The organism is Streptomyces sp. NBC_01716 (assembly GCF_036248275.1).
Classification (GTDB): Bacteria; Actinomycetota; Actinomycetes; order Streptomycetales; family Streptomycetaceae; genus Streptomyces.
On the sequence record NZ_CP109181.1, the window covers coordinates 8192792 to 8248072 of the forward strand.

The window sequence follows — 55281 nt, forward strand, 5'->3', positions numbered from 1 at the left end:
CGAAAGGCGATGGAGCGGGGAGAGGTCACCGGTGGGTCGCCGGCCTTGTGGGCCGAGATGCTCGGCGCCGTGATCCGTCATCTGCGGGACCCCGATGTGCTCGATCGGGTGGGCGCCACCCGCGGCGACGCACTTGAGTTGTTCGGGCGGTTCTGCCGCCGCGGCCTGGCCTGAGCCGCGATCGTGCAGCCGCTCGACAGGCGGCACCGGCACGCCGGACTGGGGTGTTCACGAGTGGCGCTCACCTGTGGCTCTCCGGCCCGCTCAAGGTCCTTCCCGGGCACCTGGTGATCGTTCCCCGAAACGGCCCCGCCTCCTGCAGACCGGCGACACTGTCGTCACAGGCACGTATGCGCGTGGCGGCAGTTCGGGGTGCAAGCTGTGTTGTCCACGGACAGTGGGACATCTGGGTGAGCGGACAGTTCAGGGTTCTGTGTGAGGACAGCTGATCTCCCTGTCCGGTATGACAAATCGTCGCCCGTGCAGCTCAACGATGAGACTGCGTGGGCATAGGGTGGCTGGGTGTCAGCCGATCGGAATGTGCGGGCCAGGCCCATAGCCGAGTGGCACGGCGTCGTCGACTTTGTGGAGCAAGTGCGACTGCGGCCCGGGATGTGGGTCCATGGTGGATCGGTGCAGGAGCTGGCCACGATGCTGTTCGGGTACTCCGTCGCGCTTCAGGTCCACGCGCTGGACGAGGAGTTCGACACCTTCCACTCCTGCGGACCGTTCGCCCGGTGGCTGAACCGGAAGTACCGCTGGTCAACGGTGCGGGGCTGGGCCAGTGCGATCGAGCAGAATCTGCCCGATGAGCCGCCTCTGGAGGCGTTCTTCCGGCTGTTCGACGAGTTCCGGGAGAGCGGGGACGGCCAGGAAGCAGTAATCGGACCGCCCTGACGCCAGCGGCCGCTCGCTCACGATCATGGAGCGACGTTCGTAGGCGGTATCGATGACGCGGTATAACGCCTCGGCGGCGGCCTGTCCGGACGGGAGCATGCCGATGTCGTCGACGACGATCGAATCGCTTCGGGTGATCTTCGCGACGGCCTTGGTGACGGTGTTGTCGACGGTGGCCCGCCCCAGATGTGCGGTCAGCGACTCCAGGGTGAACCAGGAGACCTGCATTCCGGCTCCGATGGCCTTGTGGGCCAGGGCCTCGGCGAGATGGCTCTTGCCTGCCCCGGACGGCCCGGCGACAGCCAGATTCTCCGCGCGGCCGATCCATTCCAGGGTCATCGGCGCGTGCTGAGTTGGCAGCGGGATCGAGGAGTCGGCCTCCTTCCAGGACTCGAAGGTCTTGCCGGAGGGCAGGCCGGCCTGGCGGTGGTGGTTGCGGCGGGTGGCCTCGTCACGGCCGTGGGCCTCGGCCTCCAGCAGGATCCGCAGGACCTCGGCGGGGTCCCAGCGTTGCGCGCGGGCGGTGGCGAGCACGTCGGGGGCCGCCGCGCGGAGGTAGGGGAAGCGCATCCGTCGCAGCACCGCGTCCAGCTCGGCTGAGATCGGCGGCGCCAGGGGCGCGGGTGGGACGGGGGAAGGTGCGGGGATCAGCTCGGGCGGGTCGACGACGGTTGTGGCCATGGGGGGGGGAACTGCCTTTCTGCTGCTGATGGTTGGGTGTTGCCCGGTCCGGAGATCAGGTGGCCTGGCGGCCGAAGTGGGACCAGGCGCCGGTGCCCGGTTGCACCGAGTGGGCTTCGTCGGCGACGACCGCGCCGGCCATCTTGACCCGGATCCGGGTGGTGCCGGCCGCGGCGGCCTCGATCAGCCAGGACTTGGCAAGCCGCCACTGAGCGGAGCGATGAGGATCCCCGACTCCAAGGTCGGCCAACTGCTGACGCTCCTGGACCGCTCCGGCGTTCCCCAGGCTTCGCGTAGTGCTGGCCGGTCTGCTCCTGTCGGCGTACTACACCGGCCGGGCCACCGTCGCCTACACCGGCTGCAGCCCACCCTCTTTCCAGACTCCCGTCCGTCGGCTCGGCTACCGCCTCGCCCTGGACTACAAGGTCAAAAAGCGTGGCCTGCAAGGCAGTTGGCACCAGGCGCCTCTCGTCGACGACTCCCTGTTCTGCCACGCCACCAGCGGTGCCACCGACGACGGTGTCCGGCTTCGCGGCGACGTACTCCGCGAGATGATCGAGGCCCGCGAGCCGTACCACCTCAAACTGAAACAGGGCCCCGACTCTCGCGGCGCGATCCGCCTCCAGTGTCCGGCCGCCGGACCGTCCCCGGCAGTCACCGTTCCCGCCGACTCGGACGCGGACTGGCGTCCTGGCTCACCGAACGCGACGGTCCCGGCGAACTCACCGACGCCGACTTTGAAGCCACCGGTCCCCTGCCCCCGTACACCTCTCCGGCCATCACGCCGCCGGCAACCTTCAGTGGACGGCATCCGCCGCCGCGTAAAAAACGACGACAGCCTTGACCGGTACCAGAGGTGTGCTTACGATACCGATGGCAGTACCCAGTGTGGGCTGGGTCACTCGATCGATCGTGATCGTTAGCGCAGTTCCGTAGCCCGCGAGTGGCTCCCCCGAGCGACTCGTGTGGTCATCCAACTGCCGCAGGACGGGGCGGACACCTGGTCCGCGCCGACGTGAAACTGAGGGAGGAGCAGGTATGACGAGAACTCGCATCGCGGCGGTGTGCGGGGCGCTGCTGGCGCTCACGCTGTCGGCGTGTGGCAGCTCGTCGTCGGACGGTCCCACCGGGTCGACCAGCGACGACGTCATCAAGCAGGCGAAGGCCTCGACGGAGCAGGCCTTCGCCGGCACCGATCGTGCCCTGCCGACCGACGGTCCCGAGGCGCAGGCCGGCAAGACCGTGTGGGCGCTCGCCTGCAGCACCCAGGCGGCCGGCTGCGTCGTGCCGGCCCAAGGATTCGTCGAGGCCTCGAAGGCGCTCGGGTGGGAGGCCAAGCTGGTCGACGGCAAGGTTGACCCGGCGGTCTACAACTCCCAACTGCGGGCCGCTGCGGCTGCGAACGTCGATGCCGTCGCCTTGTTCGGCGTCGATTGCTCCGTGGTCAAGGCCTCGATCGAGGTGGTGCAGGCAGCCGGCGTCAAGGTTTACGGCGGCAACGCGCTCGACTGCGACGACAAGTTCAGCGACGGTGGCAAGCCCCTGTTCGACGAGTACCTACGGTTCAACCAGGACCTGATCTCGTACGAGGACTACATGAGCACCTTCGTCGGCCCCACGATCGCCGACTGGGGCATCGCCGAGACCGACGGCACGGCGGAGGTCATCCTGATGCGCCAGGACGACAATGCCACCCTCCGGATGGTCGGAGACGCCCAGGCCGGCCGCCTCGCTGAGTGCGACGGATGCGTGGTCCACGAGGTGACGTTCACTTCTGTTGACCTGTTCGGCGGGAAGCTCCAGGGCAAGGCCGCCGCCGCGCTCCAGCAGTTCCCGAACGCGGACGTCGTCATGGTTCCCGCCGACTCGGCGATCACCCTCGGAGTGGGGGCGGCTGTCGACCAAGCGCGCCAGGGCGGGCGTGAGGACCTACTGCTCGCGGGCAACGAGGGTGTTGCCTCGTCGATCACCCTGATTCGCAACGGGACGCAGTCCTACGCGGTCGGCCGGCCGCTCACCTGGACCGGCTGGGCTGCGGCGGACGGCCTGAACCGGCTCTTCGCCGGCGAAGAGCCGGTCGATTCGGGCATGGGCATCGGCAGCATGGACGCCGAGCACCTCCCCGACGGCGACGTGTACGACGGCAACCCGGCATCGTCGGGCTACCAGGAGAACTACAAGAAGATCTGGGGAGTGGACTGAGTGGTCGACGCCACCTCCGGGAGGCGGGCGAGCGCTCTGGCGCTCGCACACCTCTCCAAGACCTTCCCCGGCACGCGAGCCCTCGCGGACGTCAGCTTCTCGGTCGCGCCCGGCCACTTCCACGCACTCGTAGGCGGCAACGGCTCAGGGAAGTCCACGCTCATCAAGATCCTCGCCGGCGTCTACAGCGCCGACCGGTGTGGGTCGCTCCACCTGGGTGACGAGAGCTTCGACGTCGAGCAGCTGACGCCGCGCTGGTCCCGGGAGGCAGGCATCAGGTTCGTCCACCAGGACCTCGGCTTGTTCCCGGAGCTGACCGTGACAGAGAACGTCCTCGCCGGCAGTCCTTTCCCCCGGCGGCTCGGCGGCATCGACTGGTCCGAGGCACGCCGATCGGTCCAGCTACTGCTGGACGCGCTCGAGATCCCTGTCCACGCGCGGTCCCTCGTGCGTGACCTGCGACCTGCCGACCAGACGCTCATCGCGGTGGCGCGCTGCCTGCGCGACCGCGACTCCGGCGGCGTCGGTTTGCTCGTCCTGGACGAGCCGACGACGCGCCTGCCCGCCGACGAGGTGGACGGCCTGCTTCAGCGGCTGCGGGCCTACAGCAGTCGGGGCCAGAGCATCCTCTACGTCACGCACCGGCTCGACGAGGTTCTCGGCTATGCCGACACCGTGACGGTGCTGCGCGACGGCCGCCACGTCGACACCCGCCCCGCGGCCCAGCACGATCGCGAGAGTCTGGTGGCGCACATAGCAGGACACGCGCCCGCGGAGCGACAGCGCCGGCCGCGGACTTCCTTCGGACCGGCCGTGCTCTCGGTCGAAGGCCTGCGGGGTGGTCCCCTGGAGAACGTCACCTTCGATATCCGCGCCGGGGAGGTCGTGGCCCTGGCCGGGTTGGTCGGCAGCGGCCGGACCAGCGTGATGCAGAACGTCATGGGAGCAGTCAAGCCGCGGGGAGGCTCGGTCTCAGTGAGCGGCCGACGGCTCCGGTCCGGGCACGTCGCCGAGGCGATCTCGCGTGGCCTCGCGCTCGTCCCCGAGGAACGGGCGCGCGACGGTGCGTTCCTGTCCCTGTCGGTGACCGAGAACCTCTCGGCGTCGACGATCGGCCGGTACCGGCGCGGTGGCTGGTTGCGGCGCACCGACGAGCGCGGGGATGCCGAGCGCGACATCGACACTTACGGCATCAAGGGAACGGCGGACGCACCGATCGCCCGGTTGTCGGGCGGGAACCAGCAGAAGGCCGTGATGGCGCGGGCGATGAGGTCCGCCCCGGTCGTCCTCCTCCTGGACGAGCCGACGCAGGGGGTCGACGTCGGTGCACGGGCCGACATCTACGCCCAGATCGACGCGGCCGTCGCCGGCGGTGCGGGAGTGCTCCTTGCGACGTCCGACCTCGATGAGTTGCTCCATCTCGCCGACCGGGTGCTCGTGCTTGCCGACGGCCGCATCACAAGCGAGGCCTCGGGTCCGGATATCACCCGCACATGGATCTTCGACAACGTCTACCCGCACGAAAAGGCATCGACATGACATCCCAGCACGCCCGTACCACCCTCGAGATGCCGACCGGGAAGCCACCCGCCGAGGACAACGCCGTGACGACAACGAATGGATGGCGCCCGTCGCTCCTGCGCCTGACCGAGCGTTTCGGACTCGTGATGCTGCTGCTGGGCGTCGCGATCTACTTCGCCCTCAACCCTGCCACGTCGGCGACGTTCCCCACGGTGTCGAATTTCCGCAACATCGTGGCCAACGACTCGGTGCTGATCCTGGCGGCGCTCGCCGCCCTGATCCCCTTGGTGGCGCACCGCTTCGACCTCTCGGTAGGAGCGATCGTGGCACTGACGTCGATCGCCGCGGCCAAGGCGACCACCTCGATGGAGCTGCCGATCCTCGTCGGCGTGGTCATCGCCGTGACGATCGGTGCGCTGGTTGGGCTGGCGAACGGGATCCTCATCGCGTACTTCCGGGCCAACTCGCTCGTCATCACCCTCGGCATGGCCACCCTGCTCGGGGGCGTGGCGTCCGCGTGGTCCGGCCATCAGACCATCGTCGGCGTCCCCGTGACCCTCACGAACTTCGGCAACGGCCTGTGGTTCGGCGTCCCGCGGCCGGTGTACCTCGTCATCGTGGCCGCACTGGCGGTGTCCTTCCTCCTCGGGCTGACGATCTTCGGGCGGCGTCTGTTGTCGGTGGGTGTCAACGAGACGGCGGCACACCTCGTGGGCCTGCCGGTCCAGCGCACGGTCGCTCTGGCCTTCGTCGCCTCGGGCGCGCTCGCCGGCCTGGCGGGTGCTCTGCTCCTTGCCCGGACCGGTAGCGCGGCCTCCGGGGTCGGGGTGGGCTACCTGCTTCCGGCGCTCGCTGCGATCTTCCTGGGGTCGACCACCATCTGCCCGGGGCGCTATACCGTCGCGGGCACTCTCGTCGGCGTGTTCTTCGTCGCCATCAGCATCAACGGCTTGACCCTCGCGGGAGCGGCCGACTGGGTCGAGCCCGCGTTCAACGGCGGCGCCGTCATCGTCGCGGTGGCGGTCTCCTCGCTGCTGACCCACCGTCGCCTGACGGGTGCGTCGCGATGATCGCCTCGTACGAGCTCGACGCGGAGGAGACCGCGATTGTCGCCCTGGTCCGCGACTGGGTCGACCGCGAGGTCAAACCCGTGGTCCAGGAACTGGAGCACGCCAACACCTACCCCGGGAAGCTCATCGACCAGATGAAGCAGATGGGCATCTACGGCCTGGCCATCCCCGAGCCGTGGAACGACGCCGGGGTGAGCGCGCCGTGCTACGCCGCGGTCACCGAGGAGCTCGCCCGCGGATGGATGAGCCTCGCCGGTGCGATGGGCGGCCACAGCGTCGTGGCGAAGCTCCTGATCGACCACGGCACGCAGGAGCAGAAGGACCACTACCTGCCGCGCATGGCGACCGGTGAGATCCGCGCGACGATGGCGCTGACCGAGCCGGGAGGGGGTTCTGACCTGCAGGCCATGCGCACGACGGCCCGCAAGGAGGGCGACGACTACGTCGTCAACGGCTCCAAGACCTGGATCACGAACGCGCGGCGCTCCCAGCTCGTGGCGCTCCTGTGTCGCACAGACCCGGACGCGGAGCCCGTGCACCGGGGCATCAGCATCCTGCTGGTCGAAAAGGGGCCGGGCTTCGAGGTCTCCCGTGATCTGCCGAAGCTCGGCTACAAGGGAGTCGAGAGCTGCGGGCTCTCCTTCGACGGGTACCGTACCCGGCAGAGCAGCCTGCTCGGGACCGAGGAGGGCCAAGGGTTCGCGCAGATGATGCGTGGTCTCGAAATCGGTCGCATCCAGGTTGCCTCGCGTGCGCTGGGCGTCGGCGCCGCGGCCCTCGAGGACGCGCTGCGCTACAGCCAGGAGCGCGAGAGCTTCGGCAAGCAGATCTGGGAGCACCAGTCGATCGGCAACTACCTGGCCGACATGGCCACGCAGCTGACCGCGGCCCGTCAGCTCGTGCAGTACGCAGCGCGGCGCTTCGACTCCGGTGAGCGCTCCGACATGGAGGCCGGCATGGCCAAGCTCTTCGCATCCGAGGTGGCCATGAAGATCGCCCTCGACGCGGTGCGCATTCACGGTGGTTACGGCTACTCCACCGAGTACGACGTGGAGCGGTACTTCCGGGACGCGCCGCTCATGATTGTCGGCGAGGGTACCAACGAGATCCAGAAGAACGTCATCGCCCGCCAACTCGTCAAACGGAACCCGGCCTGATGGGCGTGAGCAACCGCACGTGGCTGTTCGTCCCCGCCACGACCCCACAGCGGTTCGCCGGCGCCGCGGCCTCCGGTGCCGACGCCGTGATCCTCGACCTCGAGGACGCCGTCGGTGTCGATGCCAAGGACTCGGCCCCTGGGTCGGCTGCGGCGTGGCTCTCGAACGCAGGCCGGGCCTGGGTGCGGGTCAACGCGACCGGCACGCCATGGCACGACGACGACGTCGCGGCAGACCTCGTCGCCGCAGAGGCCCGACGGTCCCGCGCGCTCGGGTTCGGCGGGAAGCTCTGCATCCATCCTGCCCAGCTGGAGGCGGTGGCGCGGGTGTTCGCGCCGACCGCAGAGCAGCTGGCGTGGGCTCGCGGCGTCGTCGAGGCAGCCGCGGCCGCAGGTGGAGGCGTGGCCACCGGTCCCGATGGTCACATGATCGACAAGCCCGTGATCGATCGCGCACGCGCGATCCTGCGGGACTGAGCAGGAGGGGATCCCGCATGCTTCCTCTGGAGGGACTCACCGTCGTGTCGCTCGAGCAGGCCGTGGCCGCACCGTTCGCGACCCGGCATCTCGCCGACCTCGGCGCCCGCGTCATCAAGGTCGAGCGACCCGGCGCGGGCGACTTCGCCCGCGGCTACGACCGCACCGTGCACGGAGACTCCAGCTACTTCGTGTGGCTCAACCGCGGCAAGGAGTCGATCGAGCTCGACATCAAGGCGCCCGGGGACCGCGCTGTGCTCGACGCCATGATCGCCTCGGCCGACGTCGTCGTGCAAAACCTTGTGCCGGGTGCCGTGGAACGTCTCGGCCTGGACGCGGCGAGCCTCCGAGCACAGCGCCCGGAGCTGATCCACTGCTCGATCTCGGGGTACGGCACCGCGGGGCCGTACCGGAGCAAGAAGGCCTACGACCTGTTGGTGCAGTGCGAGACCGGGCTGCTGATTGCCACAGGTACGCCCGACACCCCCAGCAAGGTCGGCACTTCGGTCGCCGACATCGCTACGGGGATGTACGCGTACTCTGGCGTTCTCGCCGCACTGCTGCGGCGTGCGACGCAAGGAATCGGCGCCACGATCGAGGTCGCGATGATCGATGCGCTGGGCGAGTGGATGAGCCAGCCCGCTTATCACGCGGTGCACGGAGGCACCGAGACGCGTCGCACTGGCGCGAAGCACGCCTCGATCGCACCGTACGGCCCCTACCCCGCCGGCGATGGAAACCTCGTGTTCCTCGGGGTCCAGAACGACCGCGAGTGGGCGAGGCTCTGCACCGATGTCCTGCACCGGCCGGAGCTCGTCACGGACCCGAGGTTCGTCGGCAATCCCGAGCGCGTGGAGAACGACGAGCAGATCACTCCGGTTGTCGCCGAGGCCTTCGCCGGTATCGATGCCGAGGAGATCGTCGCGCGCCTCGACGCGGCGGGCATCGCCTGCGCGCGCTTGCGGGCACCCTCCGAGCTTATGGCCCACCCACAGCTCCAGGCTCGCGACCGATGGCGCGAGGTTCGGACCCCGGGTGGCGTGATTTCCGCGATGCTGCCGCCGGTGTCAGTGGACGGTCAGGAGTCGCGCATGGGTGACGTCCCGCGCCTTGGTGAGCACAACGCGGCGCTACGCGCCGAGTTCGCAACCGGGCGTACCGAGGTCTCCGCGTGAGCGAGCACCCGACCCACATCGAACGCCGCGAGGTGCTCCGGCCAGAGCCCGCGCTCGCGCTGACCCGCCTGCTGGAGGTTGGTGAGCCTGACTTCGATCGCGACGGTCTGCCGCTGCTGTGGCACTGGCTGTACCTCCTCGAGCGGCCGGCCCAGGCAGATCTCGGCACCGACGGCCACCCCGTCAGAGGCGTTATTCCGGCGCCGCCGGAGCCGGGGCGGCGTCGCATGTGGGCAGGCGGACGGGCCACGAGCCTCGCGCCGCTGCGCCTCGGCGTCCTGACGACCCGGCGCACCGAGATCGTGTCGTCGACCGACAAGAGCGGCCGCAGCGGACGGCTGACCTTCGTCGTGGTCCGCCACACGATCGAGCAGGACGACTCACCCGTCGTGGTGGAGGAGCAGGACATCGTCTACCGCGACGCAGTGGCGCCGAGTGCCCCGGCGCCGGTCGAACAGGTCGAGGACATCGGACTGGAGCCAGGGGAGTGGCGTCTGCCGATCGATCCGGCGCTGCTGTTCCGGTTCTCCGCCCTGACCTACAACGCCCATCGCATCCATTACGACCGTGACTACGCGCGCGAGGTCGAGGGGTACGCCGGGCTTGTGACGCACGGTCCGCTGCAGGCGATCGCGATGGCCGAGGCCGCGCGCGAGCGGGGAGCGGACCGACGGGTCTCGATCGACTACCGACTGGTGTCCCCGCTGTTGGACCACCAGGGGCTGGTGGTCTCGGCGACCGCCGATGGCGCGAGCTGGCGCACGGGCGCGCGTGACCTTTCCGGCCGCGCGACAGCTCGCGGGCGAGTCACTCGAGGCGGGCTCGTGCAACCCTCCTGACCTATTCGATTCGACCCTGCTGACCCAGTGGTCATCGACAGTCATCGGCATCCGCAGAACGCCCGGCAGGCGCTGCGCAAGGCAGGGCGGTGTGGGCCCCGACCGCCCGCCGGGCGTTGCTCGAATCACGGCACGGTGGTGGTACTTGCGGTGGCGCGCTTTAGCGCGAGGGCTTCACGGCAGCGCCAGCCCGACCAGAGGGCGATGACGAGAACGGCGGAGGCGGCGAGGCTGCCAAGGAATTCGGGGATTGCGGCATGGAGGAGAGACCTGGGTGGTGTTCATCCGGTGACCACCGCACCACAACCGAGGCGGCTGGTGGCGAGCCGCTGGTTGCCCAGCCGGCGGTTCCCGCGCGAACGTCCCGGCCACGCGCTGGACGGCTTCGTCGCGGACGAGAATGACCAGCCCGGACCGCTGTTCGACTGGTTGTCCAGCGGTGACGTCCCGTTGGACGAAAGCGGCGAGCTGAAGGTGTCGCAGACGTCCTACGACTACATCCGGCCGTACTGGGACCAGATCGGAGTCACGATCGTCGGCCGCCACGTCTTCGACCTGACGGACGGCTGGGACGGAAAGCCTCCGGGCGGGATCGACCACGTGGTCGTCGTGTCGCACCGGCCGATCCCCGAGGGCTGGGACCCGAAGGCGCCGTTTCACTTCGTCGACGGCGTCGAGGCAGCCGTGGCCAAGGCGCAGGAGCTTGCGGGTGACCGCATGGTCGAGGTCGCCGCTGGCGACGTCGGTGGCCAGGTGCTTGCCGCGGGCCTGATCGACGAGGTGCGCATGGACGTCGTACCCGTCGTATTCGGGTCCGGCAAGCGCTACTTCGGGTCGGTCCACGCGCAGCACCTGTTGGAGGATCCTGACGTGGTGATTCAGGGCAACCGGGTGCTTCACCTGCGCTATCGAGTGCGCCGTTGACCGATCTGAGCGGGTACCGCGAAGAAGTCACAGCGAACGGTGACACAGGATCGGGCCTCCGGCGGCGTTTGCGCATCGCTGTCCCTGGTCGGGCAGCCGACACCGATCCGCCCCAGCACCTCACCTGCGGCAACGGGCTGCCCGTCGATGGTGACGCGGATGTCCATCGGAGTGCTCCTGTCTGATCCGGACGGGCTCGCCGACGCCGAGGCCGGCGACTGCTCCGACGCCGACGATGATGCGAGGCGGTGGCGAGGGCCTGTTGGGCGGGTGAGTCGTCGGAGCAGGCGGTCGCGGCCGGCAGCAGTACTCCGGTGGTGGTGGCGGTCAGGGCCCGGCGAAGGGTGAAGGTCATGGGGTGCCGTCCCGCGGGTCGGGCATGGGCTCGGCGTGCCCGGGTTCAGCCGGTGGCCGGGGCGGTGGCGTACTCCTCGTCGGTGACGGGGTTCAGCCAGTGCACGACGTCGTGGTCGTCGTCGCCCTCGTTGATGGCCAAATGGACCATCAGCCGGTTCGGCGCGGCACCGTGCCAGTGCTCCTCGTCGGCCTCGAACAGGACGCGGTCGCCGGGCCGGATGACTTCCACCGGTCCGCCCCGGCGCCGGCACAGACCGACCCCTTCGGTGACGAAGACGGTCTGGCCCAGCGGGTGGCGGTGCCAGTGGGTGCGGGCACCGGGCATGAAGTGCACCAGGTTGGCGGTGACCCGGGACGGGGCGGGCGCCGCGGCGACGGCGTCGATGTAGACGTCGCCGGTGAACCAGTCCGCCGGCCCCTTGACGGTGTCGATCGAGCTGCGGGTGATCTGCACGGATGCTCCTCGTACGGTTGACGGGGGAGGTCAGGGGGTGAGGAGGGTCTTGATGGCGCGGCGTTCGTCCATGGCCTTGTAGCCTTCGGCGACCTGGTCCAGGGGGAGGGTGAGATCGAAGACCTTGCCCGGGTCGATCGCACCGGCAAGGACGCGGTCGATGAGGTCGGGCAGGTAGCGGCGTACAGGGGCGGGGCCACCGCGCACCCCGACGTGGGAGAAGAACAGCTCCTGCCCGTCAAGCGCAACCTCATGGGGGACGCCCACGAAGCCGACGTTGCCACCCGGCCGCGTGGAGTGCAGGGCCTGCCGCATGGACTGGGCGGTGCCCACGCACTCCAGGACACTGTCCCCGCCGATCCCGCCGGTCATCTCCTTGATCCGGGCAACACCTTCCTCACCACGCTCGGCGACGATGTCGGTCGCCCCGAACTCACGGGCGAGCTTCTGCCGGGACCCGTGGCGGGACATGACGATGATCCGCTCCGCCCCCAGTTCCTTCGCGGCGATCACCGCGCACAGGCCGACCGCACCGTCACCGACCACCACGGCCGTCGAGCCCGGCTTGACCTCGGCCGCGTCCGCGGCCCACCAGCCGGTGCCCATCACGTCCGACACGGCCAACAGCCCCGGCCAGAACCGTTCGTCCGGCACACCGTCGGTGGCGACCAGGGTGCCCTGGGCGTTGGGGATCCTCACGTAGTCGGCCTGGCAGGTGGACATGAACTCGCGGTTCAGACAGCTCGACTGGAACCCGTTGTGGCAGTTCGCACAGACGTTGTCCGAGGTCGCGAACGAGCCTATGACGAACTGGCCGGGCTTGACCGAGGTGACCTCCGGCCCGACCTCTTCCACGAAGCCGACGTACTCGTGGCCCATCGGGTGGGCGTGCTCGGTGGGCTCCGCACCGCGGTACGGCCACAGGTCCGAGCCGCACACGCACGTCACGGCCGTGCGGATGATCGCATCGGTCGGGTGCTCGATCTTCGGGTCCTCCAGAGTCTCGAAGCGGATGTCGCCGGGGGCGTGGATCACTGCGCCGCGCATGAGGGGTCCCTTTGCGTACCGGGTACAGAGTGCGGACCCGAAGCACGGGTGCCGGACCGCCCGAGCCGGGTGTGGGGCCCTGCCTTTGCCGCCTTCGTGACCGGCACGAGAAGCACCACGCCGTCCAGGTAACCCACTCTTCACAGGCGTAGCGAGGCACTGACAAGGGATGTACTGGCAGTACATCCCTGGGGCCGCGTGCGGGACGTACCGTCGAAGACATGGACAACCGTGAGGAGGCCCGCGAGTTCCTCACCTCGCGGCGCGCGAAGATCACCCCCGACCGGGCCGGACTGCCCTCCGGATCCCGTCGCCGGGTGCCGGGCCTGCGCCGCAGCGAGGTCGCGGCCCTCGCCGACATGAGCGTCGAGTACTACTCCAAGCTGGAGCGCGGCAACCTCGCCGGAGTCTCCCCGGCTGTCCTCAAGGCCCTCGCCCGCGCCCTGCAGCTCGATGACGCCGAACGCGCCCACCTGCTGAACCTGGCCCGGGCCGCCGACGGCTCCGACGCCCTCACCCGCCCCCACCGCCGTGCCACCACCCGGCAGTGGACCCCGCACCGCAGCCTGCAATGGACCCTGGACGCGATCACCGCCGGGCCGGCGTTCGTCCGCAACGGCCGGATGGACATCCTCGCCGCCAACCAGCTCTTCCGCGCCTTCTACACCGACGTCTACGCCACGCCCGGCAACCAGCAGAACCTGGCCCGCTTCACCTTCCTCGACCCCGCCTCCCGCCGCTTCTACCCCGACTGGGACGCCTTCGCCGACATCACCGTCGCCATCGTGCGTGCGGAAGCCGGCCGCAACCCCCACGACAAGGACCTGCACGATCTCGTCGGAGAGCTGTGCACCCGCAGTGACGCCTTCCGCACCCGGTGGGGCGCGCACAACGTCCGTCACCACGGCACCGGCACCAAACACTTCCACCACCACGCCGTCGGCGACCTCTCCCTCGCCTTCGAAGGTTTGGAGATGGCCGCTGCTCACGGTCTCACCCTCACCATCTACACGGCCGAACCCGGCTCACCCTCCGAAGAAGGACTGCGCCTCCTCGCCACCTGGGCCGCCACCCAGGAAGCCGCCCCGGACACCGAACGGTCAGCAGCCGACTGACCGCCGACGGCGCCGCCCCCCCGGGGGTTCGGCGTCGCCGCTGTACAGCACTTCCACTTCTCGCTGGACTCGTCTGCGGCTTCTCGGGGGTTGCGAAGCACCGGGCCTATCGCAGGGTGGCCTCGGTACCCAGGGCTTCGACGTCGCCTTGATCTCACGCAACCGCGTCAAGCTCGACGGCCTGGCGGCACAGCTCGTCGCCGAGGGCATCAACGCCGCCGCGTTCCCCGCGGACGTACTCGACCGCGACGCCCTCACCCAGGCCCTCAAGGACGCCGCCGCGCAGTTCGGCGGCATCGACGTCCTGGAGTACTCCCCGGTCGGGTCGTTCGGATCCACAACCCCTGACGACCCCCACCAGGACGGACCCGTCCCACTTGCAGCACGAGATGGAGTTCCAGCTCTACGGCGCCATCGCCGCTACCCAGGTGGTGCTGCCCGCCATGCGCGAGGCCGGCGCAGGCACTCTCCTCTACACCACCGGCGCGGGCTCCATCGACCCTGTCCCGGCAGTCGCCAACGTCAACGCTGTCGCGGCAGCCCTGCGCAACTGGGCGATCAACCTCCACAAGGAACTGGACGGCACCGGCATCCAGGTCGCACATGTCGGCATCGACGTGTCGATCGGCATGTCGGTCGTCCCCGGCTTCCCGACGGCCAAGCCCGAGCAGATCTCTCCCGCCTACTGGGATCTGCACACCATCAAGCGCGACCAAGCCGAACTCGTGTTCAGCCTCTGACACGCCCCGCCCGCCTCGGCTCTGGCGCCCTCTCCTCACGGTCACCGCGTAGTAGAGCGCCGGGGCTGGCAGGAGCCTGGCGGAACGCTCGTGCCCACAGCTTCCCGCTGTGGCGCCTCCAGCGTCAGTACTGGTCCCGGCCCGGGGCTTGTTCCCTGGCCGGGCGAACCCGGTATCGAAGAGGCGGGCATGATCGTGAAGCCTGACGCGCGGACGGTGTGGGGCCCGGAAACCGTGCCAGGCCCCAGGTGCTGTCCGGTGGATCTTCCACGCCGCCCGGCGGTCACACCTTGCGAGCGTCCCAGGGGGTGCGGAGCCAGCCGTCGTAGGAATGCAGCAGGGCCACCAGAGCCGCCCCCACCCGCCAGTCCAGCTCGGGCGCGCTCAGTTCGAGCTGCTCCCTGAACGGTCGGTAGTCCAGGAGCAGCCGGCCGCCGGCGCGCCATCTGATGCGCCGTGGGGCGCGGGGGATGTCACCGTTGTTGAACAGCGCCCCGAGGATGAGGAAGGGCAGCAGCGGGGAGAGCGGCCAGCAGACGAGCCACCAGAAGATCCGGCCCTTGTACCCCACCGCTTCGGGGAGACCGGGCTGTGCCACCGTCCAGCGGGTCCGTATGCCTCTGCCCCTGAGCGCCTTCTCGCGTACGACGGTGCCGATGACCTCACCGCCGGCGCCGAGCACCTGGTAGGTCGCCACCCCGTCGCGGGCCGACAGTGTCACCACTGTGGCCACCACACCGCCACGGTTCTCGTCGCCCCACAGGATGAACGAACGAGCGCCGGTCTTGTGCGCCGCGAGGTAGGCGGGCAGGCCGCCTGACGGAAGTTGGCGCTCCACATATGCGACAGAACGGAGCGTTCTCGATTCTTCGAGATTGACCACGTTCCGGACAACTGGAGGTGGGCCTCCCGACTCCAGGTCTTTGAGCTTCGCTGGAGGGATCCTCATGGTCAGGCCGACTGTCACCCTGTGTGCTCCACGTTCATTTACCGCTCGTCCGCCTTGCTCGGGGCACCATAACGCGGCCCGGCCGACAGGTGTGCCGGTCGTTCGACCCACATGGAACGGCGATCGTGCGCACCATAAGGACCCTTATCATCCTATTAAGGTGCTTTGTCTTGTTCATTGGTCAACTAGCCTTACCCTCATGTGGCATGGGGGACGCGGCGGCAACGCGGATCGAGACGTCGAGTCGATGGCGGGCCCCAGATCCAGCGAGCACCTGTTCGACGTGACCGTCGAGCGGTACGGGTTGTGGCTCCGGTCCACCGTGGTGTTTCTGTGCAGTGCGCTGGGCATCGTCGCCGCGGACGCGGCGACGAATCCCCTGGCGCTGTCCCTGCTGCTGACCGCCCTGCTCGCCTGCGCCGTACGGCTCCACGGGCTGCGCCACCCGCTCCCGTTCGCCTGGCGGTGGACGCTGGACGCGTTGGTGGTGGTGCTGACGGGGCTGTCCCAGCCGGTGCTCGGCGGCGGCGGCGCGGATGTGATGGTCGAGGCGATTCTCGGCATCTGCGTCATCACCTTCCAGCAGGAGTGGGCGGTGCGCCCCATGGTCGGCGCCACCCTGGCCGCACTGGGAGCTGTCGCCTGCGCGCTCGGCGACGTCCTCTCCTCGCCCGGCCACGGCCCGGAGCTGACCGCACTGGTGAAGCTGCTTGTGGTGGCGGGCCTGTCCAGGGCCGCGTACCTGATCGTCCGGACCCGCGCGAGGGCGGCCGACCGGTCGGCCGCGGCCTGGGCGGCGTCGCGCCGCGAGGCCGATGTCGCCGCCGCCCGGAGGGCCACCGAGCGGGAGTACCTGGCGACTCTGCACGACACGGCGAGCGCGACGCTGCTGATGGTCTCCCAGGGCGACGGCCGGGACTGGTCCTGGCTGTCCCCCCGGGCCAGGGAGGACCTGGAGGCGCTGTCGGCCATGCCGGGGTTCGAGACGGGGAGCGTCGACCTCGCGGAGCTTCTCCGCTGCGTGCCCGGTGCGCGCGAGGGCGAGGAGCAGGCACTGGTGCGGCTCAAGACGCGCATCGACGGTCCGCTCACGGTTCCGTCCGGCCCCGGACTCGCGATATTCAACGGGGTACGGGAGGCCGTCACCAACGTGGCACGCCACGCCGGAGTCCGGGAGGCGGAGCTCAGGGCAAGGGCGGAGCAGGGCGGCGCCGTCGTCGAACTGTCCGACGCGGGACGGGGGTTCGACCCGGGCTCCGTCCCCGCGCGGCGCCGGGGCATCTCCAACTCCATCGTCGGCAGGATGCACGCGGTCGGCGGCTCCGCCACGATCACCTCAGAACCGGGCAGCGGGACCCTCGTGCGGTGGCACTGGCGGGCCGGGACCCAACAGCCGTGGGACGACGCGCGGCTGAAGGGCGAGCCGCGGGCACACCAGCTCCCCGCACCGGCGCAGCACGCGGCCGTCGTCCGCCTCATCCGTGGGCAGTTGCTGCACGGGGCCCAACTGGCCGCGCTGCTCATCAGCCTGCTGTCGCAGTTCGTGCTCTCCCTGCGGCAGCTCACCGCCTACCAGGAGGTGTACCGCCCCGCGTGGGTGCAGACCGTGGCGTTCGTCTGCCTCATCGTCGTCGCGGTCGTCGGGGCCACCTATCTGCTGCGTGGCAGGCGGCTGCCGCCTGCCGTGCGTGGATGGGGCGTGGCCTCGGTACTCGGCGTCTCCGCGGCGTGCGCGTTCACGCTCCCGCCGGAGCGGCTGACAGGCGCAGAGGACTGGTCGTACGGACTGGTCGGCTGGCACGCCCTGTTCCTGCTGGCGGACCTGCGGATCAGGGTGTTCGCGGCGTTCCTCGGGGCGCACATCGCGATCAACGTGACCGCCGTGTTCCTGTTGGGGGCGCCGACCGCCGCGGACACCGCGGTGATGGGGATCGCCGCCGTCTCCACCTGCGGCTTCCAGCTCTCCGTCGGTGTACTGATGCACCTGCTCCACGACGCGGCCCCGGCGGCGGGGACCGCGGCGGCGCGTGAGGAGGAACTGCGCACCCGGGAACGTATCCATGAGGACATGCAGCGTGATCACAAGGAGCGCTACCGGGCGCTGACGGCGACGACGGTGCCGCTGCTCGTGGGCCTCGGTCACGGTACGCTGAGCCCGCACGACGAGGAGGTCAGGCTGCGATGCGGTGTCGAAGCCGCCCGTATGCGCCGCCTGTTCGCGGAGAGCGACGCCGTCTCCGACCCGCTGCTCAACGAGTTGCGGGCGTGCGTCGAGGTGGCCGAGCACCGGGGCGCGACGATAAGTCTTGCCGTACGGGGCCGGCAGGGCGAGGTGCCCGTGCGGATACGCAGGGAGTTGATCGACCCGGTGGCGGTGACTCTCAGCCGTACACGCTCGATCGCGCGGGTGACCGTCGTGTCGACGCCCTCCTCGGTACGGGTGAGCGTGATCAGCGAGGACCGCGCCGACTGCCGTCACACGGAAGAGCCACCTCGGGCCCACGGGCATGCCGCGGACGCCGGCGTGACCGTGGCCAGAACGACGCGGGACGGAAGCCTGTGGGTGGAGGCTGTCTGGCGACGACCCACAGAACTCCAGGAGTTGACCCGACATGAGTGACAACGGACCGGTCAGCGTGGTCGTCGTGGACGACCATCCCGCCATCCTCTCCGGCATCGAGGTGTGGTACGCCGCGTCCCGGCGGCCCATCACCGTGGTCGCGGCCGGTGCCTCCGTACAGGAAGCCTGGACCGCGCCGGGCAGTACGGCCGATGTCGTCGTCCTGGATCTGCAACTGGGCCAGGGCGGACCCGCGTTCGGCAGCCTGCGACGGCTCGTCGACGCCGGGCGGCAGGTGGTCGTCTACTCGATGCGCGACGACGAGAAGACCGCGCTCAACTGCCTGGACCTGGGAGCCGCGACCTTTCTGACCAAGAGTGAGGGCCAACAGCACCTGGTCGAGGCGACTTTGGCGGCGGCCGACGAACGGCCCTACATGCCGCCCGCGCTGGCCGGCGCACTGGGAACGAACGCCCGCGCCGACCGCCCCCAGCTCTCCGTACGCGAGGAGAACGTACTCATCGAGTGGTTCCAGTCGGAGTCGAAGGAACTCGTCGCGCAGCGCCTCGGCATCTCCACGGGGACGGTCAACTCGTACCTGGACCGGGTGCGTATCAAATACGCGAACGTCGGCCGCCCCGCCCGGACGAAGGCCAGCCTGGTGGCCCGCGCCGTCCAGGACGGACTGGTCGACGTGGACGACCTCTGAACTGGTGAAAAGGCCCCAGGAGCCGAGTCCACCATTCCACATGCTACTCCGATCGGGTGACTCGGTGAGCTGGAACTTGTGGCATATGCCGGGTTCCTGCGTTACTGAACCCATTCCAACCAAGGGCAGCCCAAACCACTCGGGATGCGTGGTGCCGGGATGGTCTGTCCCTTCCACACGTGGGGAAGGTGCAGGTCAGCCTGGGCTGCGATGGGCACCCGGTGGAGGTTGGAAAGCCAGTCGGCGCCGCTTCAGCGGTGCCGACTGGTCTGTTTTCCGGGCTGACCGGGGAAAGGCCGAGGGCATACGCCGCGGGAGGGCATATGCCGCCGGGAGGGCGTACCCCGGTGGTACGGCGGTGGTACGCGGGCGCCCGCCGCGACCCGCCCAACCATCCACGTGTGGTGACTGGCGCCTTGTCAGAGATTCCTCCCTGTGGGGTACTTGAAACAGCGAACCGGTGGGCCGCCCATCCCATAACCGGGGATCACGGTAAAGGGCGGCGTCCGCCGGTTCTTCCTTTGTGTGGCTACGAGGGAACTCCATTGACCGGCGGCACGGCTCAGCCGTCCGTCCTCCCGTACGGGTCTTCCGTGAAAGGCGGCCCGGCGGTCCCCAGGTTCGGCTGTGTCCTCTGTCCCGTCCTGTCAGCGAGGAGTCTCACCATGCCCATCTCTCCGAACCAGGGATCCACCGGCGGCGGCACGCTGGTGACGATCACCGGTACGAACCTGTCCGGCACCACCGCCGTAACCTTCGGCACCAAGCCGGGCACCAGCGTCACCAACGTCTCGCCGACCCAGGTCACGGCCGTGTCGCCCTCGGGCGCCGGCAGTGTCGGGCTGACCGTGACCACCCCGGGTGGCACGAGCAACCCGATTCCGTTCTTCTACGTCGGAGCGCCGTTCAAGTCCTCGCTCGGGCCGACGTCCGGCCCCCTCGTGGGCGGTAACACGGTCACGATCAACGGTGTCGGGCTGGCGACGGCCACCAGTGTGTCGTTCGGCGTCAATTCCGCGACGCCGACGGTCATCTCCGACACCCAGATCACCGTTGTCGTGCCCGCGGGCGTGGCAGCGGGCCCTGTGGGAGTGAGCGTGACCACCGCGGGCGGCACGAACAACGGTCTGTCCTACACCTACGTGGACGTCCCCACAGTGACCTCGGTGACGCCCACCTCAGGACCGACCACCGGTGGTACCGGTGTGACCATCATCGGCACCAACCTCGGCACCACCGGGTCGGTCACCTTCGACGGCAACCCGGCACCGTTCACCCTGGTGAACTCCACCACGATCTCGGCAGTCACCCCGCCCGGCGCCGCCGGAGCGGTCGACGTGGTGGTGACCAACCCGGCCGGTTCCGACACGGCCGCCGGCGCGTTCACCTACGTGACGCCTCCCGGTATCTGACCGCCACCCCCGCTGCCGCCCGGTTCTCACCGGGCGGCAGCTCTCCTTGACCACCGCTGTCCCAGCAGTGGTTCTCGTCTGTCCGCCGTCCGGCCACGCGATCCTCGGTGGGCGGACGGCCCTCATCCGCTGAAGCCCCAGACTGGGCGGTTTCCCCGGCCCGGACCGGACATCCGCGTCACCCCGGGCTTCGCCCTGGCTGCCATAGGAGCATCCTCATGCCGCCTACGATCAACACCATCAATCCCTCGCAAGGACCCACCACCGGGGGCACCACCGTCACCCTCACCGGCACCGGAATGACGGGGTCCACCGGCGTACGGTTCGGCAGTACCAACGCCCCCTCCTTCGTGGTCAACTCGGCCACCCAGATCACGACGGTGAGCCCGCCCCGTGCCGCGGGCGCTGCGGCGGTGATCGTCCTCCATCCGACCGGCAACAGCAACTCGGTGACATTCACCTATGTGGTGTCACAGGTGCCGGTGGTCACCGGTGTGTCGCCCAGCAGCGGCCCGACGGCGGGTGGCACCAATGTCACCCTCACGGGAACCGGGTTCACCGGAGCCTCGTCGGTCACCTTCGGCGGAGTCCCCGCGACGTCGTTCACGGTGAACTCGGCCACCCAGATCACCGCCGTGACACCCCCCGGCGGTGTCGGCGCCGCGGTGGTGGCCGTCACGACACCGGGAGGCACCAGCGCCCCCGACGCCTTCTTCTTCTACGCCGGGGTCCCCATCCTCACCAGTGCCAGCCCCTCCCAGGGTCCGACGGCCGGCGGTGTGGTGGTCACCCTGACCGGGAGCGATCTACTCAACGCCACCGCCGTACGGTTCGGCGTCACCAACGCCACCTCCTTCACCGTGGTGTCGGCGACGCAGATCACGGCCACCGCACCGCCGGGGACGGGGAGTTCACCGATCACGGTGGTCACCCCGGGAGGCACGAGCAATCCCGTCGCCTTCAGTTATGTCGCCGCGCCCACCCTGACGTCACTGGTGCCCAGCAGTGGTCCGACGTCCGCGGGGACCGTGGTCACCCTCACCGGTACGAACCTGTCCACCGCCTCGGCCGTCACCTTCGGGGGCACGCCCGTCTCGTTCACCGTCGTGTCGGGCACCCAGGTCACGGCGGTCGCACCCGCGGGACCAGCGGGTCCGGTGGCTGTGACCGTCACGACGGTCGGCGGCACCAGCCCCGGGCTGACCTACACCCGGGTGCCCCCGCCAGGCATCTGACACGCGCCGGGGTCCAGTCAGGCTACTCGTGGGCGCCGCCTCCCTGGAACGCAAAAGGGGCCCCCATAGCGTGAAGCTCAACGGCACCCGCACCCTGCGGGCCTGGCCATAGAGCAAGGAGCAGAACCGGTGAGGATCACACCACGCAGAGGAAGACTTGTCGTCGCCACCGCCATGGCGGCCGTGCTGGGGCTGGCCTCGCCCGCCTGGGCCGCGCCGTCGAGCACCACGGTGACCGCCACTCCGCAGTCCGCCGAGGTGGGCGACGCGGTACAGCTGGCGGCGACGATCGACTGTACTGGCGACCCCTCGGGCGGGCTCGGCGTGACGTTCTTCGACGGAAGCGACCTGCTCGACACCGTGCCGGTGAACGCCAACGGCCTGGCCAGCTACAGTGGCTCGTTCACCACCGTCGGCTCGCACATCATCACGGCGGCCTACAACGGCAACGATGAGTGCGACGCCTCGAACAACACCACGACCGTCCAGATCACGTCCACCCCGACGCCGCCCAATCCGCCGAAGCCCGGCTTCTGTCTCCTCGCCTGCGGCGGACTGATCGGCTTCAACGTCGGCAAGATCCACAACCCCGTAAACATCTACAAGCACTAGTAGCCCTGATGGCGGGTGGCCCGGTTCATGGAGAGCCGACTGATCCGGGCCTCCCGCCGGGGCGTGTTTTGGATGAGAGGGGACCGTCATGGTGTCGTTCACGGACAACTTGGCCGACGATGTCACGCTTGAGGGCGCGGTGATGAACGGTGTGCTCCAGGGGTGCGACGCCGTGCGGGCCCAACTCGGGGTTGTCAGTGGGTTCTACCGCGACCGGGTGGACAGATTCAGCTTCGACGCCGACTCCTACCATGTGGAGGAGTACACGGCGGTCGTCGACGGACGGCCGATCAAGGCCACCGCGACAATGCACCGAAACGAGCAGGGCGAGGTCGACGCGGTCGTCGTCAATCACCGGCCCTTGTCGGCCGCGCTGACGTCTCACGCCTGATCGCCGAATCGTCGCTCGGCGCGGAGTGGGACAGCCGTCGCTTCTACCGCCCCGAGGGCCAGACCTACCAGGACCTCCTGGACTACTCGGACGCGCAGGAAGACACCCACTAGGCCGCCGGGTGTGCTGGGGAGCAGTTCTGGGTGGGGGCGGGCGGTGGGTGGCGGCAAATAGCCGTCCGGCAGGGGGAGTTCTGGGGTGAGTCGGGTATCCGGTGCGTCGATCGCTCGCTGGTGTCCATGAGGCGTGCAGACCGTCCCGGGCACCGTGCGGGGGACGGCCGGCGGATCCGTTTCCTTCGGGGCCCGCGTGACGGACCGTAAGGGGAACTCGTTCGACCAGGCGGTCATCGACGCGTACCGCACGAAGTGACCGCCCCCAAGTAGTCGGCCTCACGTAACCTGCCTCGCCCGCACGGCCGTTCACCCGGTCGCGCGGGCGAGGTTCTGCCAGTCGGACAGGACCTACGCATCCCTGCGCCGCAGGAACCACCAGCCCGCCAGCATCGCCGCGACCGCCCACAGCGCCGTCACCGCCAGGCCCGCCAGCGGCGCCAGGTCGCCCGGCGGGTCCGCGTACAGGACCTGCTGGCCGGCGCGGTCCGGGAGATAGTCGGCGACGGAACCCGATGCCTCACCGAGGACCATGGAGAGAACGAGGGTGAACGGGATCACGATGCTCAGGACGGCGACCCCGCTGCGCAGCACCGCCGTCAGACCGGCCGCGAAGACCGCCATCAGCGTGAGGTACACCGCTCCGCCCACGATGGCGCGCACCGCGTCTCCGTCGCCCGGGTCCGGCGCCGCGTCGCCCATGAAGGCGCTTCCCGCCAGGAACGAGACGAGCGTGGTCACCAGGCCGAGCGCCAGCGCCAGACCTGCCACGTTCGCGAGCTTCGCCGCGTAGAACAGACCCCGCTTCGGCACCGCCGTCAGCGAGGCGCGGATGGCTCCCCCCTGGTACTCGGACGACATCGCCATCGTGCCGAAGGCGATCGCCGCGATCTGGCCCAGGTTGAGACCGATGAACACAGAGTAGAGCGCGTCGAACTCGGCGCTGTCCGCCTCGGAATCGCCGGTACCCGCGTTGGCCGCCACCCCGAAGCCGACCGTCAGTACGAAGCCGGCCAGGAGGGACCAGGCGGTCCCGCGCAGACTCCTGATTTTGATCCACTCGGAGCGGAGCACGGCTGAGGTGGACATGGTCAGGCCTCCTGCGGGGTCGAGGTCGGGTTCGAGGTCGGGGTCGTTGGAGAGGGCCCGGTCGGGGCCGACGCGGAGAACTCCGTTTCACCGGAGGTGAGATCGAGGTACGCCTGCTCCAACGTGGCCTCCTCGGCGGCGAGTTCGAGAAGGACGATGCCTTCCCCGGCGGCCAGGAGGCCGATGTCGTGGATCTCGGCGTTCTCGATCAGTACGCGGCCGTCGTCCGACTCGACGGGGACGTGGCCGTGCCGCAGCAGTACCTCGCGCAGCCGTGCGGGCTCCGTCGTACGGACGCGGACACGCGGCTTCACGCGGGACGCGATGAAGTCCTTCGTCGGTGTGTCCGCCAGCAGCCTTCCCTTGCCGAGGACGATCAGATGGTCGGCGAAGGAGGCTGTCTCGCCCATCAGATGGCTGGAGACCAGCACGGTGCGGTTCTCCGCCGCGAGGCCGCGCATCAGCTCGCGGATCCAGATGATGCCCTCGGGGTCGAGGCCGTTCGACGGTTCGTCGAGCAGCAGCACCTCGGGGTCGCCGAGCAGGGCCGCCGCGACGCCCAGGCGCTGGCGCATGCCGAGGGAGAACGTCTTCACCCGGCGGGAGCCCACGCTCGCGATGCCCGTCTGTTCGAGGACCTCGTCCACCCGCCTGCCGGGGATGCGATTGCTCGCGGCGAGCGCGAGGAGGTGGGCGCGGGCGGTGCGGGACCCGTGCGGTGCCTGGGCGTCCAGGAGGGCGCCCACGTGCCGCAGCGGCTCATCGAGTTCGGTGAACGGGCGGCCACCGATCACCGCCGTGCCGGAGGTGGGGCGGTCCAGGCCGAGCACGAGGCGCATGGTGGTCGACTTGCCCGCACCGTTGGGGCCGAGGAACCCGGTGACCTGGCCGGGCCGGACCGAGAAGGTGAGGCGGTCCACCGCACGTACCCGCGGGTAGACCTTGGTCAGGTCCTTCACATCGATCGCTGTCATGGCCACCACGGTGCCGTCCGAAGAGGGGCGACCGCTTCCCCCGGCTGCGGGAGAGAACTCCCCCGGCGGCGGGAGCGTGCTCCCCCACGTGGGGGAGCCACCCGCCGCACGCCGCTGCGACGATGGACCCCATGAGGCGTCTGATCCGGCTGTCGCGGCCCGCGATACGTACGGTCACCTACACCCGGTGGCTGCACCTGTTCATCGGCGCGGTGGCGGCGCCGATCGTCGGACTGGTCTACCCGGGGCTGGACGGTGACGGCGCCTCCATATGGCTGCTGCCGTTCGTGCCTCTGCCGCTGGTCGCGATCGCCGCGTGTGTCCCCGGTATGCGGGTGGCCGAGACGATGCAGGCGCAACTGCTGCTCTTTCCCAGGCCGACGGCGCCGGCTCGGCGACAGGACCTCGGGATCGCCGGTTCGCCCTCGGCCTCGTGGGGCGACCGCTGGCGGGTCTTCGAATGGATGACGCTGCGGCTGTGGCTCGGCTTCGGGGTCACCACGGTCACCATCAACGGCGCCGTGCTGGTGCTGGGTCTGCTGACGCCGTCCCTGTGGCCACCGTTCGGGCCCGCGGTGCGGCTGCCGGGGGAGTGGAACTGGTGGTACCCGCTGCTCGCCCCGGTGACAGGCGCCGCGTTGATCGCCCTCACCTGGGCGTCCGGTGCGCTGATGGCCGCGCTCGCGCCCCGGCTGCTCGGTCCGTCCCCCGCGGAGCGGTTCGCGGAACTGGAGGAGCGTACCGAGCGGTTGCAGGAACGCACCCGGATCGCCCGCGAGTTGCACGACACCATCGGGCACGCGCTCACCATCGCCGTGGTGCAGGCGGGCGCGGCGCGCGCGGCCGGGACGCCGGAGTTCACCGACCGGGCGCTGGCCGCCATCGAGGACACGGGGCGCGAGGCCCTGTCCGAACTGGACCGGGTGCTGAGGCTGTTGCGCGAGGACGGCAACCCGGCGGAGCAGCGGTTCACGCTCGCCCGTGCCGGACGGCTGGTGGAGTCGGCGCGCGGGGCCGGGGCCGATGTGACCACGGAGACGGAAGGGGACGTCGAGGCCCTGCCCGGACCGGTCTCGCGTGAGGGCTACCGGATGCTCCAGGAGTGCCTCACCAATGTGCTGCGGCACGCGGGTCCGGTGCCGGTGACCGTACGGACCGCGGTCCGCGACGGCCGGCTGGAACTGGAGGTGCGGAACAAACTGCCCGCAGAGCCGGGCGACTTCCGCGACGGGGGCTCCGGGCTGCGCGGGCTCCACGAACGGGCCGTACTGCTCGGCGGGGTGGCCGAGTACGGGCCGCACGGGGGAGAGTGGCGGGTCCGAGTCACCCTGCCGCTACGGTGACCCGCATGCCGATCACCGTTCTGCTCGTCGACGACGACGCCCTCGTACGTGCCGGGCTGCGCGCCATCCTTGAGGCGCAGCCCGACATCGAGGTCGTCGGCGAGGCGGCGGACGGCGCCGCCGTCATCCCCTTGCTGAGGAAGTTGCGGCCGGACGTCGTCGCCATGGACGTACGTATGCCGCTGATGGACGGCATCGAGGCGACCCGGGCGGTGCTGCGGACGGTCGCCGACCCTCCGAGGATCCTCGTCATCACGACGTTCGAGGAGGACGAGTACGTCTACGAGGCGCTGCGCGCCGGCGCCGACGGGTTCCTGCTCAAGCGCGCCCGGCCCAGCGAGATCGTGCACGCGGTGCGGATCGTCGCGGAGGGCGAGTCGCTGCTCTTTCCGCCCGCGCTGCGCTCCCTCGCCGCCGCGCACGGCGACGAATCCTCACGGCGCGCACTGGAGAAGGCGGCGCTCACCGGACGCGAGGGCCAGGTCCTGCGGCTCGTGGCCCGCGGCCTGACGAACGCGGAGATCGCCGCGCGGCTGCATCTGGGCACCGAGACGGTGAAGACGCATGTGAGCGGGGTGCTCGCGAAGCTCGGCGCGCGGGACCGTATCCAGGCGGTGATCACGGCGTACGAGTCGGGCTTCATCACTCCGGGGGCCGACGAGTAGCGGATTCCTGCCGCTCGGCGGTCGGCGTCCGCCGGCAGGCCGGCCGGTCACGGCTTACGGGCGATTCCCGCGTAGCAGGCGGCTTCCGCGTCCGTGACGTTCTCGGCCTGGTCCTCAAGGTCGGGGCGCCAGCGCTGGGAGGGGACGAGGCCCGGGTCGAGAAGGTCCCAGCCGTCGAAGAGGCGGGCGATGTCCGCCTGGGAGCGTGCCTGTCCCGGGGTGCCCGCGGCGCGGTACGCGCCCGTGAGGCGGGCGATGCCTTCGGGGTCGAAGTCGGGGGTGACATGGGTGATGGTGAGGGTGCTTCCCTTGGGGAGCGCCGCCTTGAGGTGTTCGACGATGCCGTGGGCGCCCCCGTCGACAAGGTCGTCGGTGATGAAGTGGAGCAGCGCGTTGAGGCTCAGGGCGATGGGCCGCGTGAAGTCGAGGGTGTCCGATATCTCGGGTGTCGCCAGGAGTCCTGTGGGGTCGGTGGCGTCGGCGTGGGCGTAGGCGGTGTGGCCGTCGGCATGGCTGTGGAGCAGGGCACGGGCGTGGGCGAGGACGATCGGGTCGTTGTCGGTGTAGACGACACGCGACGAGGGGGTGACCTCCTGCGCGACCTCGTGGAGGTTGGGGGAGGTGGGGATGCCGGTGCCGATGTCGAAGAACTGGGTCATGCCCTGCTGTGCGAGGAACCGCGTGGAGCGGCGCATGAAACGCCGGTTGATCCGGGCGGTGGCCAGAAGGGAGGGGAAGGCGGCCAGAGCCTTGCCGGCGGCTTCCCGGTCGGCGGGGAAGTTGGTGGTGCCGCCGAGGTAGTAGTCGTACATACGGGCCGAGTGCGCCTGATCCAGCTTCAGGTCCACCGTGCTGTCGTCCGCCATGCCAGGCTCCCGGGGGGTTCTGCGTCGTCTGATCGTGGTCGTCTGATTGTGCGCCGGGTGCGCGCCCGCGTGAACACCCCCCTTCGCCATCGCAGTTCACTTCCCACCGCCCGCAGGTGACAACCGTGGAAGCGGAAGCCGTTCTGCGAAGGCGTTCGCCGCCGGGCTCGGACGAATGGGGAATGCACCGCCGGGACCGCCACCCGAACGCTTTAGTAGTCATACTATTGCTGTCTGTGAGAATCTTTGGGGGATGGGCTGCACAGGAAGGCCCGTCCTCCGGTTGGCTGACTCATGAGACAGCACGTCTCCGCCGACGCCCTCCGCCGTGGAGCGGCGCGGCGCCCAGTCGCTCAAGGACTTTTGTGGAACTCGATCTGGAAGATCCGGTGGACCGGGGAACCGCCGCCCGGATCCTCCCCGGCGCCATACGCACCCGTAACCGCTGCCTGCCGGCCACGGCGCCGCGCGCCGAGAACGGGATGTGATGGCGGCTTCTTCGCCCAGGACACGGGGTAACAGCGCGAGCGCTCCCTGGGACGCCCGACGGGGGGTGCTGGGTCTGACCTTCGACGCCTTCCACGACTACCACCGCAAACTGTGGATGCGTTACGCCCACACCCAGGTCGGCGGCCGGCCCGCGGCCGAGACCGTCGTGGACGCCGCGTGCGCGCGTCTGAAGAGCGACTGGAAGTACGTCCTGGCACAGGAGTCGGTGCCCCAGTACGCGTGGTCGCTGCTGAAGGAGGAGATCCACCGCTGGCTGGACGAACGCGGGCTCGAACCCCTCCTGGTGGGCACCGCGGCCTTCCACGCGGCCATCGGGAAACTCCTCCTGCACGAGCCGCGCGACGAGTTCGCCGTCCTGGCGGGCGAACTCGGCCTGTACGCGGCCATCGCCGGTCTGCCCGAGCGCCAGTACGACGTCATCGTCCTGCGGTTCGTCCTAGGCATGGACGAGGGGCACGTCGCGGAGTATCTCGGCATCGAACTCGCCACCGTACGCTCCCATGTACGGCACGCCCGACGGCGCCTGGCGCGCGAGCTCAACATCAAGACCGGCCCGACCGAGACGGAAGACTAGACGTGCGCACCAACGACCACGCTTCCATCAGCGACCTGCTGAACCAGGCGGAAGTCCTCGCGGACACCTACACGGACTACGACACCGAGGCCGCCCGGCAGCGCGTCGACACCAAGGCCGGCTCCCCGGATACCGGCGACGGCCCCGATGCGCGGCGTCCTGTCGCCGCCCACGAGCAGGCCGCCCGGGATCTCGACCTGGCGGTCGCCCTCATCGTCGACACCCCGCAGGCGGCAGCGGCGTTGGAACGGCTGGCGGATGACGACCGGCCCGACCCCGAGGGCGCGGTCGTCTTCGCCGCGCTGCTCCATCTGGCCCGGGACCATGACGCGGCCCAGTTCTGGTGGCAGTTCGCCGCCGGCGGCGGCAACCGGACCGCCGCCTTCTGTCTCTCCCTCGCGCACGGGCGGCGCGCGGAGTTCAGTGACGCCAGGCACTGGCGCGCGGAGGCCCGAAGACTGGACACCGCCCCGGCCGACACCACGCCGACTCCGCCCGCCCGCCCGCTGCTGCCGGAGAGCATCCGCCACCAACTGCTCACCCAGTGCCGCTCCGGCACCCGCCCGACCCTCCCGGCCCGGCTGGAGGCGGTCATCAACCGCCTCCCGGTCGACCCGGACCTCGACTACGGCACCATCCCCCGCCCGGTCCCCACCCTGACCCACGACCTTCCCCACGACCACCAGGCCCCGCCGGGCACGCGGCCGTGAGCCGGTCACCGGAGCAGCGCCGCCCAACTCTCCGGCGAACGCCGAGACATCGGCCGGGCCGCTCGGGGCTCCTTGGCCGAGATAGCCCTCGATCAACGGGCGCACCACCCTCGGATCGCCCTCGGCCACAGGCCCGTTGAACGGGGTGGCGAACCGGAAGGCCACATTCACAGCCTCTCGCCAAGGCACTTCCGCTGTGACGCCGTCCCAGTCGATCAAGGCGTATCCCGTCGGTGTGCGTAGCGCGTTGGCTTGTGAGGTGTCCCCATGGACCAGGACAGCCCAGTGGTGTTCTCGTCGCGCCTCGCCGATCAGGACCGTCCCCATCCACTCCGCGGCTTCCGGAAAGTGTGAAGTGTCCGCGCGCGGGGTTCCCGTCGGGCTGCCGAAGGTCATGTCCCTCGATCCACTCACTCACCCGCACCAGTTCCTCGCCCGCCGGGTTGTGCCAGTAGCCGATTGCCGGGGACGGAGGTTCGACCGGCCGGGGCATCGGAACACCGGCCTCCAGCGCCGCACTTTCGAGCCGATGCGCCCGTCGCGCGTGCCTGCGCTTCCAGTCACCGAGCAGCCGGTCCTTTTTCACCACCCACCGTCCACCGGACGTGGTCAGTAGCCGGCTGTCGGACGGGCGGTCGCCGTTGATGAGAGGACGCCAGTCTCCAAGTGGCGCGCCCAGGTCGAAAGCGCTCGCGATGGCGGCGGTATCAAGGGTCATCCCGGCAGTGTGGCGCCGCGGGTGGAGTCGACGCAGGCGGACACGGGCCGGAGCCTGAGAGAGCCGCGGTCGGGGCCTGGGGGCGTAGGCGGGGGCGGCTGCTCGTACGAGGGCGCGGGCGGCGGCGGGGGACAGGACGGTCGGCGTGCACGGGGCGAGCGTCGCCCAGCAGTGCCTTGCCGCCGGTCTGCTGGACGAGATCCAGATCCATCTGGCGCCGGTCCTGCTCGGCGGTGGCACGCGGCTGTTCGAGCACCTGGGCGGCCGGCACCAGCCGGAGCGTACGCAGGCGGTCGGGACCACCCACGCCACCCACCTGCGGTTCAAGGTGATCCGCTGACCCGTGATCCACTGGTTCACGGGCGCGCCGGCCGGCGGCGCGCGGATGGTGTCACCCGGCCGTGTCACAGGGGGCCGGGCTGTCTCGTCCCAGAGGGTGTAACCACTGACGACGACCGCAGAGGAGCACACCATGAACGCCGGAAACGCCCGACTGAACTTCTTCGCCAGCCCCACCGTCGGCAAGATCTCCAAGACCTTCATGTCGGTGGGCATGGGGCTCAAGGCGTCGGCGCTGCCCGCCGCGACACAGGAGCTCGTGGCGCTTCGCGTGAGCCAGATCAACGGCTGCGCCGTCTGCATCGACATGCACGTCAAGGAGGCCGTCGCCCTCGGCGAGACCGCCGTGCGGCTGAACCTGGTCGCGGCCTGGCGGGAGGCCGGCTCGCTGTTCACCGACGCCGAGCGGGCCGCGCTGGCGCTCGCGGAGGAGGGGACCAGGGTCGCGGACGCGGCGGGCGGGGTCAGCGACGAGACGTGGGAGTACGCCGCCAAGCACTACGACGAGGAGCAGCTCACCGCCCTGGTGATCCTGGTGTCCTTCATGAACACGGTGAACCGGCTCAACGTCATCACCCAGCAGCCGCTGGCCGACTACCGGGCCGGGCAGCTCGACCGGATGGCGGCGGCGGCCGGAGAGGAGTCGGCGTGAGCAAGGTCGACGAGTTCGAGGAGCTGCGCCCGCTGCTGTTCTCGATCGCCTACCGGATCCTGGGCAGCGTGAGTGAGGCCGAGGACGCGGTGCAGGAGACATGGCTGCGCTTCGACGGCTCGGCGACCCGGCCCACGTCGGCCAAGGCATTTCTGTCGGCCGTGGTGACCCGGATCTCGATCGATGTGCTGCGTTCCGCGCGCGTACGGCGGGAGCAGTACGTGGGCCCGTGGTTCCCCGAGCCGCTGCTCAGCGATCCGTACGAGGATCCGGCGCGGTCGGTGGAGCTGGCCGACTCGGTGTCGATCGCGGCGCTGCTGCTGTTGGAGCGGCTCACCCCGCTGGAGCGGGCGGTCTTCCTGATGCGGGAGGTGTTCGCCTTCGGGTTCGACGAGATCGCCGGGGCGGTGGGGCGCTCGGAGGCGGCGTGCCGGCAACTGCTGGTCCGGGCGCGGCGGCACATGGAGGCCGGGCGCCCGCGGTTCGAGGCGGACCGCGAGGAACGTCAGAAGCTGGCGGCACGGTTCTTCGACGCGCTGAAGGACGGCGACGTGGTCGGGCTGCGGGATCTGCTGGCGGCGGACGTGCAGCTGGTCGGCGACGGCGGAGGAAAGGCTCCGCAGCTGGCCAAGGCTCTCGTGGGCGCGGAGAGGGTGGCGCGGGTGCTGAGCACGGTCTTCCCCTTGCTGAGCCGGATCGACGTGACGTTCGAGCCGCAGGAGGTCAACGGTCAGCCAGGTGCGATCTTCCGCGACCGGGACGGCAAGGTGCTCCATATCCTGGCCCTGGACGTCCTCGACGGGCAGATCCAGACGATCCGCACCATCCTCAACCCCGACAAGCTCGGCCACGTCGGGCCGGTCGCCGACGCGTGGGCCATCGACCGTGAACTGAAGCGGGAGCGCCGGCGGGGGTGAGATCGGAACGGGACCGGCGGGAACGGACCGGATCGAAAACGGAGCGTCCGCCGGGCGGGTGGTCGTGGACGATGAACTGCGCCTGGCCGCCCTCCCGTTCGAGCGGGACCGTGGAGAGGCGCGCCGCGTCGGCGGCGCCGGCGGAGGTGAGCAACTGCCCGTTGTTGTCCGGGTGTGCGGCGGCCAGTTGACCGGCCGCGGCCCAGATGGACGCGATACGGGTGCCGCGCGCGGCGGGGGTGAGAGCCGCGACGGGGTCGGCGGTCCCGGGCACGACGACCGTGTCCGCGCCCTTGAGCCCGTCCAGCCCCAGGGGGCCCGCAAGGTGAAGGAGCCCGCGTCGACGTCCGGTTGCTTGGCACACACGCGCACCTGGTAGCCGCGGCTGCCCGGTGCGAGCCGGGTCCGGGCGAAGACCTCGATCGGGGTGGCCAGGTAGAAGGGGACGACCTGATCGAGAGCGAGGACGGCGACGGTGTACATGTCGGGAAGAAACCTGTCGGGGTGCGGGGCCTATGGGGCCTGGGGGCGGCGCGCGGCTCGTCCGCCGAGGGCGTGTTGGTGGGAGTGGCGTTGCCCGCCTGCGGGGGTCACCCTTGGCGGTTGTCCGCGCGCAGGGCGGGGCTCACCCCCGGCGGGCGTCCGCCCCAGTGAGGGGGCACCGCCCTCCCCTCAGGCGGGTGATGGCTCGTCGGCGTCTGCGATCGCGCGGCGGAGCCGAAGAGCCCGCGCGGTGCGATAGTGCTGGATCACGATCCGGCCGGATCCTTCGGATCGCTCTCGTACGGGACGTGCTCCGGCGACTCAGGCGACTCCGCGAGGGCGCGTGCCAGGCGTCGTGAGCCGGACGGCCGCAACACGACATCACCACGAACGTCGAGGTCCGGACGCCAAGAAGACGCGTGGCCACGGGTCTTCGCGAAGCCCCCCGCCGGGCGGCCCACCGTGGCTTTGCCAGTCCTTTACAACCCGCCCCGTCCCCGCCTCGTCTCTCCTCCCGATCTGTAGGCCCGCCCGCCGAATCCCCGTCCGGGCGGACGACGAAAGAGAGCGACTCATGCGCCGAACCGTCCTCAGTGCCATGGCACTTGCGAGCACCGCCGTGCTGGCGGGCACCGTGCCCGCCTTCGCCGACGACGCGGCTCCGACCCCGGTCCCCAGCACCCGCCCGACCCGGGACGCCACCCCCGCCCCCGCCGAGCCGTCGCAGGCGGTCCCCGCCCCGGCCAGGACCCCCAGCCAGGTCGCCGTCGTACCGGAGGGCGCGCCCAACACCGGAGTGGCGCCCGCTGCCTCGCAGTCCGGTACCGACAGCGCCCTGATCGGGACCGGCGCCGCGGCTCTCGTCGCGGGCGGTGCGGCGGTCTACGTCGTACGTCGTCGGCGAGCGACCGGGGCGTGACCCCGCCCTCCAGGCGTGCCTTCACCGCCGCCGCGCTGGCCTCGCTGCTCGTGGGCTGCGGCGGCCCCGGTGCGGACCGGGCCGCCACGGACGAGGATCGCTCCGGCGGCACACCACCTCCCGCCGCGAAGGCCCTCGCGCGCTCCGTCCCCGTCCGGCTGCTGATCCCGGCCATCGGGGTCGACACCCCGGTCATGGGGCTGGGGCTGGCCTCGGACGGCACCATGCGGGTGCCCCCGATCACGGCGGACGACCGCGCGGGCTGGTACCGGCACTCGCCGACGCCCGGTCAGGTCGGCCCGTCGGTGGTCATCGGCCATGTCACGGTCGGTTCCTACGGCGACGGGGTCTTCCGGGACCTCGCCCGGCTGCGCCGGGGCGACACGGTCACGGCGCGCCTGGAGAACGGCGCGGCGGCGGAGTTCGCCGTCAGCTCCGTACGGAAGGTCGCCAAGGCGGACTTCCCGGCGGACGACGTGTACGGGGACGTGGACCGCCCGGAGCTGCGGCTCATCACCTGCGGTGGGCCCCGCACCGGTGACGGCTATCTCGGCAACGTGATCGTCTTCGCCACGATGACCTCCGCGAACGGCCCCTGACGCGCCACCGGATCCCGGGCCGAGGGAACGTACGCCCTCGGTCCGGACTCCTCACCTATGGGGCCGGGCCGGTGGGCCCTGCCAGCCCCCCACTGCGGCCACGACCATGGAGAGCGTTGAAACGGTCCCGCGACAAGGCAGCGTCCGACCTGTTCGCCGCCCTCTACCCGCGCCTCGCCGGCTGGTGCCGCCGTCTGGTCGACGACGACGAGACGGCGCACGAGATCGCCTCCGAGGCGTTCACCCGGCTCTGGGCGCGGTGGACATCCGTGCAGGAGCCGCGCGGCTTCCTCTACGTCACCGCGGCCAACCTCGTACGGGACCACTGGCGCAAACTGGAGCGCGAACGCAAGGCCATCCGCCGCGTCACCTCCGAAGCCGCGGTCAGCCCGCACACCGAGCAGGCGGATCCTTCGGTACGTCTGCTCGTACAGTCACTCCCGGAACGACTGCGCGTCCCGATCCTGTTGCACTACTACGCCGACATGCCGATCCGGGAGGTGTCCGTGCTGACCGGGCGCAAGGAAGGAACCGTCAAGGCCGACCTCCACGCGGCCCGCGAACTGCTCCGCGCCCACCTGAGGAGAAGCCTTGACCACACGCGCTGACGACGGGCCGGAGTTCGACCCCGACGACCCCATCGCCGTCATCCTGCGGCCCACGTCCGACTCCCTCGGCCCACCGCCCCGCCGCTACGAGACGATCCGCCGCAGCGCCGCCCGCCGCCGGCTGCTCCGGACCGCCGCCGGGGCCGGCCTCTCGTGCGCCGCCCTCGCCCTCGTCGCCCTGCCGCTCCACCTCGCGACGACGTCCGACGGCCCGGCGTCCCCGACGGTCCCGCTCGCCCCGCCGCCGGCGACGCGTACCTCGCCGGACCCGGCCCCACCACAGGTCACCCCACGTCCCAGCGGAACGACCGGCCCCCCGGAGAGCGCGCCCGCCCCGAGCGCCCGCACCCGCGAGACCACCCCCACCCGCGGGTCCGTCCCCCGTGCCCCGACGGCGACTCCCAGCCAGGCTCTCGATGAACGCGCCCCGTTCCGCGGCGGGCTCGCCCCCAGCCCGGAGAGTCCGCTACGGCAGTAGAGGCAGCAGACGGGGAGCGCCACCTCAGCGAGCGCTCAGCAGCGTGCGCGTCTCCTTGTCGATCTGGCGTGTCTCGCCCGTCGGTACGACGATCACCGGGACCTCCGCCTCCGGCGCGCTGACCAGATACGCGGGCGCCTCGTCGTCCTCCGGCGGCACCAGCAGGCCGCCCGCGACGCCCAGGATGCCCAGCCCCGCGCAGATCTCCTCGCGCACCTCCGGCTGGTCCTCGCCGATCCCGCCGGTGAAGACCAGCGCGTCGATACGGTCCAGGGACGCGGCCATCGCCGCGATGCCGCTGCGGCAGTGGTGCGTGAAGACGTCCAGCGCCAGCGCCGCCCGCTCGTCGCCGGTCGCACGGGCGCGTACCAGGTCGCGGGTGTCCCCGGACGTACCGGAGAGGGCCAGCAGGCCCGAACGGTGGTCGAGGGCGTCGTCGATGTCCCGTGCCGACAGCCCGTGCCGGGTCTGGAGCCAGGTCAGGGCTCCCGGGTCGACGGCGCCGCTGCGATGGCTCATCACCAGGCCGTCCAGGGGAGTGAAACCCATGGTGGTGTCGACGCTCGCGCCGTCACGCACCGCGCACGCCGAGCAGCCGCCGCCGAGGTGGGCGATGACGATCCGCAGGCTCTTCGGCCGCCGCCCGAGCAGTTCGGCGGTGCGGGCCAGCGCCCACGCGTAGGACAGACCGTGGAAGCCGTAACGCCGCACACCGAACTCGCCGCGCCAGGTCTCGGGTACGGCGAACTCCCGGGCCGCCGCGGGCAGACCGGCGTGGAAGACGGTGTCGAAGCAGGCGATGTGCGGCACGTTGGGCAGCAGCTCACGGGCCGCGTCGAGTACGCGCAGGGCCGGCGGCACATGGGAGGGAGCGAGGTCGGACGTGCGCTGGAGGGCGTCCCTGACGTCGTCGTCGACCAGGGTGTGGTGCCGCAGTTCCGGGCCGCCGTGCACGATCCGGTGTCCGACCGCCGTGGGCGCGGGCGCGTAGCGGAGCAGGTCGCGGAGTTGCCCGGCCATGTTGTCGCCCGGCGCCGACGTGTCGTCGTACGAGGCGAGTGCCGTGCCGTCGTTCGCGAAGACGGTCAGGTGCACGCTGGAGGACCCGGCGTCCGCCACCAGCACGGGTTCACGCTCGTGATCGGCCACGACATGCCTTCCTTTCGGGTCTTGCTTCTCGGAGTGCGCCTCAGCCCACGTCGCCGGTGGTACGCCCGGCCGGCAGCAGCGCGCCGATGTCGACCGGCAGCGCGGCGGCGATCTTGTTCATCAGCTCGGGGGCGAGAGCGGCGTCCAGCACCTCCAGCACGGCCGCCGCCTCGCGGAGGGCCGCGTCATCCGTGGTCCCCGCCCGGTCCGCGATCCGGCCCGTGAAGGCGACCAGGTCGAACCGTTCGCCGGAGCCCGCGTCCCGCCCCTCCGCGACGGCGAACTCCGCCGGCCGCCGCAGGTCGGCGGCCAGCTCCGGCGGCAGCTGCGCCGCGACGTGCTCGGCGAGCCCCGCCGGCAGCCGTTCGCCCAGTGTCCGCAGCACCGCCTGGGTCGCCCGCTCGGTGGATCCACGGTCCGGCAGCTGGGCGAGCGCCTGAATCTTGCCGATCATCTCGTCGTGGTGCATGGCGTGATCCTCTCCGGACGTCACTGGTCCCGGCGCCCGGCCCCGGATCCGCGGGCGGAACGCGAACGGGGGCGCCGACGAGGACCCGCGCGGCGCCCGCACACGGGCGGTCGCCGCCGGCACCGGGTGCGGCCCGCAGCCTCAGGGTGAGTCCGGGTCCGCGTTCCGGCAAGTTTGGGGCGGCGCCATTCGGCTACCCATGGAGGCGACCCGTACGAGCGGGACCACGGGCCCACGACCCCGCAGGCAGGAGAGGCACCATGCGTATCGGAATCATCGGAGCTGGCCGTATCGGCTCCACACTCGCCCGGCACTTCGCCGCCATCGGCCACGAGGTCGCCCTCGCGAACTCGCGCGGCCCCGAGACGCTGGCGGAGCTGGTCGCAGGCATGGACGGCTCCGTCCGGGCGGTCACGGCCGCGGAAGCGGCCCGGTTCGGCCAGGTGGTCGTCGTGTCGATCCCGTACGGGCACATCGGCGATCTGCCCGTCGCCGAGCTGCGCGACAAGGTCGTCGTGGACACGTGCAACTACTACCCGGACCGGGACGGCCACGAGCCCGACCTGGACGACGACTCCACCACCTCCAGCGAGAAGCTCCGGAACGCGACGGACTCGAACCTGGTCAAGGCGTTCAACGCGATCTACTGGGACGCCCTGCGCGACCGTGGCCGCCCCAAGGGCGACCCCGAACGCCTGGCCATCCCGATCTCCGGCGAGGACGAGGAGGCCGTGGCGGTCGTGGCCGGACTGATCCGCGACATCGGCTTCGACCCGGTCAACGCCGGTCACCTCGGCGGGGGAGGCCGCAAGCACCAGCCCGGCACTGGCGTCTACACCGCACAGCTGTCCGCCACCGAGCTGGACGCACGGCTGCACAGCGCGTGATGCCCCGCCTCCCCCTCGGTGCGAGGCGCCTCCGCCCACGTCGGAGCAGTAGCGTGTGTGGCAGAGGAGGGACTAAAAAATGGCTACGGATACGGCTACAGAGAAGGCGGTCCTCGCGGGCGGCTGCTTCTGGGGCATGCAGGATCTGATTCGCGGTCTGCCGGGGGTGATCTCCACCCGGGTCGGTTACACCGGGGGCGACGTCCCGAACGCGACGTACCGCAATCACGGAACGCACGCCGAGGGCATCGAGATCGTCTTCGACCCCGAGAAGACCAGCTACCGCCAGATCCTGGAGTACTTCTTCCAGATCCACGACCCCACGACGCTCAACCGTCAGGGCAACGACATCGGCCTCAGCTACCGGTCGGCCATCTACTACGCCGGCGACGAGCAGAAGCGCGTCGCCGAGGACACCATCGCCGACGTCGAGGCCTCCGGCCTCTGGCCGGGGAAGGTCGTCACCGAGGTGGCCGCGGAGGGCCCCTTCTGGGAGGCGGAGCCCGAGCACCAGGACTATCTGGTCCGCTACCCCGACGGATACACGTGCCACTTCGTCCGGCCGGGCTGGAAGCTGCCGGTCCGCAGCGAGCGGTAGACACGCCCCAGCGCTCTGATCGTTCGTCCCCGATCACCGGCCCGGACCGTCACCGGTCCCTCCGGAGATCGGGGACACCGTTGTTCCGCCCCGCCTGCCGGACTCAGACCGCGAAGACCTGTGCGTCGTCCGCGAACGCCTTGAACTCCAGCGCGTTGCCCGCGGGATCGAGCAGGAACATCGTCCACTGCTCGCCGGGCATCCCCTCGAAACGCACGTACGGCTCGATGACGAACGCCGTCCCCGCCGCACGGAGCCGGTCGGCCAGCTCGTGGAATTCCGGCGGAGTCAGCAGCAGCCCGAAGTGCGGTACGGGCACCTCGTGCCCGTCGACCTCGTTGCGTACGCCCTCGCCGCGGCCAGGAGCCAGATGCGTCACGAACTGGTGGCCGTGGAGATTCCAGTCCACCCAGGTCGCCGAGCTGCGGCCTTCCGCCAGGCCGAGTACGCCGCCGTAGAAGCGGCGGGCGGCGGCGAGATCGTCCACGGGCATGGCGAGATGGAAACGCGGTATGCGGGAGCCGGGGTTTGCCATGAGGGTGTCTCCGCCCTTCGTCGCGGTCACGGGTCGCGTCGTTGTTCTCATACAGGGGAACTGGTCACGGGCACTGTAGGGAAGGCCCGTTACCCTCACGCCGGTCTCTCCCGCACCACGTCCGTCGGCTTCTTGTCGTCCCGCAGCCCCAGGAAACGCGGGTGCCGCAGCATCCCGTCCCGTGTCCACTCGGTGAACGCGATCTGGGCGACGAGCCGGGGCTCCGACCAGTGCGGAGCCCGCTCCCTGACCACGTCGGCGAACGGCGAGCGGGGCGTCGCGGCCTCGTCGAGCCGTCTGCGGAGGTCCAGGAGCGTCGCGCGGTCGTAGCCCGTCCCCACCTTGCCCGCGTACCGGAGCCGCCCGTCCTCGTAGTGGCCGAGAAGCAGCGCGCCGAAGCCGACACGGGAGCGGGACGGCTCCGTGTAGCCGCCGATGACGAACTCCTGCCCCCGCTCGCACTTGAGCTTCAGCCACCCCGTCGAGCGCCGCGGTTCGTACCGGCCCGCCGCCCGCTTCGCGATCAGCCCCTCCCAGCCGTCGGCGCACGCCTGGTCCAGCAGTTCCTGACCGCCCGCGTTGCGGTGCGGGGTGAAACGCAGTGGCGCCCGGTAGGTCAGCGCCCTGCGCAGCAGCGACTTGCGCGAGCGCAGCGAGATCGCGGTGAGATCGGCGCCGTCGAGCCGCAGCAGATCGAACAGGTAGTACGTGACCGCCACCCCGCTGGCCCGCGCCCGGCGGGCGTCGCTGATGCCCATCCGCTGCTGGAGCCTGGCGAAGTCGGTACGGCCGTGTGAGTACGCGACGACCTCCCCGTCCACCGTGAAGTCGGCGCATTCCTGCGCGGCGAGGGCGTCGACGATCTCCGGGTACGTCGCGTCGAGGCGGCGTCCGGTGCGCGACAGCAGCCGTACACCCGAGGCGTCGCGCACGGCGAGCACCCGGACGCCGTCCAGTTTGCGCTCGAAGATCCAGCCGTCGCCGAACAGCCGCCGGTCGGTCAGCGTGGCGAGCATCGGCGCGGACGCCAGCAGCGCGCCGGACCGGGCGGCGCCCAGCCTGCCCCGCTCGTCGGCGGGCAGTGTGTCCAGGAGGCTGTTCATCGGGCCTCGCCTCTCTCCGTGTCAGGGGCTACGGGGGGAGGCTCCCCGGGAAGTGGTGCGCGGTGCCCCTGTCGGCACAGCTGATCACCCGTTAGGGGCGGCCCGGGGCGGCCGGACACCTCCTAGGAGGCGCGGTGCGCCGGTTGGAGGCCCGCGTACACCCCGCCGCTCGTCATCAGGGACTCGTGCGTACCGACCTCCGCGATCCGGCCGTGCTCCATCACCACGATGGTGTCCGCGCCCCGGATCGTGGAGAGCCGGTGGGCGACGACGAAGACGGTACGGCCGTCGACCAGCCGCGCCAGCGCCTCCTGCACCAGCGCCTCCGAGCGGGTGTCGAGGGCGGATGTGGCCTCGTCCAGGACGAGCACCCGGGGGTCGCGTATCAGCGCGCGGGCGATCGCGAGCCGCTGCTTCTGCCCACCGGACAGGCGCGCGCCGCGCTGTCCGACGACGGTGTCCAGACCGTCCGGCAGCCGGTCGACGAATTCGAGGGCGTTCGCGTCCCGCAGCGCCCGCCGCACGGTCGCCTCGTCCATGCCGTCGAGACCGTAGGTGACGTTCTCCCGGATCGTGCCCTCGAACAGGATCGACTCCTGCGGTACGACGGACAGGAACCGGCGGTAGCTGCGCAGGTCGAGGGAGGCCATGTCCGTGCCGTCCAGCAGGATGCGCCCGGAGGTGGGGCGGATGAAGCCGATGAGGAGGTTGAGTACGGTCGACTTGCCCGCGCCGGACGCGCCGACCAGGGCGATGGTCCGACCCGGCCTCGCGGAGAGGGTGAAGTCGGCCACCGCGGTGTCGGGCGATCCCTCGTACTGGAAACCGACGCCCTCGAAATCGATCCGTCCGGCCACCGAACCGACCTGCTCCTTGCCCGTGTTGCTCTCCAGGTCGGGAGCCTGGAGGACCTCGCCCGCCGACCGAACGGACTCAAGTCCCTTGCTGATGACGGGCGCCAGCCCGAGCAGGGGCACCATCGAGGAGGTCAGGGTGGTGAAGAAGGCGCTCAGCATGACGACGTCGCCCGCCGTGATGGGCAGCAGACCGTGGTACGCGACGAGCGCCGAGCCCGCGAGACACGCCACGCCGAGGGAGTTGAGCAGAATCCACGCGAGCGCGCCGAAGCGCCCGTTGAGCAGATCGAGCCGCACCCCGGCCGCGAGCACCTGCCGCAGCGAGCCGTCGATACGGACCATCGCCGCGCCTTCGAGACCGTGCGCACGCGTGATCGGGATCAGCGAGGTCATCTCGCTGACGCGCGACGACATCCGCTCCACCTCGTGGCGGAACGCGGCGTTGTGGCTGTGGAGTCGTCCGCGCAGCCGCACGATCAGGAAACCGGCGGCCGGGACGACGAGCAGGAAGACGGGGAGGAACGACGGTACGCGCACCCCGATCACGACGAGACCGCCGACGAGCGTGATGACGGCGGCCAGCCCCATGTCCGAGGACTGCTGCACCATCTGCTCCGTTGAGGATCAGGAGCACGAGCAGCACGCCCGCGTTGATCCAGATGCCGGAGACCGGGCCGTGCTGCACGACGGTGTCGATGATGTTGGCGGTGATGAGGGGAAGCAGCCAGATCGGGCTGTGCTTCCCGATGAACGCGAGGACGGCGAGCGCGAGACGAGGACGGTCGGGACGGAAGAGATAGCCAAGAGTCCGTACGGGATGTTCACCCCGGTAGCGGTGGTCGAGCGCCGCGGATGACGGGGTGGAGGAGACCGGTCGCTGCATGCGCCAAGCAAATCCCGCCCCCTCGCGGCCGTGCAACCCGCTCCCGGGCCGCCCGCCTCAGCCGGCGAACGGCGTGCCGGGGACGCCCTGCCCCGCGTCCGGCAGGACGAGGAGCGAGCCGGTCAGCGGGTGCGGGCCGGCCACTCCGACGCGGGCCGTGGTGATGTAGAGGTCGCGCAGCCCGGGACCGCCGAACGCACACGACGTGGGCCGGAGTACGGGCAGTTCGACGGTACGGTCCAACTCGCCGTCCGGCGTGTAGCGGCGGATCGCCGCGCCGTCCCACAACGCGACCCAGACGCAGCCGTCCGCGTCGACGGTCAGTCCGTCCGGGTGCCCGGCGCCGGGCTCGATCGTCGCCAACGGGCCCTGGTCGGCCAGCGGTTCGCCGGGGGAGTGCGTGTCGGCCCGGAACCGGTCGATCCGGCCGGTGGGAGTGTCGATGTAGTACATCGTCCGCCCGTCCGGACTCCAGCCGGTGCCGTTGCCGACGGTGACGGGCCACGTGTCGGTGACGACCGGCGCGGACTCGCCCGGGGCCGAGGGGGCGCGTCCCACCCGGATCAGCGTCCCGCCGCCCGGCGTCTCGTCGTAGCGCATGCTGCCCGCCCACAGCGCGCCGTCGGGCGCGACGGCCGCGTCGTTGCCCCGGCGGCCGGGCACCGGGTCGTGCACCAGCCACGAGAAGTCGCCGCCGGGGCCGTACAGACCGATGCCGTCACGGAGGTTGACCACCAGCCCGCCCCCGGCCCGGGGGAGCGCGGCACCGACATGCTGCTCGGCGGCCATCACCGTACGGCGGCCGTCGGACGGGTCGAAGGTGTGAATCCGTGCGGAGAGGATGTCCACCCAGATCAGCCGCCCGGCCGCCGGATCCCATGCGGGACCCTCACCCAGCGTGGCCCGTTCCCGTACGGCGACCTCGATCCGCCGCCCGGTCCGCGTGCTCGTCGTCGCCGGACTCATCGCTCCCCACCCTTCGCCGAAAGCCTCTGCCAGGTGTCCGCGGGCGGACGCTGCCCCCGACCACTCCTGCTCCAGTCACAGACCCCGCTCGCGAACACCGCACGCAGCTCCGCGAGTTCACCGTCGGTGAACGTCACCGCGTAGTCGGCCGGATCCACCGCCTCGCGGCGACACGCGATCACATCGTCCGCGAGCGGGGCCCCCGCGACCAGCCTCGGGGTCGGAAAAGCCGGGTAGAGCGCGCCGCACTCGCCCGCGTTGTCGTAGCCGAGGCGCTGCTCGATCTTCCGGGGCTCCGCGTCCCTCGTCCAGCACGCGTCGGTCAGCCCCGCCGGCTTGTGCGCCACGACGTCCCGGGGCGTCCACGCCGCTCGCGAGCCGTACGCCGTCAGTGACGTCAGCCAGCTGTCCATCTCCGTGAGGGCGTGCCGCAGCGCGGGGCTCTTGAGGCTGAACCCGTGGCGGTTGTCCTCCGCGAGCATCACCTGGTTGTCCGCGTCGCCGTTGGCCGCGATCAGCCGGGCACGGGTGGAGAACCCGTGCACCGCCATGTGGATGTCGCCCCCGGGCAGATCGTCGGTGTAGGAGCGGTGGTCGATGACCGGTGTGGTGGCCAGACCGGCGCCGCCCCACAGGATGCGGCCCGTGCCGTACGCCGCCCCGGTCGCCGCGGCGTCGGCGGCCGTCCGCCCCGCGGTGAACTCGGCGTCCCGGTCGATGCCCCCGACGCGGGAGTTGAGGTCGATGAACTGCCGCTTGTCGATCACGCCCTCGTTCAGCGCGTCGAGGCCGTACTGCACACCCACGTTGTCCAGCGGGCGCAGCGCGGCGCCGGTGCCCGGGTCGGTCCCGTACACGTTCACGGTGTGGTCGAAGACCGTGCCCCGCGCCCCGTCGGGATTGGTGCGCGCGTCGTAGCGCCGGTCCTCGGGCAGCGCGGCGGGGAACTCCGCGTCCGGGTCGAGGCGCTTCGCGCCGTCGCTCAGGTTCGGGATGCTCGCCCGCTCGCGGAAACCGGCGACCGCCCTCTGCTGCTCGGCGCTGAACCCGTCCGGCGCGGACTCGGCGAAGTAGTGGTCGAGCAGCCGGGAGTCCAGCAGTGTCGTGTTGGTCGCCGACGTCACGTCGGGGAAGCTGCACCCGACGATGATGCCGTCGAGCAGACCCGGGTAGTTGTCGGCGGTCTGATAGCTCTGGTACGAGCCGCCGGAGCACCCCCAGCCGATGGTGAAGCGCGGGACGCCGTACCGCTCCACGAAGTGCTCCTTGACCATCATCGTGGTCTCGGAGGCCAGCAGGTCGTTGCAGTTGTTCCCGAAGACGTTGAGGGACGAGGAGGCGACGGCATACCCGCGGCCCAGCATCTCGGTGTCCAGTACGCCGCCGGTGTTCGTGCCCTGTGTGTACCAGCCGCCCCGGCAGCCGCCACCGAACGTGTACATCAGCCGCCCGTTCCACCCCTCGGACGGCCGCGCCCGGGTCGGCTCCGGCGCGGCGGGGTCGGCCAGCATGGATATCTGGAACACGCCCCGGTTGAGCGTGCCCGTCTCGATCCGGATGAGGAACGGCACGCGGGCACCGGTGCTCGTGGTGGTCGTCGCGAGGTCCGCCGGGCGGCTCGCCGGATCGGCCAGCGGCTTCACGGTCCCGTCGGTGGAGCGGTACGCGTGGTCCACCCGGGTGGTCACCGAGCAGTCCTCGTCCAGCGGCGGCCCCAGTGTGGAGCCGTCGACCAGTTTGAACGACTCCGTACCGCACATGAACGGGCTCTCGTGCGGACCGCTGATGACCGGCCCTGTCGGGGGATGGTCCCGAACCTTCAGCGCGGCCCGCGCGCCGGGCCGGCCGGGGACGGTCGCGACGAGCCGGTTGGTGCCTTCGCGCAGGGAGGTCACCAGACCGGTCAGGGTCCCGGGCGCGGAGGCCTCCCCCGTGAACGCGTCCGTGACGTCCGTGCCGTCGCGGGTGATCCGTACGTCGTCGGGATCCAGGCCCCGCGGGACCCCGACCCGCACCAGTACGTCACCGCCGGTGACCACCGAGGGCCTGGTCGACAGCGTGCCGATGGTGAGCCGCTCGCCGCCGGGCCCCGCGCTGCCCGGCCGCTCGGCGGCGGCACTCGGCAGACAGGTCAGCAGCAGCGCACCAGCGGCGATCGAAATCGCGAGAACGGGCCGACGGGACACCTGTGAACCCCCATAATCTGTTCACCGGCCACATCGGCCGGTGAACTCGTGTCACACACATCACTCGCGAACCCGCAAAATGGTTCATCGGACCAGGTGCGGGGTCAAGACCGCCTGCCCGCCCTCGCGGCTCGCCCACCATCTGAGAGAGGTGTAGAAAGGGTTCATGGCCGGACGCGACGGCCGCCGGCGCTCCGTTCTGAAGATGAGGACAGTCGCAGGCCAGGTCTTTCTCCTTCAGGTGGCGATCGTCGTTCTGCTCGTCGCCGCCGCCTCCGCCGCGCTTGTACTCCAGGGCCGCTCGGACAGTGAGCGCGAGGCCCGCAACCGCTCCGTGGCCGTGGCCGAAACCTTCGCGAACTCTCCGGGCATCCAGGCCGCGCTCAAGAACCCCAACCCGGCGGAGGTCCTGCGCCGACCCGCCGAGCTGGCCAGGGAACGCTCCGGCGTGGACTTCGTCGTCGTCCTCAACACCCACGGAATCCGCTACACCCACCCGATTCCCAACCGGGTCGGCAAGATGTTCGTCGGCACGTGGAAGCCCGCCCTCAAAGGGCATGTCGTGACGGAAAAGGCCACCGGTACCATCGGCCCCCTCGTGTCCGCGGTCGTCCCCGTCTACGACTCGCGCGGCAAGGTGGTCGGGCTCGTCTCCGCGGGCATCACCATCAAACATGTGAGCTCCGTGGTCGACGAGGAGCTCCCCCTGCTGTTCGGCTCCGCGGGCGGTGTGCTCCTCCTGGCCCTGGGCGGCACGGCCCTGGTGAGCAGACGGCTCCGCCGTCAGACACACGGACTCGGACCCTCCGAGATGACCCGGATGTACGAGCACCACGACGCGGTTCTGCACGCCGTACGCGAAGGAGTCATCATCGTCGGCAGCGACAGCAGACTGCTGCTCGCCAACGACGAGGCCCGCAGACTGCTCGACCTGCCGAAGGACGTGGAGGGCCGCGTGATCACCGACCTGGGTCTCGACCCGGACACCCGGACGCTGCTGGGCTCCGGCCGGACGGCGACCGACGAGGTCCATCCCGTCGGCCAGCGGATGCTCGCCATCAGCCAGCGGCCCACGGACCAGGACGGCGGCCCGCCCGGCAGCGTGACCACCCTGCGTGACACCACCGAACTCCAGGCGCTCACCGGAAAGGCCGACGTGGCCCGGGAACGGCTGCGGCTGCTCTACGACGCCGGTACGGAGATTGGTACGACCCTGGACGTCGTCCGCACCTGCGAGGAACTGGCCGAATTCGCCGCCGCCAATTTCGCCGACTTCGCGAGCGTCGACCTGGCCGAGGCCGTCCTGCGCGGCGAGGAGCCGACCACCGTCGTGCTGGAGATGCGCCGCACCGCGTTCAGCGGCCCGGACGTGGAGACCTCGCTGTACCCGCTCGGCGAGCTGATCCACTTCGCCCCCCACACCCCGATGAGCGACGCCATCATGAACGGCGAGCCCATCCTGGTCGCGAATCTCGCCGCGTTCTCCGGCTGGCACAAAGCACAGCCCGAACGTGCCAGGAGGCTCGTGGACGAAGAGGGCATCCACTCGATGATCACCGTGCCCATGCAGGCCCGGGGTGTCATCCTCGGCGTCGCGACCTTCTGGCGGGCCGCGCGGGCCGAGGCGTTCGAGGGCGAGGACCTGTCGGTCGCCGAGGAACTGGTCGCCAGGGCGGCGGTCAGCGTCGACAACGCCCGCCGCTACTCGCGCGAGCACACCATGGCCGTCACCCTCCAGCGCAGCCTGCTCCCGCGCGGCCTGCCCGACCAGAACGCCATCGACGTCGCCTACCGCTATCTGCCCGCCCAGGCCGGTCTCGGCGGTCTCGGAGGCGTCGGCGGCGACTGGTTCGACATCATCCCGCTGCCCGGCGCCCGGGTGGCGCTGGTCGTCGGTGACGTCGTCGGTCACGGTCTGCACGCCGCCGCCACCATGGGCCGACTGCGCACCGCCGTCCACAACTTCTCCACCCTGGACCTGCCGCCCGACGAACTCCTGTGGCACCTGGACGAGTTGGTCACCCGTATCGACCAGGACGAGGCCGCAGGGGTGGCCGGCGCCGGAGTCACCGGCGTCACCTGCCTGTACGCGATCTATGATCCCGTCTCCGGGAACTGCTCCATGGCGCGGGCCGGCCACCTCCAACCCGTCATCGTCCACGAGGACGGCACGGCGGTGTTCGCCGAGGTGCCCGGCGGCCCGCCGCTGGGGCTCGGCGGACTGCCTTTCGAGACCCTCGACGTCCACCTGCCGGAGAACAGCCGACTCGTGCTCTACACCGACGGTCTCGTCGAGGACCGGCAGCGCGACATCGACGAGGGACTGACGCTGCTACGCCGCACGCTCGCCGCCCAGGCCGACCGGACCCCCGAGCAGGCCTGCGACGCGGTCCTCCAGGCACTGCTGCCCGAGACCCCGCGCGACGACATCGCCCTGCTGATCGCCCGTACACGCGTACTGGACAACGAGCACGTCGCCGACTGGGAGATCCCCGCCGACCCCGCCGCCGTGGGCAGACTGCGGGCCGACGTCACGCGCAGACTGACGGAGTGGGGCCTGGTCGAAGAGGCGTTCACCACCGAGCTGATCCTCAGCGAACTGGTCACCAACGCGATCCGCTACGCCTCCGGGCCCATCCGGGTACGGCTGATCCGCGACCGCAGCCTGATCTGCGAGGTGTCCGACCACAGCAGCACCTCCCCGCATCTGCGCCAGGCGGCGGGCACCGACGAGGGGGGCCGCGGACTCTTCCTCGTCGCCCAGTTCGCCGAGCGCTGGGGCACCCGGTACAGCGGCCAGGGCAAGGTCATCTGGACAGAGCAGCCGATCGGCGTTTCCTGAGTACGGCAGCGCATGGATACGGCAGGGCAGCCGCGCCGTGTGTCAACTCGGACTGGGCCGTACGGGAGCCGACGAGCGAGGTCCGTGCGGACGCCATAGGCTTCTCAATAGTGCGAATCAGGCACGTCAGTGTGAACTCCAACAGACGTGGCACCCGCCCGGCATACGTGTGCGAAGCACTGCCCGCAAGCGACTGTCCGCGTGTTCCACGCGCATCTCAGGTCGGCGCTTTCCCGCCGGCACCGCTCAATCCGGTCGCGCTCAAGGCCGGGAAGAGAAAGGGACTGGGTTATGGGGCTGCTGCCGACCGTACTGATCTCTCTGGTGTTTCCGGCCCTGATGCTGCTGATCACGGTAGGGCTCGGACGTATGGAGGAATTCCTGTTGCCACATCTGCGGGCGCCACTGCCGGCCGAGGGTGAGACGGACACCCCATCGGAGGAGGCCAGGGACTCACCGCCCGCGGAATCGGATACGAAAGACGCCCCTCTCGCCGAAGACATCCCCGCCGAGGACGTCCCCGGCATCCCCGTCAAAGACAGCCGCGCCGCGGAGATCCGCGCCGCCAACGCCCGCGCGGATGTCGCCAAGGCCCGCGCGGAAGCCGTACGGCGCTCCGCCCGGCGACGCGCCTACGGAACCCCGCGCTCCACCATGGGCCGTACCAACACCGGCCCGCCGCGCGGGGCACGGACGACCCCCCTGAGGTTCCGATGAAACAGCGCACCGTCGTAGACGCACTGCTCCACACCCACGGCGGCACCTACGCCGCTGACGCCGGCATCAGACTGCGTGACACCCCCCAGCCCCTGTACCAACTGCTCGTCCTCGCCCTCCTGTTGAGCGCCCCGATCCGGGCCGGCACCGCCGTCGCCACGCTGCGCGCCCTGCGCGACGCGGGGATGCGCAACCCCCGCCGGATGCTGGACGCGACCTGGCAGCAGCGCGTCGACGCCCTCGGCAAGGGTGGTTACCGGCGTTACGACGAGAGCACCGCCACCCGGCTCGCGGACGGGGCCGAGCTGTTGATCCGGCGGTGGCACGGCGACCTGCGCCGTATGCGCGCCGAGGCCGACGGAGACGTGCCGATCCTGCGCCACCTCCTTCAGGACATGCCGGGGATCGGCCCTGTCGGGGCGGACATCTTCCTGCGCGAGGTCCAGGCCGTCTGGCCCGAGGTGGTGCCCTACTTCGACACCAAGGCGCTGCACGGCGCCGAACGTCTCGGCCTCGGCAACGACGCCTCCCGCCTCGCCCGCCTGGCCGGGGACGAAGGCCCCGCCACCCTCGCCGCCGCGCTGGTCCGCGCCTCACTGGACGACGACATCGTCGAGGACTCCCTGCGCGAGGCACGATCCGCCGCCTAGGACCTGGCGAAACAGGCTCCGGGCCCCCGCCCCGCGATCAGTACTCGCTGTCGATGCCCGTGACGAACGCCGCGCCCAGCGGTGCGTCGTCCGTCGAGAAGCCGGCCTCGGTCAGCGCGGCGACCGCGACCTCCTTCGCCTCGGCCTCGGCACTGCGCCTGTTGTCCGCCTCGATCTCCAGCCGGATGCTGAACGTGCCGCCCTCGTTGACCGTCAGCCTGTCCAGTTCCTCGGCCTCGCCCAGAGCCGTGTGCTGCGGGTCCGCGGGCAGGAGCGCCCGCAGCAGCGCCGCGCGGGAGTCGGCGTCGAGCGTGCGCAGGAAGGTGCCCGGGACGGTGATGACGTACGCGGTCATGCGAACTCCTGGCGTTGACGGCCCCCGTTTCCCTTCCATTTTCCGGGAATCGGATTCCGGCGCTTACTTATGCTTTTGAACATTCGCCCAGGCGGGCGGGAGACGTCTCGGTTCCCGGCGGGCGTTCGGTGTGGGATGCTGAACGCTCCGTATTCTCCCTTCTCCCTGCCGAGGCACTATGCGCTGCGTCATCGCCCGTTTTCCCTTCGATCTGGTCAAGAGCGAGGTGCAGCTGGCGATGAAGGGCATCAAGCCCGAGCCGATCACGGGCGAGTCCGTTGTCATCGGCCGCCGTACGTACCCGGTGAAGCAGGTGGGCGAGGTGATCACCCGCCAGGACCGGCGTGACTTCTCCGCCTCCGAGGTGACCCGCGCACTCACCCGTCTCGGCTTCACCTGCCACAGCGGCGCTCCCGCCCCCAGCCCGGTGGAGGAACCCAGCCCGCTGGAGAAGGCGTCGGCGATGATCGGCAGCCCCGAGCGGGACTGAGCGGATCACGCCCACGGCACACGGAGAGGGCCCCGTCACCGACCGGTGACCGGGCCCTTTTCCTGTGCGGACCGGACCTACGCGGACCAGCTGCGCGACGACGACTGGCGCGCGCCGCCCGACCGGCCACCCGAGCCACCGGCCCCCGATGACCTGCGGCTCTGGACCGGCCGGCTGCGGCCACGGCTGCCCGAACCGCCCTTGGCGCGCTCCGAGACGGGCGCGGAGATGACCACGGGGACACCCGAGGGCGCCTGCGCCCCGGTGATCCGGCTCAGCTCGGCCTCGCCGGAGTGCACCTGCGCGACCTGCGGGACGATGCCCGCGTCGGCCATCAGGCGCGTCATCTCGCGACGCTGGTTGGGCAGGACGAGCGTGACGACGCTGCCGGACTCCCCGGCGCGCGCGGTACGGCCGCCCCGGTGCAGATAGTCCTTGTGGTCGCTCGGCGGGTCGACGTTCACGACGAGGTCGAGATTGTCGATGTGAATGCCGCGCGCGGCGACGTTCGTCGCCACGAGCACCGTGACATGACCCGTCTTGAACCTGGCGAGCGTCCTGGTGCGCTGGGGCTGCGACTTGCCGCCGTGCAGCGCGGCGGCGCGTACGCCACTGTTCAGCAGGTGCTCGGTCAGCCGGTCGACGGCGTGCTTGGTGTCCAGGAACATCAGCACCCGGCCGTCGCGTGCCGCGATCTCCGTGGTGGTCGCGTACTTGTCGGCGTTCTGCACATGCAGGACGTGGTGCTCCATGGTGGTGACCGTGCCGACGGCGGCGTCGACGGAGTGGACCACCGGGTCGTTCAGATAGCGGCGGACCAGCAGGTCGACGTTGCGGTCCAGCGTCGCGGAGAACAGCATCCGCTGGCCCTCGGGCCGTACCTGGTCGAGGAGTTCGGTCACCTGCGGCATGAAGCCCATGTCGGCCATCTGGTCGGCCTCGTCGAGGACGGTGATGGCGACCCGGTCCAGCCGGCAGTCGCCGCGTTCGATGAGGTCCTTGAGCCGCCCCGGGGTCGCGACGACGACCTCCGCGCCGACACGGAGCGCTCCGGCCTGGCGGCCGATCGACATCCCGCCGACGACGGTGGCGAGCCGCAGCTTCAGTGAACGCGCGTACGGCGTCAGCGCGTCGGTGACCTGCTGGGCCAGCTCCCGGGTCGGTACGAGAACGAGTGCCAGCGGCTGCTTCGGCTGGGCACGCTGTCCCGCGGTGCGCACGAGGAGCGCCAGGCCGAAGGCGAGGGTCTTGCCGGAGCCGGTGCGCCCGCGCCCGAGGACGTCGCGTCCCGCGAGCGAGTTGGGCAGCGTCGCCGCTTGGATCGGGAACGGCTCGGTGACGCCGAGGCCGGTGAGCGTCGTCATCACCGGCGACGGCATGTCCAGCTCGGCGAAGGTCGACACGGCGGGCAGGGCGGGGGTGACGGTGACCGGCAGGGCGAACTCGCCCTGGACGGCGGCGGGACGGCGGCCGTAGCCGCCGCCCGACCGGCCGGAGGAACCGGACCGGCCGCCGGAGCCCGATGACCCGGGGCGGAAGCGGCCGCCGCCACCGCCGGAGCCACCGGAGCGGGTACGTGAGTAACGGTCGTTCGTGCGAGGCGTGCGGTTCATGCTGAACCTCTCTCGATGCGGCACGTATCGAGGAACTCTTGGCAGAATGACCGCGCAAGGAATCGCAAGAACGAGCCGGGGGAAAACAAAAACAGAACAGTGCCGGGACGTGAAACACCGTGAATCGGCACCCGAGAATTGCCCGGAGCGGACCGGGCGTGAGCCGCTGGGCGACGGGTCGCCCACCGGCGGGGGCCCGGCAGTCCGGTGCGGGGCCGACATCGGTGGAGATTTGTCGGCCGGCCGTCAGGACAGCGAGGAGAAACCTGGTCCCGCGCCACACTTCGATGTGTCACGCGCACCGGGCGGGCCCCGGAGAAAAAGCAACGCAGCCGGGGCCCGCATCGCGAGGAGCGGGCCCCAGCTACGTCTAACGCCTCAACGTCAGGCGGGAACGATGTTCTCCGCCTGCGGGCCCTTCTGGCCCTGCGTGACGTCGAAGGTCACCTTCTGGCCTTCCTGGAGCTCACGGAAGCCCTGGGCGGCGATGTTCGAGTAGTGGGCGAAGACGTCGGCGCCGCCGCCATCCTGCTCGATGAAGCCGAAACCCTTTTCCGAGTTGAACCACTTGACAGTGCCACTGGCCATTTTTATCTCCTTCGGGGCAATGCTGCCCGGGGGCCCGCACTGTGCGAACCCCGCGTCGCCTCAGAATGATTACCCCGTCCGGAAAAGCACCGGAAATACAAAAGCGCGCCCACCGGCACATAAAGTCGGCGAGAGCACTTGAAGTCTTCGGGAACCACAACTGCAACTGACGACTACAGTAGCACGGTGCATGCACATGAGTACGGGACGTCTTGTCGATCCCGGGCCGCGCACCGGAAAATCAAGCGGGGCCGCCGGAGAATTTTCCCGGAGCCGCGATCGGGGAATATTCTCCGGTTCTTCACCCTGCGGCTACTCCCAGGGGCGTATGCGGGGCACGCCGGAGCCGCCTAGCGTGAATGGCGTGAACCGGGAGATGACCCTCGAACGTCTGCTTTTCCGTGTCAGGGCGGTGCCGCCGCTCGCCTCCGATCTGCTGGTGGCGGCATGCGTGGGCCTGTTCACGGCGGCCGACGCCGCCGTGAACGATCCCGAGTACCGGCAGGCCGACTGGTTCACCTGGCTGCTCGTCGCTGATCGCGCTGGTCGCCAGGCGCCGCAGGCCCATGCTCGTCGTCACGGTCACGGGTGCCGCCTGCGCCGGCTGGGCGCTGTACGGGCACATCGGTGAGCTGCTGAATCTGCCGGTGATCGTGGCGCTCTACACCGTGGCCGTCCAGGGTGACCGGCGGCGCACGGTGTGGACCGGGGCGGTGGCCGCCGTCGTATCGGGCACCGTGGCGCTGCTGGTGGGGCACGTCGTACCCGTGCTGCTCGGCGAAGCGGTCCGTACGCGGCGGGAGTTGCTGCACGAGTACGAGGCCAGGGCGGCGCGCGCCGAGGAGGACCGCGAGCGGGAGGCGGCGCGTCGGGTCCATGAGGAGCGGGTACGTATCGCGCGCGAACTGCACGACATCGTCGCCCATACGGTGACGGCGATGACCGTGCAGGCGGGCGTGGCCCTGGACGCGCTCGACGCGCGGCCGGAGATCTCCAGGAAGGCGATGCGCCAGGTGCGTGACTCGGGCAAGGAAGCCGTCCGTGAACCGGAGTAGCCACCGACTCCGGGTGACGGATGCCGGCTGGCGCCCCTCTCCGTAGCGTCGGAAGCATGATCGAAGCAACGGAACTCACCAAGCGATACGGCGGCGGGAACGCCGTCGACAAGCTGTCGTTCACCGTGCGGCCCGGCAGGGTGACCGGCTTTCTCGGCCCGAACGGGGCGGGCAAGTCGACCACCATGAGGCTGATCCTCGGGCTCGACACCCCGACCGCAGGCCGTGTCACCGTCGCGGGCAAGCGCTACGCGGAGCTCGCCGCGCCTCTGCGTACCGTCGGCTCACTTCTGGACGCCAAGGGCGTGCACGGCGGCCGTTCGGCGCACCAGCACCTCGCCGCCCTCGCGGCGAGCAACGGCATCCCGGGACGCCGCGTCGACGACGTACTGGACCTCGTCGGCCTGCCCGCCGACACCGCTCGCACCCGGACCAAGGGCTTCTCGCTCGGGATCGCCGCCGCGCTGATCGGTGACCCCGAGGTGCTCATCCTGGACGAACCGGTCAACGGCCTCGACACCGAAGGCGTCCGCTGGATCCGCGGACTGATGAAGTCCCTTGCCGCGCAAGGCCGTACGGTCTTCCTCTCCAGCCATCTGATGAGCGAGATGGAACTGACCGCCGACCATCTCGTCGTGATCGGTCGCGGCAGGCTCATCGCCGACACCACGATGCGCGACTTCATCACCGCCAACTCCCGGTCCCACACGCTCGTCCGCTCCCCGGAGCCCGAGAGGCTGCGGGCGCTGCTGGAGGCCAGGGGATGGGGCGTACGGCTGGACCCCGGCGGTGGCTGGCGGGTCGACGGCACCGATGCCACCGCCATCGGCGACCTGGCGCGCGACCACGGTCTCGCCGTCCATGAACTCACCCCGGCGCGCTCCACGTTGGAGGAGGTCTACACGGCGCTGGCGGGCGACTCGGCCGAATACCGCGCCGGCGAGGCCACGACCGGGGCGGAGGCGGTCCGATGACGAACGACAGTCTTGCCGCGCGGGCCGGATTCCGGCAGGCACTCGCCGCCGAGTGGATCAAATTCCGCAGTGTGCGCTCCACGGTCCGGACGACGGTCGCCACCGCCGTGGTCCCTGTCGCCGGGGCGGTGTTCGTCGCCGTGTCCGGGAGCCTCCAGGACGACGACACGGTCATCGGCGGCAGCCTCACCCTGGCCGTCGTCGCGCAGATGCTCGCCGCGGTCGTCGGCGCGATGACCATCACCGGCGAGTACGGCAGCGGCACCATCCGTACGACCCTCGCGGCCAGCCCGAGCCGGGGCACGGTCGTCGCCGCCAAGGCGGCACTCGTCGCCGGTCTGATGTACGCGATCGCCCTGGTCTCCTGCTCGCTCGCCGTCCTGGCCGGTGACGCGCTCCTGCCCGCCCGGTACGCGACCGGGGAGCCGCTGCCGGCCCTCTTCGGCATCGCGGGCTCCTTGGCCGTGGCAGGGTTGCTGGGCCTGGCCGTCGGTACGCTCGTACGGCACTCGGCGGGCGCCGTCACCACCGTCATCGGCCTGCTCCTGCTGCCGTCCCTCTTCGGTCCGCTCTTCGGGGAGGCGCGGCGCTGGATCGCCGGTCTGTCGCCGACCGCCGCACTGGAGAAGCTGACGCAGACCTCGGACGCGACAGCCGAAACCGTCGGCAGCCTGGGGCCCTGGCCGTCGCTGTGGCTGGTGGCCGGCTGTACGGCGGCGCTGCTCCTGGTCGCCGTCGGGGCGCTGCGCCGCCGCGATGTCTGATGGTGGCCCGGCGCGGTGGGTCAGGGTGTGTGGACGTACGGCGTGGTCGTGCTCAGCTCCTCGAAACCGAGCCGCCGCAGGATGGGGCGGCTCTGGCTCGACGCGTCGACCTGGAGGTAGCGGTAGCCGCGCTCGGCCGCCAGGCCCGTACGGAAGGCGACCAGGGCGCGGTAGAGACCCCGGCCGCGCCAGCCGGGGACGGTGCCGCCGCCCCAGAGGCCCGCGAACTCCGTGCCGGCCGGCAGCTCCATCCGCGCGGCGCTCACCGGCGTGTCACCGGCCATGGCGAGGGCGGCGGCGACGCTCCCCGGTGCGGCGGCGAGCTGGGCCAGCAGCCGCTCGCGGATGTGGGTACGGTCCGTACCGAACGCCCGCTCGTGGACCTCGGCCATCAACTCCACGCCCGCCGCGTCGGTCACCGCGACCAGCCGCACCCCCTCGGGCACCGCGACATCGGTCGGCAGGCCGGCCGCCTCGGCGATCATCAGCGTCTCCGGCGGCTCGGGCGTGAACCCGGCGG

The 55281-nt window shown here is 70.6% G+C and carries 56 protein-coding genes and 4 pseudogenes (2 of these 60 only partly in view); 40 read left to right on the forward strand and 20 right to left on the reverse strand.

What is annotated here, in order from left to right:
- Positions 1 to 174 carry the end of a TetR/AcrR family transcriptional regulator gene (locus tag OIE74_RS36385; protein WP_329391476.1) on the forward strand. It extends 405 nt beyond the left edge of the window, so only the last 174 of its 579 coding nucleotides appear in the window; its start codon lies off the left edge, out of view; it ends in the stop codon at positions 172 to 174.
- Between the two features lie 588 nt (positions 175 to 762).
- On the opposite strand, the gene OIE74_RS36390 is transcribed toward OIE74_RS36385, so the two are convergent.
- A complete protein-coding gene (locus OIE74_RS36390; RefSeq protein WP_329391478.1) occupies positions 763 to 1578 on the reverse strand; it encodes an ATP-binding protein in 816 nt (271 codons plus the stop codon).
- Between the two features lie 55 nt (positions 1579 to 1633).
- Positions 1634 to 1828: a hypothetical protein gene (locus OIE74_RS36395; protein WP_329391480.1), complete on the reverse strand. Its 195-nt coding sequence runs from the start codon at positions 1826 to 1828 to the stop codon at positions 1634 to 1636.
- A gap of 788 nt (positions 1829 to 2616) precedes the next feature.
- On the opposite strand from OIE74_RS36395, the gene OIE74_RS36400 reads away from it, so the two are divergent.
- The 8 genes from OIE74_RS36400 to OIE74_RS36435 all read left to right on the forward strand — a co-directional run bounded on the left by OIE74_RS36400 (position 2617) and on the right by OIE74_RS36435 (position 10942).
- Complete coding sequence (locus tag OIE74_RS36400; protein WP_329391483.1) at positions 2617 to 3780, forward strand: substrate-binding domain-containing protein; 1164 nt, start codon at positions 2617 to 2619, stop codon at positions 3778 to 3780.
- Complete coding sequence (locus tag OIE74_RS36405; protein ID WP_329391486.1) at positions 3781 to 5319, forward strand: sugar ABC transporter ATP-binding protein; 1539 nt, start codon at positions 3781 to 3783, stop codon at positions 5317 to 5319.
- Positions 5316 to 6371, forward strand: a complete 1056-nt coding sequence (locus tag OIE74_RS36410) for an ABC transporter permease (protein ID WP_329391488.1) — start codon at positions 5316 to 5318, stop codon at positions 6369 to 6371. Before OIE74_RS36405 ends, OIE74_RS36410 begins: the two co-directional genes overlap by 4 nt.
- Complete coding sequence (locus OIE74_RS36415; RefSeq protein WP_329391490.1) at positions 6368 to 7528, forward strand: acyl-CoA dehydrogenase family protein; 1161 nt, start codon at positions 6368 to 6370, stop codon at positions 7526 to 7528. The genes OIE74_RS36410 and OIE74_RS36415 overlap by 4 nt, the downstream gene beginning before the upstream one ends.
- The gene (locus tag OIE74_RS36420; protein ID WP_329391492.1) at positions 7528 to 8004 is read left to right on the forward strand and encodes an aldolase/citrate lyase family protein; all 477 of its coding nucleotides are present in this window, start codon (positions 7528 to 7530) and stop codon (positions 8002 to 8004) included. Before OIE74_RS36415 ends, OIE74_RS36420 begins: the two co-directional genes overlap by 1 nt.
- A gap of 17 nt (positions 8005 to 8021) precedes the next feature.
- Positions 8022 to 9179, forward strand: coding sequence for a CaiB/BaiF CoA transferase family protein (locus OIE74_RS36425; protein ID WP_329391494.1), 1158 nt, complete (start codon positions 8022 to 8024; stop codon positions 9177 to 9179).
- Complete coding sequence (locus tag OIE74_RS36430; protein ID WP_329391496.1) at positions 9176 to 10018, forward strand: mesaconyl-C4 CoA hydratase; 843 nt, start codon at positions 9176 to 9178, stop codon at positions 10016 to 10018. The genes OIE74_RS36425 and OIE74_RS36430 overlap by 4 nt, the downstream gene beginning before the upstream one ends.
- Positions 10019 to 10351: 333 nt before the next feature.
- Positions 10352 to 10942 (forward strand): dihydrofolate reductase family protein, encoded by a 591-nt coding sequence (locus OIE74_RS36435; protein ID WP_329392562.1) that lies wholly within the window; start codon positions 10352 to 10354, stop codon positions 10940 to 10942.
- A 400-nt stretch (positions 10943 to 11342) separates the two neighbouring features.
- Here OIE74_RS36435 and OIE74_RS36440 read toward each other — a convergent pair whose 3' ends face one another.
- Entirely contained in the window at positions 11343 to 11753 is a 411-nt protein-coding gene (locus OIE74_RS36440; protein ID WP_329391498.1) for a (R)-mandelonitrile lyase, read from the reverse strand.
- A 30-nt stretch (positions 11754 to 11783) separates the two neighbouring features.
- Complete coding sequence (locus OIE74_RS36445) at positions 11784 to 12800, reverse strand: zinc-dependent alcohol dehydrogenase family protein (RefSeq protein ID WP_329391500.1); 1017 nt, start codon at positions 12798 to 12800, stop codon at positions 11784 to 11786.
- Positions 12801 to 13021: 221 nt separating this feature from the next.
- On the opposite strand from OIE74_RS36445, the gene OIE74_RS36450 reads away from it, so the two are divergent.
- The 3 genes and pseudogenes from OIE74_RS36450 (at position 13022) to OIE74_RS36460 (ending at position 14655) form a co-directional block, all read left to right on the forward strand.
- Positions 13022 to 13915, forward strand: coding sequence for a helix-turn-helix transcriptional regulator (locus tag OIE74_RS36450; protein WP_329391502.1), 894 nt, complete (start codon positions 13022 to 13024; stop codon positions 13913 to 13915).
- Between the two features lie 148 nt (positions 13916 to 14063).
- Positions 14064 to 14162: pseudogene (locus OIE74_RS36455) on the forward strand (SDR family NAD(P)-dependent oxidoreductase); the annotation flags it as partial.
- A gap of 130 nt (positions 14163 to 14292) precedes the next feature.
- Complete coding sequence (locus OIE74_RS36460) at positions 14293 to 14655, forward strand: hypothetical protein (protein ID WP_329391504.1); 363 nt, start codon at positions 14293 to 14295, stop codon at positions 14653 to 14655.
- A gap of 283 nt (positions 14656 to 14938) precedes the next feature.
- Here the strand turns inward: OIE74_RS36460 and OIE74_RS36465 are convergent, their stop codons facing one another.
- Positions 14939 to 15493, reverse strand: coding sequence for a hypothetical protein (locus tag OIE74_RS36465; protein ID WP_329391505.1), 555 nt, complete (start codon positions 15491 to 15493; stop codon positions 14939 to 14941).
- A 310-nt stretch (positions 15494 to 15803) separates the two neighbouring features.
- Between OIE74_RS36465 and OIE74_RS36470 the strand changes: the two genes are divergently transcribed.
- The 6 genes from OIE74_RS36470 to OIE74_RS36495 all read left to right on the forward strand — a co-directional run bounded on the left by OIE74_RS36470 (position 15804) and on the right by OIE74_RS36495 (position 22523).
- On the forward strand, positions 15804 to 18224 hold the full coding sequence (locus OIE74_RS36470) for a sensor histidine kinase (RefSeq protein ID WP_329391507.1): 2421 nt from the start codon (positions 15804 to 15806) through the stop codon (positions 18222 to 18224).
- Positions 18217 to 18873, forward strand: coding sequence for a response regulator transcription factor (locus OIE74_RS36475; RefSeq protein WP_329391510.1), 657 nt, complete (start codon positions 18217 to 18219; stop codon positions 18871 to 18873). Before OIE74_RS36470 ends, OIE74_RS36475 begins: the two co-directional genes overlap by 8 nt.
- A gap of 665 nt (positions 18874 to 19538) precedes the next feature.
- On the forward strand, positions 19539 to 20285 hold the full coding sequence (locus OIE74_RS36480) for an IPT/TIG domain-containing protein (RefSeq protein ID WP_329391512.1): 747 nt from the start codon (positions 19539 to 19541) through the stop codon (positions 20283 to 20285).
- 218 nt (positions 20286 to 20503) lie between these two features.
- Entirely contained in the window at positions 20504 to 21520 is a 1017-nt protein-coding gene (locus tag OIE74_RS36485; protein WP_329391514.1) for an IPT/TIG domain-containing protein, read from the forward strand.
- Between the two features lie 129 nt (positions 21521 to 21649).
- Complete coding sequence (locus tag OIE74_RS36490; protein WP_329391516.1) at positions 21650 to 22132, forward strand: Ig-like domain-containing protein; 483 nt, start codon at positions 21650 to 21652, stop codon at positions 22130 to 22132.
- An 88-nt stretch (positions 22133 to 22220) separates the two neighbouring features.
- On the forward strand, positions 22221 to 22523 hold the full coding sequence (locus OIE74_RS36495; protein ID WP_329391518.1) for a hypothetical protein: 303 nt from the start codon (positions 22221 to 22223) through the stop codon (positions 22521 to 22523).
- Between the two features lie 464 nt (positions 22524 to 22987).
- Here OIE74_RS36495 and OIE74_RS36500 read toward each other — a convergent pair whose 3' ends face one another.
- Positions 22988 to 23725: an ABC transporter permease gene (locus OIE74_RS36500; RefSeq protein WP_329391521.1), complete on the reverse strand. Its 738-nt coding sequence runs from the start codon at positions 23723 to 23725 to the stop codon at positions 22988 to 22990.
- 2 nt (positions 23726 to 23727) lie between these two features.
- A complete protein-coding gene (locus OIE74_RS36505; RefSeq protein ID WP_329391524.1) occupies positions 23728 to 24699 on the reverse strand; it encodes an ABC transporter ATP-binding protein in 972 nt (323 codons plus the stop codon).
- Positions 24700 to 24830: 131 nt separating this feature from the next.
- On the opposite strand from OIE74_RS36505, the gene OIE74_RS36510 reads away from it, so the two are divergent.
- Together OIE74_RS36510 and OIE74_RS36515 are read left to right on the forward strand one after the other, a co-directional pair.
- Positions 24831 to 26042, forward strand: coding sequence for a sensor histidine kinase (locus OIE74_RS36510; protein ID WP_443076325.1), 1212 nt, complete (start codon positions 24831 to 24833; stop codon positions 26040 to 26042).
- Positions 26043 to 26047: 5 nt separating this feature from the next.
- A complete protein-coding gene (locus OIE74_RS36515) occupies positions 26048 to 26707 on the forward strand; it encodes a response regulator transcription factor (RefSeq protein WP_329391528.1) in 660 nt (219 codons plus the stop codon).
- Positions 26708 to 26754: 47 nt separating this feature from the next.
- Here OIE74_RS36515 and OIE74_RS36520 read toward each other — a convergent pair whose 3' ends face one another.
- Positions 26755 to 27573 (reverse strand): SAM-dependent methyltransferase, encoded by an 819-nt coding sequence (locus tag OIE74_RS36520; RefSeq protein ID WP_329391531.1) that lies wholly within the window; start codon positions 27571 to 27573, stop codon positions 26755 to 26757.
- 365 nt (positions 27574 to 27938) lie between these two features.
- Between OIE74_RS36520 and OIE74_RS36525 the strand changes: the two genes are divergently transcribed.
- The 6 genes and pseudogenes from OIE74_RS36525 to OIE74_RS36550 all read left to right on the forward strand — a co-directional run bounded on the left by OIE74_RS36525 (position 27939) and on the right by OIE74_RS36550 (position 31993).
- Positions 27939 to 28061: a hypothetical protein gene (locus tag OIE74_RS36525; protein ID WP_329391533.1), complete on the forward strand. Its 123-nt coding sequence runs from the start codon at positions 27939 to 27941 to the stop codon at positions 28059 to 28061.
- A gap of 65 nt (positions 28062 to 28126) precedes the next feature.
- A complete protein-coding gene (locus OIE74_RS36530) occupies positions 28127 to 28657 on the forward strand; it encodes a sigma factor-like helix-turn-helix DNA-binding protein (RefSeq protein ID WP_329391535.1) in 531 nt (176 codons plus the stop codon).
- A gap of 2 nt (positions 28658 to 28659) precedes the next feature.
- A complete protein-coding gene (locus tag OIE74_RS36535; protein WP_329391537.1) occupies positions 28660 to 29367 on the forward strand; it encodes a hypothetical protein in 708 nt (235 codons plus the stop codon).
- An 857-nt stretch (positions 29368 to 30224) separates the two neighbouring features.
- Positions 30225 to 30425: pseudogene (locus tag OIE74_RS36540) on the forward strand (dihydrofolate reductase family protein); the annotation flags it as partial.
- Between the two features lie 132 nt (positions 30426 to 30557).
- Positions 30558 to 31076 carry a carboxymuconolactone decarboxylase family protein gene (locus OIE74_RS36545; protein WP_329391539.1) on the forward strand — a complete coding sequence of 173 codons (519 nt, stop codon included), beginning with the start codon at positions 30558 to 30560 and terminating at the stop codon, positions 31074 to 31076.
- The gene (locus OIE74_RS36550) at positions 31073 to 31993 is read left to right on the forward strand and encodes an RNA polymerase sigma-70 factor (protein ID WP_329391542.1); all 921 of its coding nucleotides are present in this window, start codon (positions 31073 to 31075) and stop codon (positions 31991 to 31993) included. The genes OIE74_RS36545 and OIE74_RS36550 overlap by 4 nt, the downstream gene beginning before the upstream one ends.
- 43 nt (positions 31994 to 32036) lie before the next feature.
- Here OIE74_RS36550 and OIE74_RS36555 read toward each other — a convergent pair.
- A pseudogene (locus OIE74_RS36555) lies at positions 32037 to 32476 on the reverse strand (AraC family transcriptional regulator); the annotation flags it as partial.
- Positions 32477 to 33050: 574 nt separating this feature from the next.
- Here OIE74_RS36555 and OIE74_RS36560 point away from each other — a divergent pair.
- From OIE74_RS36560 to OIE74_RS36575, 4 genes are all read left to right on the forward strand, one after another.
- Entirely contained in the window at positions 33051 to 33395 is a 345-nt protein-coding gene (locus OIE74_RS36560) for a sortase-dependent protein (RefSeq protein ID WP_329391545.1), read from the forward strand.
- The gene (locus OIE74_RS36565) at positions 33392 to 33994 is read left to right on the forward strand and encodes a class F sortase (RefSeq protein ID WP_329391547.1); all 603 of its coding nucleotides are present in this window, start codon (positions 33392 to 33394) and stop codon (positions 33992 to 33994) included. The genes OIE74_RS36560 and OIE74_RS36565 overlap by 4 nt, the downstream gene beginning before the upstream one ends.
- A 116-nt stretch (positions 33995 to 34110) precedes the next feature.
- Positions 34111 to 34602 (forward strand): RNA polymerase sigma factor, encoded by a 492-nt coding sequence (locus OIE74_RS36570; RefSeq protein WP_329391550.1) that lies wholly within the window; start codon positions 34111 to 34113, stop codon positions 34600 to 34602.
- On the forward strand, positions 34586 to 35080 hold the full coding sequence (locus tag OIE74_RS36575; protein WP_329391552.1) for a hypothetical protein: 495 nt from the start codon (positions 34586 to 34588) through the stop codon (positions 35078 to 35080). Before OIE74_RS36570 ends, OIE74_RS36575 begins: the two co-directional genes overlap by 17 nt.
- Positions 35081 to 35104: 24 nt before the next feature.
- On the opposite strand, the gene OIE74_RS36580 is transcribed toward OIE74_RS36575, so the two are convergent.
- Both OIE74_RS36580 and OIE74_RS36585 read right to left on the reverse strand, forming a co-directional pair.
- The gene (locus OIE74_RS36580; protein ID WP_329391554.1) at positions 35105 to 36229 is read right to left on the reverse strand and encodes an acetate/propionate family kinase; all 1125 of its coding nucleotides are present in this window, start codon (positions 36227 to 36229) and stop codon (positions 35105 to 35107) included.
- Positions 36230 to 36269: 40 nt separating this feature from the next.
- Positions 36270 to 36698: a DUF2267 domain-containing protein gene (locus OIE74_RS36585; RefSeq protein ID WP_329391556.1), complete on the reverse strand. Its 429-nt coding sequence runs from the start codon at positions 36696 to 36698 to the stop codon at positions 36270 to 36272.
- Positions 36699 to 36958: 260 nt separating this feature from the next.
- On the opposite strand from OIE74_RS36585, the gene OIE74_RS36590 reads away from it, so the two are divergent.
- The gene (locus OIE74_RS36590) at positions 36959 to 37585 is read left to right on the forward strand and encodes an NADPH-dependent F420 reductase (RefSeq protein WP_329391558.1); all 627 of its coding nucleotides are present in this window, start codon (positions 36959 to 36961) and stop codon (positions 37583 to 37585) included.
- Positions 37586 to 37664: 79 nt separating this feature from the next.
- A complete protein-coding gene (gene msrA, locus OIE74_RS36595; RefSeq protein ID WP_329391560.1) occupies positions 37665 to 38183 on the forward strand; it encodes a peptide-methionine (S)-S-oxide reductase MsrA in 519 nt (172 codons plus the stop codon).
- 103 nt (positions 38184 to 38286) lie between these two features.
- Here the strand turns inward: msrA and OIE74_RS36600 are convergent, their stop codons facing one another.
- From OIE74_RS36600 to OIE74_RS36620, 5 genes and pseudogenes are all read right to left on the reverse strand, one after another.
- Positions 38287 to 38718 (reverse strand): VOC family protein, encoded by a 432-nt coding sequence (locus OIE74_RS36600; RefSeq protein ID WP_329391562.1) that lies wholly within the window; start codon positions 38716 to 38718, stop codon positions 38287 to 38289.
- 95 nt (positions 38719 to 38813) lie between these two features.
- A complete protein-coding gene (gene ligD, locus OIE74_RS36605; RefSeq protein WP_329391565.1) occupies positions 38814 to 39821 on the reverse strand; it encodes a non-homologous end-joining DNA ligase in 1008 nt (335 codons plus the stop codon).
- A 122-nt stretch (positions 39822 to 39943) separates the two neighbouring features.
- Positions 39944 to 41561, reverse strand: a pseudogene (locus OIE74_RS36610) (ABC transporter ATP-binding protein).
- 57 nt (positions 41562 to 41618) lie between these two features.
- Positions 41619 to 42527 carry an SMP-30/gluconolactonase/LRE family protein gene (locus OIE74_RS36615; protein WP_329391567.1) on the reverse strand — a complete coding sequence of 303 codons (909 nt, stop codon included), beginning with the start codon at positions 42525 to 42527 and terminating at the stop codon, positions 41619 to 41621.
- Positions 42524 to 44713: a DUF6351 family protein gene (locus tag OIE74_RS36620; RefSeq protein WP_329391569.1), complete on the reverse strand. Its 2190-nt coding sequence runs from the start codon at positions 44711 to 44713 to the stop codon at positions 42524 to 42526. The genes OIE74_RS36615 and OIE74_RS36620 overlap by 4 nt, the downstream gene beginning before the upstream one ends.
- 166 nt (positions 44714 to 44879) lie before the next feature.
- Between OIE74_RS36620 and OIE74_RS36625 the strand changes: the two genes are divergently transcribed.
- The 3 genes from OIE74_RS36625 to OIE74_RS36635 all read left to right on the forward strand — a co-directional run bounded on the left by OIE74_RS36625 (position 44880) and on the right by OIE74_RS36635 (position 48922).
- The gene (locus OIE74_RS36625; protein WP_329391571.1) at positions 44880 to 47555 is read left to right on the forward strand and encodes a SpoIIE family protein phosphatase; all 2676 of its coding nucleotides are present in this window, start codon (positions 44880 to 44882) and stop codon (positions 47553 to 47555) included.
- Between the two features lie 291 nt (positions 47556 to 47846).
- Positions 47847 to 48272: a hypothetical protein gene (locus tag OIE74_RS36630; protein ID WP_329391573.1), complete on the forward strand. Its 426-nt coding sequence runs from the start codon at positions 47847 to 47849 to the stop codon at positions 48270 to 48272.
- Complete coding sequence (locus OIE74_RS36635; RefSeq protein ID WP_329391575.1) at positions 48269 to 48922, forward strand: endonuclease; 654 nt, start codon at positions 48269 to 48271, stop codon at positions 48920 to 48922. Before OIE74_RS36630 ends, OIE74_RS36635 begins: the two co-directional genes overlap by 4 nt.
- 37 nt (positions 48923 to 48959) lie before the next feature.
- On the opposite strand, the gene OIE74_RS36640 is transcribed toward OIE74_RS36635, so the two are convergent.
- Positions 48960 to 49277 carry a hypothetical protein gene (locus tag OIE74_RS36640; protein ID WP_329391577.1) on the reverse strand — a complete coding sequence of 106 codons (318 nt, stop codon included), beginning with the start codon at positions 49275 to 49277 and terminating at the stop codon, positions 48960 to 48962.
- A gap of 178 nt (positions 49278 to 49455) precedes the next feature.
- Here OIE74_RS36640 and OIE74_RS36645 point away from each other — a divergent pair, with 178 nt between their 5' ends.
- The gene (locus OIE74_RS36645) at positions 49456 to 49767 is read left to right on the forward strand and encodes an SCO5918 family protein (RefSeq protein ID WP_329391579.1); all 312 of its coding nucleotides are present in this window, start codon (positions 49456 to 49458) and stop codon (positions 49765 to 49767) included.
- Between the two features lie 77 nt (positions 49768 to 49844).
- On the opposite strand, the gene OIE74_RS36650 is transcribed toward OIE74_RS36645, so the two are convergent.
- Together OIE74_RS36650 and OIE74_RS36655 are read right to left on the reverse strand one after the other, a co-directional pair.
- A complete protein-coding gene (locus OIE74_RS36650) occupies positions 49845 to 51380 on the reverse strand; it encodes a DEAD/DEAH box helicase (protein ID WP_329391581.1) in 1536 nt (511 codons plus the stop codon).
- Positions 51381 to 51764: 384 nt separating this feature from the next.
- A complete protein-coding gene (locus OIE74_RS36655; RefSeq protein WP_329391583.1) occupies positions 51765 to 51968 on the reverse strand; it encodes a cold-shock protein in 204 nt (67 codons plus the stop codon).
- 364 nt (positions 51969 to 52332) lie between these two features.
- On the opposite strand from OIE74_RS36655, the gene OIE74_RS36660 reads away from it, so the two are divergent.
- Genes OIE74_RS36660 through OIE74_RS36675 form a run of 4 tightly spaced genes read left to right on the forward strand, consistent with a single transcriptional unit; the run spans position 52333 to position 54761 of the window.
- A complete protein-coding gene (locus OIE74_RS36660; RefSeq protein WP_329391587.1) occupies positions 52333 to 52599 on the forward strand; it encodes a hypothetical protein in 267 nt (88 codons plus the stop codon).
- Complete coding sequence (locus OIE74_RS36665) at positions 52535 to 53023, forward strand: sensor histidine kinase (RefSeq protein ID WP_329391589.1); 489 nt, start codon at positions 52535 to 52537, stop codon at positions 53021 to 53023. The genes OIE74_RS36660 and OIE74_RS36665 overlap by 65 nt, the downstream gene beginning before the upstream one ends.
- Before the next feature lie 56 nt (positions 53024 to 53079).
- Positions 53080 to 53997: an ATP-binding cassette domain-containing protein gene (locus OIE74_RS36670; RefSeq protein WP_329391591.1), complete on the forward strand. Its 918-nt coding sequence runs from the start codon at positions 53080 to 53082 to the stop codon at positions 53995 to 53997.
- Positions 53994 to 54761, forward strand: a complete 768-nt coding sequence (locus tag OIE74_RS36675; RefSeq protein WP_329391592.1) for an ABC transporter permease subunit — start codon at positions 53994 to 53996, stop codon at positions 54759 to 54761. Before OIE74_RS36670 ends, OIE74_RS36675 begins: the two co-directional genes overlap by 4 nt.
- Positions 54762 to 54781: 20 nt before the next feature.
- Here the strand turns inward: OIE74_RS36675 and OIE74_RS36680 are convergent, their stop codons facing one another.
- On the reverse strand, positions 54782 to 55281 hold the 3' portion of the coding sequence (locus tag OIE74_RS36680) for a GNAT family N-acetyltransferase (RefSeq protein WP_329391595.1). 316 nt of this gene lie beyond the right edge of the window; the window shows 500 of its 816 coding nt (coding positions 317-816); the start codon falls outside the window, past its right edge; it ends in the stop codon at positions 54782 to 54784.

Coding starts and splice junctions, on each gene's coding strand:
- OIE74_RS36645 (WP_329391579.1), top strand. CDS start 49,456: ATGCGCTGCGTCATCGCCCGTTTTCCCTTCGATCTGGTCAAGAGCGAG.
- OIE74_RS36665 (WP_329391589.1), top strand. CDS start 52,535: ATGCTCGTCGTCACGGTCACGGGTGCCGCCTGCGCCGGCTGGGCGCTG.
- OIE74_RS36670 (WP_329391591.1), top strand. CDS start 53,080: ATGATCGAAGCAACGGAACTCACCAAGCGATACGGCGGCGGGAACGCC.
- OIE74_RS36485 (WP_329391514.1), top strand. CDS start 20,504: ATGCCGCCTACGATCAACACCATCAATCCCTCGCAAGGACCCACCACC.
- OIE74_RS36545 (WP_329391539.1), top strand. CDS start 30,558: ATGAACGCCGGAAACGCCCGACTGAACTTCTTCGCCAGCCCCACCGTC.
- OIE74_RS36500 (WP_329391521.1), bottom strand. CDS start 23,725: ATGTCCACCTCAGCCGTGCTCCGCTCCGAGTGGATCAAAATCAGGAGT.
- OIE74_RS36510 (WP_443076325.1), top strand. CDS start 24,831: ATGAGGCGTCTGATCCGGCTGTCGCGGCCCGCGATACGTACGGTCACC.
- OIE74_RS36390 (WP_329391478.1), bottom strand. CDS start 1,578: ATGGCCACAACCGTCGTCGACCCGCCCGAGCTGATCCCCGCACCTTCC.
- OIE74_RS36635 (WP_329391575.1), top strand. CDS start 48,269: ATGAAACAGCGCACCGTCGTAGACGCACTGCTCCACACCCACGGCGGC.
- OIE74_RS36420 (WP_329391492.1), top strand. CDS start 7,528: ATGGGCGTGAGCAACCGCACGTGGCTGTTCGTCCCCGCCACGACCCCA.
- OIE74_RS36410 (WP_329391488.1), top strand. CDS start 5,316: ATGACATCCCAGCACGCCCGTACCACCCTCGAGATGCCGACCGGGAAG.
- OIE74_RS36590 (WP_329391558.1), top strand. CDS start 36,959: ATGCGTATCGGAATCATCGGAGCTGGCCGTATCGGCTCCACACTCGCC.
- OIE74_RS36520 (WP_329391531.1), bottom strand. CDS start 27,573: ATGGCGGACGACAGCACGGTGGACCTGAAGCTGGATCAGGCGCACTCG.
- OIE74_RS36640 (WP_329391577.1), bottom strand. CDS start 49,277: ATGACCGCGTACGTCATCACCGTCCCGGGCACCTTCCTGCGCACGCTC.
- OIE74_RS36650 (WP_329391581.1), bottom strand. CDS start 51,380: ATGAACCGCACGCCTCGCACGAACGACCGTTACTCACGTACCCGCTCC.
- OIE74_RS36495 (WP_329391518.1), top strand. CDS start 22,221: ATGGTGTCGTTCACGGACAACTTGGCCGACGATGTCACGCTTGAGGGC.
- OIE74_RS36480 (WP_329391512.1), top strand. CDS start 19,539: ATGCCCATCTCTCCGAACCAGGGATCCACCGGCGGCGGCACGCTGGTG.
- OIE74_RS36615 (WP_329391567.1), bottom strand. CDS start 42,527: ATGAGTCCGGCGACGACGAGCACGCGGACCGGGCGGCGGATCGAGGTC.
- OIE74_RS36600 (WP_329391562.1), bottom strand. CDS start 38,718: ATGGCAAACCCCGGCTCCCGCATACCGCGTTTCCATCTCGCCATGCCC.
- OIE74_RS36445 (WP_329391500.1), bottom strand. CDS start 12,800: ATGCGCGGCGCAGTGATCCACGCCCCCGGCGACATCCGCTTCGAGACT.
- OIE74_RS36560 (WP_329391545.1), top strand. CDS start 33,051: ATGCGCCGAACCGTCCTCAGTGCCATGGCACTTGCGAGCACCGCCGTG.
- OIE74_RS36415 (WP_329391490.1), top strand. CDS start 6,368: ATGATCGCCTCGTACGAGCTCGACGCGGAGGAGACCGCGATTGTCGCC.
- OIE74_RS36515 (WP_329391528.1), top strand. CDS start 26,048: ATGCCGATCACCGTTCTGCTCGTCGACGACGACGCCCTCGTACGTGCC.
- OIE74_RS36625 (WP_329391571.1), top strand. CDS start 44,880: ATGGCCGGACGCGACGGCCGCCGGCGCTCCGTTCTGAAGATGAGGACA.
- OIE74_RS36475 (WP_329391510.1), top strand. CDS start 18,217: ATGAGTGACAACGGACCGGTCAGCGTGGTCGTCGTGGACGACCATCCC.
- OIE74_RS36425 (WP_329391494.1), top strand. CDS start 8,022: ATGCTTCCTCTGGAGGGACTCACCGTCGTGTCGCTCGAGCAGGCCGTG.
- OIE74_RS36450 (WP_329391502.1), top strand. CDS start 13,022: ATGGACAACCGTGAGGAGGCCCGCGAGTTCCTCACCTCGCGGCGCGCG.
- OIE74_RS36655 (WP_329391583.1), bottom strand. CDS start 51,968: ATGGCCAGTGGCACTGTCAAGTGGTTCAACTCGGAAAAGGGTTTCGGC.
- OIE74_RS36630 (WP_329391573.1), top strand. CDS start 47,847: ATGGGGCTGCTGCCGACCGTACTGATCTCTCTGGTGTTTCCGGCCCTG.
- OIE74_RS36585 (WP_329391556.1), bottom strand. CDS start 36,698: ATGCACCACGACGAGATGATCGGCAAGATTCAGGCGCTCGCCCAGCTG.
- OIE74_RS36505 (WP_329391524.1), bottom strand. CDS start 24,699: ATGACAGCGATCGATGTGAAGGACCTGACCAAGGTCTACCCGCGGGTA.
- msrA (WP_329391560.1), top strand. CDS start 37,665: ATGGCTACGGATACGGCTACAGAGAAGGCGGTCCTCGCGGGCGGCTGC.
- ligD (WP_329391565.1), bottom strand. CDS start 39,821: ATGAACAGCCTCCTGGACACACTGCCCGCCGACGAGCGGGGCAGGCTG.
- OIE74_RS36470 (WP_329391507.1), top strand. CDS start 15,804: ATGTGGCATGGGGGACGCGGCGGCAACGCGGATCGAGACGTCGAGTCG.
- OIE74_RS36675 (WP_329391592.1), top strand. CDS start 53,994: ATGACGAACGACAGTCTTGCCGCGCGGGCCGGATTCCGGCAGGCACTC.
- OIE74_RS36400 (WP_329391483.1), top strand. CDS start 2,617: ATGACGAGAACTCGCATCGCGGCGGTGTGCGGGGCGCTGCTGGCGCTC.